General features: G+C 60.4%; 56 protein-coding genes and 3 pseudogenes (1 of these 59 running past the window's edge). 22 read left to right on the forward strand and 37 right to left on the reverse strand.

Annotation, left to right across the window (positions count from 1 at the left end; genetic code table 11):
• Positions 1–13 precede the first annotated feature (13 nt).
• The 6 genes from FJ492_RS17640 (at position 14) to FJ492_RS29240 (ending at position 4427) form a co-directional block, all read left to right on the forward strand.
• Positions 14–775, forward strand: a complete 762-nt coding sequence (locus FJ492_RS17640; RefSeq protein WP_140717387.1) for an alpha/beta hydrolase — start codon at positions 14–16, stop codon at positions 773–775.
• A gap of 73 nt (positions 776–848) precedes the next feature.
• Positions 849–1607 (forward strand): SDR family oxidoreductase, encoded by a 759-nt coding sequence (locus FJ492_RS17645; protein ID WP_140510867.1) that lies wholly within the window; start codon positions 849–851, stop codon positions 1605–1607.
• Between the two features lie 226 nt (positions 1608–1833).
• Entirely contained in the window at positions 1834–2664 is an 831-nt protein-coding gene (locus FJ492_RS17650; RefSeq protein ID WP_181166101.1) for an alpha/beta hydrolase, read from the forward strand.
• A gap of 129 nt (positions 2665–2793) precedes the next feature.
• Positions 2794–3174 (forward strand): cupin domain-containing protein, encoded by a 381-nt coding sequence (locus tag FJ492_RS17655; protein WP_246672930.1) that lies wholly within the window; start codon positions 2794–2796, stop codon positions 3172–3174.
• A gap of 151 nt (positions 3175–3325) precedes the next feature.
• Complete coding sequence (locus FJ492_RS17660; protein WP_140771207.1) at positions 3326–4078, forward strand: SDR family oxidoreductase; 753 nt, start codon at positions 3326–3328, stop codon at positions 4076–4078.
• 94 nt (positions 4079–4172) lie between these two features.
• Complete coding sequence (locus FJ492_RS29240; protein WP_246676052.1) at positions 4173–4427, forward strand: hypothetical protein; 255 nt, start codon at positions 4173–4175, stop codon at positions 4425–4427.
• Positions 4428–4954: 527 nt separating this feature from the next.
• On the opposite strand, the gene FJ492_RS17670 is transcribed toward FJ492_RS29240, so the two are convergent.
• From FJ492_RS17670 to FJ492_RS17685, 4 genes are read right to left on the reverse strand one after another with little or no spacing between them, the layout of a single operon-like run.
• A complete protein-coding gene (locus FJ492_RS17670; RefSeq protein ID WP_140510873.1) occupies positions 4955–5656 on the reverse strand; it encodes a response regulator transcription factor in 702 nt (233 codons plus the stop codon).
• Positions 5646–6035, reverse strand: a complete 390-nt coding sequence (locus tag FJ492_RS17675; protein ID WP_140717352.1) for a response regulator — start codon at positions 6033–6035, stop codon at positions 5646–5648. Before FJ492_RS17675 ends, FJ492_RS17670 begins: the two co-directional genes overlap by 11 nt.
• Before the next feature lie 2 nt (positions 6036–6037).
• Complete coding sequence (locus FJ492_RS17680) at positions 6038–6679, reverse strand: response regulator (protein ID WP_140510877.1); 642 nt, start codon at positions 6677–6679, stop codon at positions 6038–6040.
• A complete protein-coding gene (locus tag FJ492_RS17685; protein WP_140510879.1) occupies positions 6676–10473 on the reverse strand; it encodes a PAS domain-containing protein in 3798 nt (1265 codons plus the stop codon). Before FJ492_RS17685 ends, FJ492_RS17680 begins: the two co-directional genes overlap by 4 nt.
• A 423-nt stretch (positions 10474–10896) precedes the next feature.
• On the opposite strand from FJ492_RS17685, the gene FJ492_RS17690 reads away from it, so the two are divergent.
• On the forward strand, positions 10897–11814 hold the full coding sequence (locus tag FJ492_RS17690) for an MBL fold metallo-hydrolase (RefSeq protein ID WP_140717358.1): 918 nt from the start codon (positions 10897–10899) through the stop codon (positions 11812–11814).
• A 363-nt stretch (positions 11815–12177) separates the two neighbouring features.
• Here the strand turns inward: FJ492_RS17690 and FJ492_RS29490 are convergent, their stop codons facing one another.
• On the reverse strand, positions 12178–12393 hold the full coding sequence (locus FJ492_RS29490) for a hypothetical protein (RefSeq protein WP_348641912.1): 216 nt from the start codon (positions 12391–12393) through the stop codon (positions 12178–12180).
• A gap of 309 nt (positions 12394–12702) precedes the next feature.
• Here FJ492_RS29490 and FJ492_RS17700 point away from each other — a divergent pair.
• Positions 12703–12824: pseudogene (locus FJ492_RS17700) on the forward strand (aspartate aminotransferase); the annotation flags it as partial.
• A gap of 27 nt (positions 12825–12851) precedes the next feature.
• Here the strand turns inward: FJ492_RS17700 and hemA are convergent.
• The 14 genes from hemA to ccoN form a co-directional block, all read right to left on the reverse strand.
• A complete protein-coding gene (hemA, locus tag FJ492_RS17705) occupies positions 12852–14129 on the reverse strand; it encodes a 5-aminolevulinate synthase (RefSeq protein WP_140771209.1) in 1278 nt (425 codons plus the stop codon).
• 143 nt (positions 14130–14272) lie between these two features.
• A complete protein-coding gene (locus FJ492_RS17710) occupies positions 14273–14917 on the reverse strand; it encodes a helix-turn-helix domain-containing protein (RefSeq protein WP_140771212.1) in 645 nt (214 codons plus the stop codon).
• A gap of 167 nt (positions 14918–15084) precedes the next feature.
• Entirely contained in the window at positions 15085–15525 is a 441-nt protein-coding gene (locus tag FJ492_RS17715; RefSeq protein WP_140771214.1) for a pyridoxamine 5'-phosphate oxidase family protein, read from the reverse strand.
• A 208-nt stretch (positions 15526–15733) separates the two neighbouring features.
• Positions 15734–16174: a DUF2267 domain-containing protein gene (locus FJ492_RS17720; RefSeq protein ID WP_140771217.1), complete on the reverse strand. Its 441-nt coding sequence runs from the start codon at positions 16172–16174 to the stop codon at positions 15734–15736.
• A gap of 431 nt (positions 16175–16605) precedes the next feature.
• Positions 16606–17220 (reverse strand): response regulator FixJ, encoded by a 615-nt coding sequence (gene fixJ / locus FJ492_RS17730; protein WP_140509367.1) that lies wholly within the window; start codon positions 17218–17220, stop codon positions 16606–16608.
• Complete coding sequence (locus FJ492_RS17735) at positions 17207–18721, reverse strand: PAS domain S-box protein (RefSeq protein WP_246676059.1); 1515 nt, start codon at positions 18719–18721, stop codon at positions 17207–17209. Before FJ492_RS17735 ends, fixJ begins: the two co-directional genes overlap by 14 nt.
• A gap of 299 nt (positions 18722–19020) precedes the next feature.
• Positions 19021–19176, reverse strand: a complete 156-nt coding sequence (ccoS, locus tag FJ492_RS17740; RefSeq protein ID WP_140771219.1) for a cbb3-type cytochrome oxidase assembly protein CcoS — start codon at positions 19174–19176, stop codon at positions 19021–19023.
• Positions 19173–21461 (reverse strand): cation-translocating P-type ATPase, encoded by a 2289-nt coding sequence (locus FJ492_RS17745; RefSeq protein ID WP_140771222.1) that lies wholly within the window; start codon positions 21459–21461, stop codon positions 19173–19175. The genes ccoS and FJ492_RS17745 overlap by 4 nt, the downstream gene beginning before the upstream one ends.
• Positions 21458–21955, reverse strand: coding sequence for a FixH family protein (locus FJ492_RS17750; protein WP_140750774.1), 498 nt, complete (start codon positions 21953–21955; stop codon positions 21458–21460). Before FJ492_RS17750 ends, FJ492_RS17745 begins: the two co-directional genes overlap by 4 nt.
• Positions 21952–23511 carry a cytochrome c oxidase accessory protein CcoG gene (gene ccoG / locus FJ492_RS17755; RefSeq protein ID WP_181166674.1) on the reverse strand — a complete coding sequence of 520 codons (1560 nt, stop codon included), beginning with the start codon at positions 23509–23511 and terminating at the stop codon, positions 21952–21954. Before ccoG ends, FJ492_RS17750 begins: the two co-directional genes overlap by 4 nt.
• A 167-nt stretch (positions 23512–23678) precedes the next feature.
• Positions 23679–24542 (reverse strand): cytochrome-c oxidase, cbb3-type subunit III, encoded by an 864-nt coding sequence (gene ccoP, locus FJ492_RS17760; protein WP_140771226.1) that lies wholly within the window; start codon positions 24540–24542, stop codon positions 23679–23681.
• 2 nt (positions 24543–24544) lie between these two features.
• Positions 24545–24694: a cbb3-type cytochrome c oxidase subunit 3 gene (locus tag FJ492_RS17765; protein WP_015316364.1), complete on the reverse strand. Its 150-nt coding sequence runs from the start codon at positions 24692–24694 to the stop codon at positions 24545–24547.
• A gap of 10 nt (positions 24695–24704) precedes the next feature.
• A complete protein-coding gene (gene ccoO / locus FJ492_RS17770) occupies positions 24705–25436 on the reverse strand; it encodes a cytochrome-c oxidase, cbb3-type subunit II (RefSeq protein WP_140771228.1) in 732 nt (243 codons plus the stop codon).
• Between the two features lie 12 nt (positions 25437–25448).
• Positions 25449–27059 carry a cytochrome-c oxidase, cbb3-type subunit I gene (ccoN, locus tag FJ492_RS17775; RefSeq protein WP_140771230.1) on the reverse strand — a complete coding sequence of 537 codons (1611 nt, stop codon included), beginning with the start codon at positions 27057–27059 and terminating at the stop codon, positions 25449–25451.
• Between the two features lie 151 nt (positions 27060–27210).
• Between ccoN and FJ492_RS17780 the strand changes: the two genes are divergently transcribed.
• Entirely contained in the window at positions 27211–27732 is a 522-nt protein-coding gene (locus tag FJ492_RS17780; RefSeq protein WP_140509352.1) for a hemerythrin domain-containing protein, read from the forward strand.
• A gap of 96 nt (positions 27733–27828) precedes the next feature.
• Here the strand turns inward: FJ492_RS17780 and FJ492_RS17785 are convergent, their stop codons facing one another.
• Positions 27829–28557, reverse strand: coding sequence for a Crp/Fnr family transcriptional regulator (locus tag FJ492_RS17785; RefSeq protein WP_140718365.1), 729 nt, complete (start codon positions 28555–28557; stop codon positions 27829–27831).
• Positions 28558–28706: 149 nt separating this feature from the next.
• Between FJ492_RS17785 and hemN the strand changes: the two genes are divergently transcribed.
• Positions 28707–30053 carry an oxygen-independent coproporphyrinogen III oxidase gene (gene hemN / locus FJ492_RS17790; RefSeq protein ID WP_140771332.1) on the forward strand — a complete coding sequence of 449 codons (1347 nt, stop codon included), beginning with the start codon at positions 28707–28709 and terminating at the stop codon, positions 30051–30053.
• Between the two features lie 162 nt (positions 30054–30215).
• Here hemN and FJ492_RS17795 read toward each other — a convergent pair whose 3' ends face one another.
• Positions 30216–30776, reverse strand: coding sequence for a cytochrome b/b6 domain-containing protein (locus FJ492_RS17795; RefSeq protein WP_140771232.1), 561 nt, complete (start codon positions 30774–30776; stop codon positions 30216–30218).
• A gap of 5 nt (positions 30777–30781) precedes the next feature.
• The gene (locus FJ492_RS17800; protein WP_140718341.1) at positions 30782–31060 is read right to left on the reverse strand and encodes a PepSY domain-containing protein; all 279 of its coding nucleotides are present in this window, start codon (positions 31058–31060) and stop codon (positions 30782–30784) included.
• A 174-nt stretch (positions 31061–31234) separates the two neighbouring features.
• Between FJ492_RS17800 and FJ492_RS17805 the strand changes: the two genes are divergently transcribed.
• The gene (locus FJ492_RS17805) at positions 31235–31894 is read left to right on the forward strand and encodes a response regulator transcription factor (RefSeq protein WP_140509347.1); all 660 of its coding nucleotides are present in this window, start codon (positions 31235–31237) and stop codon (positions 31892–31894) included.
• Positions 31891–33234, forward strand: coding sequence for an ATP-binding protein (locus FJ492_RS17810; protein ID WP_140509346.1), 1344 nt, complete (start codon positions 31891–31893; stop codon positions 33232–33234). The genes FJ492_RS17805 and FJ492_RS17810 overlap by 4 nt, the downstream gene beginning before the upstream one ends.
• A gap of 134 nt (positions 33235–33368) precedes the next feature.
• On the opposite strand, the gene FJ492_RS17815 is transcribed toward FJ492_RS17810, so the two are convergent.
• From FJ492_RS17815 to FJ492_RS17830, 4 genes are all read right to left on the reverse strand, one after another.
• On the reverse strand, positions 33369–33812 hold the full coding sequence (locus FJ492_RS17815) for a group III truncated hemoglobin (protein WP_140771234.1): 444 nt from the start codon (positions 33810–33812) through the stop codon (positions 33369–33371).
• 30 nt (positions 33813–33842) lie between these two features.
• A complete protein-coding gene (locus tag FJ492_RS17820; RefSeq protein ID WP_246676053.1) occupies positions 33843–34589 on the reverse strand; it encodes an SUMF1/EgtB/PvdO family nonheme iron enzyme in 747 nt (248 codons plus the stop codon).
• A 198-nt stretch (positions 34590–34787) separates the two neighbouring features.
• Positions 34788–35891, reverse strand: a complete 1104-nt coding sequence (gene nirK / locus FJ492_RS17825) for a copper-containing nitrite reductase (RefSeq protein ID WP_140771241.1) — start codon at positions 35889–35891, stop codon at positions 34788–34790.
• A 246-nt stretch (positions 35892–36137) separates the two neighbouring features.
• Positions 36138–36584, reverse strand: coding sequence for a pseudoazurin (locus FJ492_RS17830; protein WP_140718361.1), 447 nt, complete (start codon positions 36582–36584; stop codon positions 36138–36140).
• Positions 36585–36924: 340 nt separating this feature from the next.
• Here FJ492_RS17830 and FJ492_RS17835 point away from each other — a divergent pair, with 340 nt between their 5' ends.
• Positions 36925–37629, forward strand: coding sequence for a Crp/Fnr family transcriptional regulator (locus FJ492_RS17835; protein ID WP_140771244.1), 705 nt, complete (start codon positions 36925–36927; stop codon positions 37627–37629).
• 2 nt (positions 37630–37631) lie between these two features.
• Here the strand turns inward: FJ492_RS17835 and FJ492_RS17840 are convergent, their stop codons facing one another.
• The 5 genes and pseudogenes from FJ492_RS17840 to FJ492_RS17855 all read right to left on the reverse strand — a co-directional run bounded on the left by FJ492_RS17840 (position 37632) and on the right by FJ492_RS17855 (position 39873).
• Positions 37632–37841, reverse strand: a complete 210-nt coding sequence (locus FJ492_RS17840; protein WP_140509336.1) for a DUF1858 domain-containing protein — start codon at positions 37839–37841, stop codon at positions 37632–37634.
• Between the two features lie 161 nt (positions 37842–38002).
• Entirely contained in the window at positions 38003–38251 is a 249-nt protein-coding gene (locus tag FJ492_RS29590) for a DUF779 domain-containing protein (RefSeq protein WP_348641913.1), read from the reverse strand.
• Positions 38236–38406 (reverse strand): annotated as a pseudogene (locus tag FJ492_RS29500) (DUF779 domain-containing protein); the annotation flags it as partial. The gene FJ492_RS29590 and the pseudogene FJ492_RS29500, both read right to left, overlap by 16 nt.
• A 35-nt stretch (positions 38407–38441) precedes the next feature.
• Positions 38442–39395: pseudogene (adh, locus tag FJ492_RS17850) on the reverse strand (aldehyde dehydrogenase); the annotation flags it as partial.
• Positions 39396–39405: 10 nt separating this feature from the next.
• A complete protein-coding gene (locus FJ492_RS17855) occupies positions 39406–39873 on the reverse strand; it encodes a YbhB/YbcL family Raf kinase inhibitor-like protein (protein WP_140509392.1) in 468 nt (155 codons plus the stop codon).
• On the opposite strand from FJ492_RS17855, the gene FJ492_RS17860 reads away from it, so the two are divergent.
• The 3 genes from FJ492_RS17860 (at position 39872) to FJ492_RS17870 (ending at position 43702) form a co-directional block, all read left to right on the forward strand.
• Positions 39872–40090 carry a hypothetical protein gene (locus FJ492_RS17860; protein ID WP_140717509.1) on the forward strand — a complete coding sequence of 73 codons (219 nt, stop codon included), beginning with the start codon at positions 39872–39874 and terminating at the stop codon, positions 40088–40090. The genes FJ492_RS17855 and FJ492_RS17860 overlap by 2 nt on opposite strands.
• A gap of 305 nt (positions 40091–40395) precedes the next feature.
• Positions 40396–41511 (forward strand): glycosyltransferase family 4 protein, encoded by a 1116-nt coding sequence (locus FJ492_RS17865; protein WP_140717507.1) that lies wholly within the window; start codon positions 40396–40398, stop codon positions 41509–41511.
• The gene (locus tag FJ492_RS17870; RefSeq protein WP_140771334.1) at positions 41492–43702 is read left to right on the forward strand and encodes an amylo-alpha-1,6-glucosidase; all 2211 of its coding nucleotides are present in this window, start codon (positions 41492–41494) and stop codon (positions 43700–43702) included. Before FJ492_RS17865 ends, FJ492_RS17870 begins: the two co-directional genes overlap by 20 nt.
• Before the next feature lie 302 nt (positions 43703–44004).
• Here FJ492_RS17870 and FJ492_RS17875 read toward each other — a convergent pair whose 3' ends face one another.
• Entirely contained in the window at positions 44005–44511 is a 507-nt protein-coding gene (locus FJ492_RS17875) for an Hsp20/alpha crystallin family protein (protein ID WP_140509331.1), read from the reverse strand.
• Between the two features lie 76 nt (positions 44512–44587).
• Positions 44588–45076 carry an Hsp20 family protein gene (locus FJ492_RS17880; RefSeq protein ID WP_140509329.1) on the reverse strand — a complete coding sequence of 163 codons (489 nt, stop codon included), beginning with the start codon at positions 45074–45076 and terminating at the stop codon, positions 44588–44590.
• A 200-nt stretch (positions 45077–45276) separates the two neighbouring features.
• Here FJ492_RS17880 and FJ492_RS17885 point away from each other — a divergent pair, with 200 nt between their 5' ends.
• On the forward strand, positions 45277–45498 hold the full coding sequence (locus FJ492_RS17885; protein ID WP_027145652.1) for a hypothetical protein: 222 nt from the start codon (positions 45277–45279) through the stop codon (positions 45496–45498).
• A gap of 160 nt (positions 45499–45658) precedes the next feature.
• Here FJ492_RS17885 and FJ492_RS17890 read toward each other — a convergent pair whose 3' ends face one another.
• Positions 45659–46849, reverse strand: coding sequence for an NADH-quinone oxidoreductase subunit D (locus tag FJ492_RS17890; RefSeq protein WP_140509328.1), 1191 nt, complete (start codon positions 46847–46849; stop codon positions 45659–45661).
• A 65-nt stretch (positions 46850–46914) separates the two neighbouring features.
• A complete protein-coding gene (locus FJ492_RS17895) occupies positions 46915–47325 on the reverse strand; it encodes a hypothetical protein (RefSeq protein ID WP_140750812.1) in 411 nt (136 codons plus the stop codon).
• A 194-nt stretch (positions 47326–47519) separates the two neighbouring features.
• On the opposite strand from FJ492_RS17895, the gene FJ492_RS17900 reads away from it, so the two are divergent.
• Together FJ492_RS17900 and FJ492_RS17905 are read left to right on the forward strand one after the other, a co-directional pair.
• Positions 47520–49931 (forward strand): phosphoketolase family protein, encoded by a 2412-nt coding sequence (locus tag FJ492_RS17900; protein ID WP_140771246.1) that lies wholly within the window; start codon positions 47520–47522, stop codon positions 49929–49931.
• Entirely contained in the window at positions 49928–51103 is a 1176-nt protein-coding gene (locus tag FJ492_RS17905) for an acetate/propionate family kinase (protein WP_140771249.1), read from the forward strand. Before FJ492_RS17900 ends, FJ492_RS17905 begins: the two co-directional genes overlap by 4 nt.
• A 97-nt stretch (positions 51104–51200) precedes the next feature.
• Here FJ492_RS17905 and FJ492_RS17910 read toward each other — a convergent pair whose 3' ends face one another.
• Positions 51201–51854, reverse strand: a complete 654-nt coding sequence (locus FJ492_RS17910; RefSeq protein WP_246672940.1) for a hypothetical protein — start codon at positions 51852–51854, stop codon at positions 51201–51203.
• 512 nt (positions 51855–52366) lie between these two features.
• Here FJ492_RS17910 and FJ492_RS17915 point away from each other — a divergent pair.
• Positions 52367–53296, forward strand: a complete 930-nt coding sequence (locus tag FJ492_RS17915) for an NADP-dependent oxidoreductase (protein ID WP_246676054.1) — start codon at positions 52367–52369, stop codon at positions 53294–53296.
• 42 nt (positions 53297–53338) lie between these two features.
• Here the strand turns inward: FJ492_RS17915 and FJ492_RS17920 are convergent, their stop codons facing one another.
• Positions 53339–54448 carry a branched-chain amino acid ABC transporter substrate-binding protein gene (locus FJ492_RS17920; RefSeq protein WP_140771252.1) on the reverse strand — a complete coding sequence of 370 codons (1110 nt, stop codon included), beginning with the start codon at positions 54446–54448 and terminating at the stop codon, positions 53339–53341.
• Positions 54449–54836: 388 nt separating this feature from the next.
• On the opposite strand from FJ492_RS17920, the gene FJ492_RS17925 reads away from it, so the two are divergent.
• Positions 54837–55493 carry a cytochrome c3 family protein gene (locus tag FJ492_RS17925; protein WP_140750804.1) on the forward strand — a complete coding sequence of 219 codons (657 nt, stop codon included), beginning with the start codon at positions 54837–54839 and terminating at the stop codon, positions 55491–55493.
• Positions 55477–56572, forward strand: partial view of a TAT-variant-translocated molybdopterin oxidoreductase gene (locus FJ492_RS17930; RefSeq protein WP_140771254.1) — the 5' end (the start) only. 1883 nt of this gene lie beyond the right edge of the window; 1096 of the gene's 2979 nt are visible here — the first part of the coding sequence; its start codon is at positions 55477–55479; its stop codon lies beyond the right edge, outside the window. The genes FJ492_RS17925 and FJ492_RS17930 overlap by 17 nt, the downstream gene beginning before the upstream one ends.

The raw sequence follows: 56572 nt of genomic DNA on the forward strand, positions 1-56572 counted from the left end.
TACGAGAATTCTGATGCTCGCCGCGGCGTTTGCCGCTTCGGGTGACGCCATGGGCCAACCCGCGGGCCGGCGGATCAAGCCGACAATCGTGCTTGTGCATGGCGCCTTCGCCGAGTCGTCGAGCTGGAACGCGGTGATCGCCGACCTCAACAAGGACGGCTACAAAGCCATCGCTGCGGCCAATCCCCTTCGCAGCGTCGCGGGCGATGCAGCGGCGGTTTCGGCCGTCATCCGCTCGATCTCGGGGCCGGTCGTGCTGGTCGGCCATTCCTATGGCGGGCCGGTCATCACCGAGGCAGCCAACGGAAAGAGCAATGTGAAGGCGCTGGTCTATGTGGCCGGGTTTGCGCCGGAGACCGGCGAGTCCAGCCTCACGCTTTCGGCAAGATTCCCCGGCAGCACGCTGGGCGACGCGCTTCTGCCAGTGGCGCAGCCTGACGGAGGCCAGGACCTCTATATTCAGTCGGAAAAGTTCCACGAGCAGTTCGCGGCCGACATACCGTCGGCCGAGGCCAGCCTGATGGCGGCGACCCAACGTCCCGTCGCCAAAGCCGCTCTGGCGGAGCCATCCGGCGCCGCTTCATGGAAGACTATCCCCTCGTACGCGATCTATGGCTCAGCCGATCGAAACATCCCGCCTGCGGTCATGAAGTTCATGGCTGAACGCGCGCATGCCGTGAAGACCGTGGTCGTTGGGGGTGCTTCCCACGCAGTGATGGTTTCGCATCCCGACGAGGTCGCTGCGCTCATCGAGGACGCCGCCTCAGCTCGGTGAAGAGCCGGCTGCCCGCAACGGCCGGCATTTCCGTTCCGCAACGCAATTCAGCACGCAAGACAGGAGATTGGATATGAAAATCGTCATCATAGGCGGCACAGGACTCATCGGTTCGAAGACCGTCGAGAGGCTGCGCAAGAAGGGTCATGAAGTGCTCGCTGCTTCACCGAACAGCGGCGTCAACACCGTCACGGGCGAGGGCCTGACGGTAGCTCTCGCCGGAGCGCAGGTCGTCATTGATCTCGCAAATTCGCCTTCGTTCGAGGACAGGGCCGTTCTGGAATTCTTCGAGACCTCCGGACGGAACCTCCTCGCGGCAGGCAAGACGGCCGGCGTCAAACACCACATCGCGCTCTCGATCGTGGGCGCCGAGCGCCTGCCCGATAGCGGCTACCTGCGCGCCAAGATGGCGCAGGAAAAGCTGATCCGGGAGTCTGGAATTCCCTACACCATCGTTCATTCGACGCAATTCTTCGAATTCCTGGGCGGCATCGCCCAGTCGGCAACGGTCGGCGATACCGTAACTCTTCCGTCCGCCTACTTTCAGCCGATCGCATCGGACGACGTGGCCGACGCCATGACGGAAGTCGCGCTCTCCGCCCCGATCAACGGCACCATCGAGATCGCGGGGCCTGAGCCTATCCGCATGAGCGATCTCGTCGCGCGGTTCCTGAGGGCGGCGAACGATCCGCGCAAGGTGATCGGGGATCCCCACGCGCGCTATTTCGGCACGGAACTGGACGACAACTCGCTGGTCCCCGGTGATCATCCACGCATCGGAGCGATCCGTTTCGAGGACTGGTTCGCCCACGCCCCGCTCACACGACCCTGATCCACCGCGGTCGCGCATCGCCCGATGACGCGCCGTCCAGCTTCAACGCGAAAAGAGTGAGCCGATGAAAGACGACTTTTCCTCCTCCGCCGGAGCATCGCGCCGCGACATCTTGTTAGGCGCACTCGCGGTCACCGTGGCAACCGGCCTCTCCATAGCCGCGCCCGCGCAAGCAGGGCGGGCGAAATACCTTCCCTCTCCCAGACCAGACAAAGGACCAATGACGATGAGCACCATTACCACCAAGGACGGCACTGAGATCTATTACAAGGACTGGGGTCCGAGGGATGCCCAACCGATCGTCTTCCACCATGGCTGGCCGCTCAGCGCCGACGACTGGGACGCACAGATGCTTTTTTTCGTCGACCAAGGATATCGCGCCATCGCCCATGACCGGCGCGGGCACGGCCGCTCCGCACAGGTGAGCGACGGTCACGACATGGATCACTATGCTGCCGATGCGGCGGCGGTGATCGAGCATCTCGGCTTGAGGGACGCTATCCATATCGGCCACTCGACCGGCGGCGGGGAAGCGGCCCGCTACGTCGCCCGCCATGGCAAGGCGCGCACCGCCAAGCTCGTCCTCATCGGCGCAGTGCCGCCGATCATGGTAAAGACGCCGGCAAATCCTGGCGGCCTTCCAATCGAGGTGTTCAACGGGCTGCGCAAGTCGCTCGCCGACAACCGGGCGCAATTCTACATCGATTTCCCATCAGGGCCTTTCTACGGTTTCAACCGGCCGGGCGCGAAAGCGATCCCGGGCGTCATCCAGAACTGGTGGCGGCAGGGCATGATGGGCGGCGCCAAGGCGCACTACGACGGCATCAAGGCCTTCTCGGAAACCGATTTCACCGACGACCTCAGAATCATCGACGTTCCAACTCTCGTTATGCACGGCACGGATGATCAGATCGTGCCATTCGCGGATTCCGCCCCTTTATCCGCAAAGCTCCTGAAGCACGGTACGCTCAAGGCCTACGAGAACCTGCCGCACGGCATGTGCACGACCCATGCCGAACTGGTGAACAACGACATTCTCGCTTTCCTCAAGTCATAGGCTCACGCCATACCGCCAGCGAGAGCCTGCCGCCGGCCGTCCTCCCCTCCGACCGGCGGCCCCCAATCACATCAAACCGCGACTGGAGCCAGACAAGTGATCAAGACCTTCCTCTGCAGTGCAGCAACCATAACGATTCTCGCAAGCGGGGCACTTGCCCACGATACGATCGGCGAGAACGTCAAGCTCGTCTACGACCAGCCGCTGCCCAACGTGCCAGGCAAGAGCATGCGCGCCGTATTGGTCGAGTACGAGCCCGGCGGCACCTCCTCGGCACATACGCATCCAAAGTCGGCCTTTATCTACGCGACCGTGCTTGAAGGAGCGATCCGCAGCAAGGTCAACGATGGGCCGGTCACAACTTATCACGCCGGCGAGAGGTTTTCCGAGTTTCCGGGCGACCGGCACGGCGTCAGCGAGAATGCCAGCGCGTCTGAGCCTGCCAAGCTGCTCGCCGTGTTCGTCGTCGATACCGACGAGCAGGAACTGACCACACCCTACGGCGAATGAAAGCCCGGTTTTCCTGGACCGGTTCGAGCAGGAAGAAGACCTCGCCGCGGAGCATTCGGCGGTCCGGTCGATAGGATAAGGAGGGCTGCGATGCTTATCGAAAAATTGCGCGATCTGACGTCGCCACGTCGTGCCGGCTAGGAGCAAAGCCATGTCCGTATTTGACAACAAGGTCGTCATCGTCACCGGTGGAAGCTCGGGCATCGGGCGCGCCACGGCGATTGGCTTCGCCAGGCAAGGCGCAAAGGTGATGGTAACCGGCCGCCGCGCGACGCCGCTAAAGCAAACGGTCGCCGAGCACCCGAATATTGTCAGCCTCGTCGCCGACGTCGCGAAGCCCGAAGATGCCCCGCGCACCATCGCCAGGGCAATCGACACATGGGGTCGCCTCGACGTGTTGGTAAACAATGCCGGCGCCGGTGCTCTCCTGCCCCTGCGTGATGCTAGCGCTGAGCAGATCACGAGCATATTTGCTGCCAATGTCGTCGGTCCTAGCCTACTGGCGGCGGCAGCACTTCCGCATCTGACGGCGACGAAGGGAACAATCATCAACATCTCCAGCACGTTCGGTCACAAGCCCGGTGCTGGCCCCTCCCACTACGCCGCCAGCAAAGCGGCGCTGGAGCATCTGACCCGCTGTTGGGCGCTCGAGCTCGCGCCTGAGGGGGTGCGCGTCAACGCCGTTGCTGCCGGCCCGACCGAATCCGGCGCGCTGACGGGCATGATGGGGCTCTCCCCGGAGCATGCTGCCGTTATCGAGGAAGCGGAGCGCGCGCAGATACCGCTCAGACGACGCGGCAGCCCGGACGACGTGGCCAGGTGGATTCTGCATCTCGCCGATCCGGCGTCCGAATGGGTGACCGGGCAGGTCGTCGCCGTCGACGGAGGTCTAGGCCTCACATGATCGCTTATGTCCGATTCTTGACGATGACCGCAGCCGTCACCGGACAATGAACTTCTCGCCCTGCTGCACGAAATCCACTGAGGAGACCAGGAAGATGAACAGCGCCAACAGTCGGGAGCTCGCAGGGATTTCGGTTCCCGACACGCCGTTGGTGCAACGCGCCCTCGACTATGCCCGCGCGGAATGTGAGCCTTATCTTTTCAATCACGTCATCCGGTCCTGGATGTTTGCGGAGCGGATGGGACAGCTTCGCAACATCGATTACGACGCGGAAGTCGTAGCCGTCGGCGCGCTGTTGCACGACCTTACGCTTAACGAGCGCTTCAACGGTGCGTCGGTTCGAAGTTGAAGGCGCCGATCTGGCTCGGGTCTTCGCGAGGCAAGCCGGCATCGACGAGCGCCGAGCCCAACTAATCTGGGATAGCGTCGCCCTCAACTCGACACCATCGATCGGTCTCCACAAGGAAACGGAGGTGGCGCTCTGTACTGCCGGGATCTGCCTGGATGTCGTAGGCCTGCAGTATGAGACATTCCAGCCGCGGAGGTCGCAAGGATCGTCAGCGAGTTCCCGCGGCTCGACATGAAGCGGCGCATGACACGGTGCTTCTGCCACATCGCCGAGACAAGGCCCGAAACGACCTATGACAATTTCGTTCGGGATTTCGGTGAACGCTACGTCCCTGGGTATCGAGTGCCTTCTTCCGTCGACATGGTTTCGAACACACCCTTCGACGAATAGACCGCAAACAAAAATATGGAACGGATCAGGCATTACGTGAGAAGCTGAATCGCCTCAGTCCGGTTGATTCATCGCGTCCACCAATTCGATCTCAGACCTGACCGACGACGGTTCTCTCCGTCGACGCCCAGACCCGTTCAAGCCAAAGTCTTGCCCGCGCCGGCCTCGCGCATCGGAGCGGGCAGTGTTTCCCACGCCCGGATCAGCTCGCCGATGGAGGCCGCCTCCATCTTGCGCATGACATTGCCGCGATGCAGCTTGACGGTGATCTCGCTTATGCCGAGCTCGAACGCGATCTGCTTGTTCAGCCGCCCATGCGCTACTTCACGCAGGACCTGGCGTTCGCGTGGGGTAAGCGTCTCGAGGCGTTCGACATTGCGCATTACCACCGCGGCTTCCGCCCGCCGCCTGGCGTCCATGGCAATGCCCGCAATCACGGCATCAAGCAGCGTTTGGTCCCGCACAGGCTTGGTGAGAAAGTCCACGGCGCCGGCCTTCATCGCCTGGACGGTCATCGGAATGTCACCGTGCCCGGTCAGAAAGATGATGGGCTTGAAGTTGCCGTTTCGAGCCAGGTCATGCTGCAGATCGAGGCCACTTGCTCCAGGCATGCGGACATCGAGGATCAAGCAGCCGGGACTATCCAATATGCCGGCTCCAAGCAATTCGCGGGTCGAGGCAAAGCTGGCTGGCTGGAATCCCGCCGACAGGATCAACTCCGAAAGCGCCTCGCGAACAGACGCATCGTCATCGACAACAATGACGACCGGCTGCTCCGCTTCACCTTTCCGCTGCGACAACGGCGCCGATCTGCGCTGCAGCGGTTGGTCAACTCTCATGATTACCCTCCATTTCCCCGTAGCGTAAGGCATTGGCGATCGCCGCAAGCAGGGCTTGACCGTCGAAAGGCTTGCGGAAAAAACCGCTAATACCCTGTGCGCGAAACTGATCCGCTATCTCGTGGCGGCCGGTGATAAGGAACACCGGCAATTCCGGACGAGCCTTCTTCACCAGGTCGCGAAGTTCGAAGCCATCCGTGCCGGGCATTCCGATGTCGGTGATGAGCACGTCCACGCCCGACAGTCCGCAGGCGAGCAGCGATCGCGCCGAAGAGAAGCAACAAGCTACATAGCCCGCGGATTCCAGGAGGTCCTCCAGCGACTCGAGGACTCTGGGATCGTCGTCGACAACCGCCACGACAGGTCGCAACTTGTTCACACTCAGCTCCCTCCCGCTCGTCGAGAGTGGGTAATCGGTATCTCCAATCGTTCCGCCATGCGCACGAGATCGGCGAGCGACGCCGCCATCATTTTCTGCATCACTTTCCTTCTATGGATCTGCAACGTAACCTCGCTGATCCCCAACTCAGCCGCGGCCTGTTTGTTGAGGAGACCGCTCACGACAAGCGGCAGCACGTCGCGCTCGCGCGGCGTGAGCTCTAGATAGCGTTGCCTCAACATGGCGAGTTCGGCGCGCTCCGATCGCCTTTCCCGATCCTGGGCGATCGCCGTCTGGATTGCGGCCATGAGGTCCGCGTCACTGAAAGGCTTTGTCAGGAAGTCCACGGCGCCGTGTTTGATAGCACGCACCGAGGATGGGATGTCGCCGTGCCCTGTTATGAAGACGATCGGCGGATGATCGCCTTCGGCGATTTGCTTCTGCAGATCGAGGCCGTTGATGTCCGGCAATTCCACGTCGAGGATGAGGCAGGCGGGGACGTCCGGCTTGTCCGCCAGGACATAGTCGCCGGCCGATCCGAACGCGATGGCGCGCATGCCATGCGACTCTAGTAGCTCACCAAGCGCTTCCCGGATGCGCACGTCGTCATCGACGATGAAGACCATGTGATTGCGGGTCGTCATGCTGCCGCTTTCATTTCAACGGGCATTGTGAAGACGAACGTCGTTCCGTGCGGCTCGTTCTTCTCCACCCACAACCGTCCGCCGTGCGACTCGACGATCGAACGGCAGATCGCGAGCCCCATGCCCATGCCGTGCTCTTTCGTCGTAAAGAACGGCTCGAATATTCGGTCGGGAAACTCGATGCCCGGGCCACGATCGCTGATTTCGATCTGGATCGCATCCCTTATCCGGCGCACGCGAAGTCCAAGAGCTCTGTCGCCCGCAACAGAGTCCATCGCGTCCATGCCATTGCGGATGAGGTTCACCAGAACCTGCTGAATCTGCACCCGATCGAGCGCGACAATAGGCAGGTCGCTTTCGACATCGATGTCCATACGAACACGACGCCGCGCCGCCTCTTCAGCGATGAGGTCGCGCGCCTCCGCGATGACGCTGCCGAGTGTTGTGTAGGCCATCGCGTCTGCGGACTGCTTGAATAAGGCGCGGATGCGGCTGACGACATCCGCCGCCGAGTTGGCATCCCGGATAATGCGCTCCACCGTCTTCTGCGCCCGCTCGATATTTGGCGGTTCGGCCGTGAGCCAGCGCTGGCAGGCATACGAGTTGGCGACGACAGCCGCCAGAGGCTGGTTCACCTCATGCGCGATAGAGGCCGAAAGCTCGGCAAGACTCGCCGCCTGGCTCGCACGTGCAAGTCTCTCTTGCGCCAGACGCAGCTCTTCTTGCGCTCGAACTTCACCGTCGATGTCCAGGCAGACGACGTTCCACTGAACAATCGCCCCTTCGGCATTGCGCATCGGCGCTGCGCGCATATCGACCCAGCAATATTCGCCATCGAAGCGCCGCAGACGGTGCCTCCGCGCATACGGTTCGCCAGTGGCCAACGAATGAGCATAGTTCGTTTTGACACCCGCCAAATCGTCAGGATGAACACTTTCGTCGAGCGTGCCGGCCAGGCGGGACTTTCCCTTGCCGTCCAGTGACTCCAACTCATATCCGAGGAATTCGCGGAGCTGACGGCTGCGATATATCGGCTCGCCATTCGGCGCGGCGCAATCGATCATCACCGGCAGCGTTTCAACCAGCTGCCACAGCGAACGTTCTCTCTCGCGCAGCGCCACCTGTGCGCGCATCTCATCGTCGATGTCGATGGAAACCTGGTACCAGCGCACGATCGTTCCGTCTCGATCGCGCAGAGGCTCGCAACGCCCCTCTATCCAGCGATAATTGCCGTCCTTCCAACGCCGGCGATATCGCATGATGAAGGAGTTGCCAGTTTTGAGGCAGTTGGCCGACGTAGCGAGCACCTCGGGAGCATCTTCGGGGTGAACCAGCTCTTGCGCCACCCTGGTGAAATCTTCGAAGTTCGCCCCGGAGATGCCGAGATCCTCCAAAGACCGCCTGTTGACGTAGGCCAACTTGCCATCGGGCGTCCAGCTCCAGATGTGGACCGGCAAGGCATCGACAAGCTGCTGAAGTTCGCGCTCTCTTTCGCGCAACGCCTCCTGCGCTCGCATCTCGTCTTCGATGTCGATTGAAGCCATGTACCATTGCACGATCGCGCCATCGGCATCCCGTAGCGGCTGCGCTCGTGCTTCTATCCAGCGGTAGACGCCATCCTTCTCGCGCCGACGAAACCGGTTCACAAAAGGCTGGCCGGTCGCAAAGCCATTCGATGCCCTCCGGAACATTGTCGGAAAATCTTCAGGGTGGGCCAGGTCCCGAGCCAGAGCATCGAAGTCCTCGATGTGCGTGGGTGGTGAACCGACCTTCTCCAGATATCGCTTGCTGGTGTAGGTGATCCTGCCTGAAGGGGCGAAGCTCAGGATATTCACGGGCACGGCGTCAATCATTTGCTCCAGCTGCCGCTTGCCCTTCCGCAGCGCTTCTTCGGCCTTCACTTGGTCGTCGATGTCGTGCGAAAGACCGTACCATTGGACGACGGCCCCATCCTCGTTTCGCATCGGTTCCGCACGACCCGACATCCAGCGAAAGACACCGTCGACGCGACGCAGGCGGTAGTTCAGGGAGAAGCTCTCGCCGGTGATGATGGAGTGGTTGAGGGCAGCTTCCAGCTTGGCCGCGTCGTCGGGATGTACGATCGCCGCTATGGCGGCTGTCAGACCATTTCCTGCCGCATTCTCGTATTCTCCTACATCGAGACCGAGAAACTCGACCATTCGCTTGCTGAAGAAGACCGGCTCGCCCGACGCAGATAGGCGCCAGAGGAAGCTCGGCACCATATCGACAAGTTGTGAGAGTTCCCGCTCCCGGTCGCGCAAAGCTTGCTGCGCGCGCATCTCGTCGTCGATGTCGATGGAAATTGCATACCACTGCACGATTGCGCCGCCGTGATCACGCAGCGGCTCACCGCGTCCATCCACCCAGCGGTACGCGCCATCCGCACGGCGCATGCGATACTTCATGGAGTATGGCTCGCCGGTAACCAGGGAATGGCGGACGGTCTCCAGGAGGCGCGCCGCATCTTCGGGATGGACGAGAGATTGTATCGCCGCCGTCAGCCGGCTCATCGCCGGCTTGTCCAAATCCGCCACGCCGTCCAAACCGAAGAAGTCAAGCAAGCGCTTGTTGAAGAAGGTCGGCTCGCCTTCAGGCGTCAGACGCCTGATCTGGACTGGGACCATGTCGACGAGCTGAGAAAGTTCCCGCTCACGGCCACGCAGCGCCGTCACGGTTTTCTTGTAGACGTCATTGTCAAGCGCGATGCCATACCATCCCGCGACACGACCATGACTGTCGCGTGCTGGTCGCGCGGCGGTTCGAGCCCAGACATAGAGGCCGTTCGCGCGCCGAAAGCGAAACTCGACATTGAAGGGATCGCCTGTCCTGAGACAGTGGCGCCAAGTGGCTGCGATCTGCTCGTAGTCGTCCGGGTGAAGTACGCGCTTCCAGGCAGTATGCCCCTCGTGCAAAGAAGCGTTCAAATCTTCCAGCGTCACGCCAAGAGAGTTCTGCGCAAACGGATGCAGGTAAATCCATCTGCCGGCCGCATCGAATGCCCATCCGTTTCCGAATATGCTCTCAACGATCTTCGCCGATCGAATTGGTTCAGCGTCGTTTCCGACCGACGGGTCCAACTCTGCCGAGGTGGGCGGCTCCCTGTCCGTCACCAGATCGTCAATATCGACACTCACACTGTATCCTGGCTCTGACCGCGTCTCATTCCAACGATAACTGCCGTCGGCTTGGAGTTGCCGGTGTCTCGTCACCTGAGGAACGCCCGTCCAGAAGGCGCGGGCGGCAGCGTGAGCTGCGGCAGTCCGGTCATCTGGATGGACAAGGTTCAGTGAATGCGGAGCGTCGGAAACGGCTTTGCTTTCGAGCGCATCACTGATGACGTCAGCGAATTGTTCCTTGGCTGCGGACGGAATATCGCCATCAATCAGTGCGCCGTACCATGCAAGGATACGACCTGTGCTATCGCGCAACGGCTGCCCCGAGCTCCTGCTCCAACCGTAAGCACCTCTAGCGCGCAATATGCGATGCTCCATATTGTAATGGTCACCCGTTTGCAGGCAGCGGCGCCACATTGCGACGGCGCCGTCGTAATCGTCTGGATGGATCAGCCGCTTCCAACCCACCGCGCCCCCTTCCGAAGGCAAATTGAGTTCCTCTAGCGTTGTGCCGAGAAGCGTCAGCGTACCAGGCGTCACGTAGGTGAATTTGCCCGAGGCGTCTGTCGCCCACGCGTTGCCGACCACGCCTTCGATGATCCGAGCCGCTCGCAACGCTTCGGAGTTGGTTCCGCCAATGGACTTAAACGCTGTCGTCATTGTCTTCTCCTACCGGGCAAAGAAAGCCGGAGACCGTCAGCGCCTTGTGTAGCACTCATCCTTGGATATCTGGGTGGCGAATTGGCTTGCCAGCTTAACTTGACCATGCCTCGGCCGCACCTCATGGAAATCCATGAGATATGGCCGGTCCGGCATTGCGGACAGGGCTGCCAGACGTCCCGAGTGAAGATCCAAGCAGCCAGGGTGAAGGGATACTGAAGGGCAAGCAGTTGGTCGCGACCTTGTCTAAGCGGGTCGCCATTTGCTGGCAAAAGAAGCCGACGCGTCGGTCGTTTATTTCGATGCCCCCGCAACCTATCCCGTGGTGTGGCTCGCCCTCTCCCTCGACACAATCGACCGCAAACACGCCTCGATATACGTCGTCGATGCCGCGTCTAAAGCGGCGGTCAGCAGGAGATAATCATGAACCTGGACAAAACCTCACACCCCGACAGAACGGGGCCTGAAGAGCTGGTTCCGTCGCGCTATGCGGTGCGGGTCGGCGAGATTGACGTGCTGGTGGTCAGCGATGGGGTGCTGCCGCTTCCAACCAAGATGTTGGGGCACAACGCCGACCCGGCCGCGCGTGCGGCCTGGCTGAACGACATGTTCCTGCCCCTGGACGCTTTCGACTGGGCGTTGAACGCAGTCGTGGTGCGCAGCGGCGGGCAGACCATACTCATCGACGCTGGGCTGGGATTGGACCCGGAGTTGAACTTGCCGCGGGCCGGGCAGTTGACCAAGCGACTGGAGGCCGCCGGCATCGATCTTGGATCCGTAACCGACGTGGTCCTTACCCACATGCACATGGACCACGTTGGCGGGCTGCTCGTCGACGGGGTGAAAGACCGCCTGCGTCCGGACCTGCGGATCCATGTGGCGGCCGCCGAGGTCAAATTCTGGGAGTCGCCCGATTTCTCCCAGGTCTCAATGCCGCCCGGTTTCCCGGACGCGCTTCGGGCAACCGCCAAGCAGTTCCGGAAGGAGTATGAGAGCAAGCTGCGGCTATTCGATGAAGAATCCGAGGTGGCGCCGGGCGTGGTCGTCTCCCGAACGGGCGGCCACACTCCCGGGCACAGCATCGTCCGCGTGGCGTCCGGCAAAGACCGGCTGATGTTTGCCGGCGACGCCGTGTTCGCGGTCGGATTCGAACACCCCGACTGGCACAACGGTTTCGAGCACGACCCCGAGGAGGCAGCTCGCGTCCGGGCCCGACTTTTGCGAGAGCTGGCGGAGACCGGAGAGCTGCTGGTGGCCACGCATATGCCGTTCCCCTCCGTCGGCCATGTGGCGATGGACGGCGATGTCTTTCGTTGGGTGCCGGTCTTCTGGGATTACTGACCTCTTGTTGGGTTAGGGCTAATAGGGCGCGTACTCATTGCGTTAATGAGTTCGCGCCCTTGTGTCTGCTTTTTTTGCGCCAGAACTCGCCAATCCGCAGGTGGCTCCGAATGAGACGTTTGACGCCTAGTGTCGGTGTCGATCCCCGGCGCGATGGTCGCGGAGCCATAAGGAACGATACGGAAAGAATGTTTGCCATGTGCCCGCGAAAAACATAACAAAAACAAACAGTCGATGACACCCTCCGGGCCCACCATAACCATTGATTTCGTTGATGAAAACTGGCCTCGGCCCAAAATGTTTTGGGCCCGTTATGGGCCCGGGTATGCTGTGGCGGCCACCTTTTGTTCCAGATCGATCTGATCACTTGACGACTCGCACGGCCGCTCGTCGCTTCATGGCGTCGCGTTTGGCTTCGCGCTCATTGATCGCACGAGCGATGTCGACCGCGATCCGCTTCTTGTTTGCCTCACGCACGTAGTCGTCCGTTACGGTCATAGAGGAATGCCCCATTGCCTCCATGATGGCGTGCGCCTGAACGTTGCATTCCGCGAGGTATGTGCCGAAGGTACGGCGCAAACCGTGAAGCGTGTACCCGTCGGGAATGAGATGGGTGTTATGATAGTAGAGCTAGGGCTAGAGCTAGAGCTAGAGCTAGAGCTAGAGCTAGAGCTAGAGCTAGAGCTAGAGCTAGAGCTAGAGCTAGAGCGCTACCGCCTTTCCCCACTCATCGAGCTGCCAATTCAAAGATTCGGTACTACGGCTGAACGCAGTGAGCCTTGCGGCCGATGTCATTGATCGAGTGCATTCCCTAGGCTTGACCGCGGCCTATGCCAAACGGGCTTTCCGTGACTGGGTTCATCGAGGACAGGCAATACATAGTCGAGCATGGCGCCAGGCACCGCCTTCGGCCTGGCGGCGAAGCCTTCCTCAGGCTGTGCTTCCACCGCCGCCTCGACCAGGTCGAGGAAGCCGTGCACCGGCTGGCGAAATGGATGGAGACTGTTTGACCAAGCGGCGGCTTTAGCCGCTCGCCGTCAACCGCCCGATTTGGGCACCAATAGCGGAATGATCCGGTCGCTCTTGGCGACCGAAGGCCGTCCCGCAGACCCGTAAGGAATGCCGAGCGCGTCCCATGTCTCGACCAGCGCGTCCTGCAGTTCGGCGATCAGCGCGTCGGAATGGAACGGCGTCGGTGTGATGCGCAGCCGCTCGGTGCCCCGCGGCACCGTCGGGTAGTTGATCGGCTGGATGTAGATGCCGTGCACGCCAAGCAGGCGGTCGCTGGCCATCTTGCAGAGCTCCGGATCGCCAACCAGCAGCGGCACGATGTGGGTTGGCGACTCCATCACTGGCAGGCCGGCGGCGGACAGGATCTGCTTGGTTCGGCTCGCCTGCTGCTGCTGGGCGTCGCGCTCGGCCTGCGAGCGCTTGAGATGCCGGATCGACGTGGTGGCCGCGGCGGCGATCGCCGGCGGCAGCGCCGTGGTGAAGATGAAGCCCGGCGCATAGGAGCGCACCGCGTCGATGACGGCGCTGGTGCCGGTGATGTAGCCGCCCAGCGTGCCGAACGCCTTGGCCAGCGTGCCTTCGATGATGTCGATGCGGTCGGCCAGGCCTTCGCGCTCGGTGATGCCGCCGCCGCGCGGTCCGTACATGCCGACGGCATGGACCTCGTCGATATAGGTCATGGCGTTGTAGCGTTCGGCGAGCTCGACGATCTCTTTGATCGGCGCGATGTCGCCATCCATCGAATAGACGCTCTCGAAGACGATCAGCTTGGCGCGTTCGCGCCCCGCGGTCTGCAAAAGGCTTTCCAGATGCGCGACGTCATTGTGGCGAAAAATCTTCTTTTCCGCACCCGAGCGCCGCACGCCTTCGATCATCGAGGCATGGTTCAGCTCGTCCGAGATAATCAGACAATTGGGCAAAAGCCGTGCGATGGTCGAGATCGAGGCTTCGTTGGAGACGAAGCCGGAGGTGAAGACGAGAGCCGCTTCCTTGCCGTGCAGGTCGGCGAGCTCATGCTCCAGCTCGACCAGCGGGTTGGACGTGCCGGAAATATTGCGGGTGCCGCCGGCGCCGGAGCCCATCTTGCCTGCCGCGTTCTGGAACGCTGCGATCACGTCCGCGTGCTGGCCCATGCCGAGATAATCGTTGGAGCACCAGACGGTGATTTCCTCGGCGCGGCCGTTGGCACGCCAGATGGCGCGCGGGAACTTGCCCGCGATGCGCTCGAGGTCGGCGAAGACGCGGTAGCGACGCTCGGCATGGAGCTGGTCGATCGCCTCCTCGAAGAAACGCTGGTAATTCATGGGTTCGTTCCCTCCGACCGCGAAACACCTCTGCTGGTCGACGCCATGTGAAATGCTAATGCTCGCGCCGTTTTGATTTCCGTCAAGGGCAGGGCACTCCACGCTCGGCCGAATCGGCATGCCGGTGATCCGAGCCAATCGGCTCATTCGCTGATATTGCGCAAGGTATCGTATCTGACGATCTCGACGTTGCGCAGACCGAGAAGACGTATCGTGCCCTTGTCCTTCAGCTTGGTGAACACGCGCGATACAGTCTCGATCGTGAGGCCCAGATAGTCGCCGATGTCCATCCTCGACATCGGCAGTTCGACAGGCTGCAATCCACCTTGGCGCTCCGCCATATCGAGGAGGAAGGCCGCGACACGTTCGATGGAGCTCTGACGCCCGAGGACCAGGAGATGCTCCTGCGCCCGTATCAGGCCCTTGAGGGCAAGCGGCAGCAGTTTACGCGAGACATCCGCGCCGGCCGCGAGCCGGACAGCACGGAGACCAGTCATGTTGATCGCTTCGGCAAAGAAGTGATGCGTGGCGTCTGCTTCAAAGCCAAAAGTCTCGCCTGCAAGGTGAAAGGCGCTGATCTGCCTGCGACCGTCGGCGAGGAGGCGGTAGAGACGGACGGCCCCGAACTCGACCTGATAGAGGGCTCCGGCCTTTTCGCCCTGGGCATAGATTTCCGAGCCTGCGGGATAGAAGCTGACCGGTTGCGGCTGTGTGCCATCGAATGCCGCGGGAAAGCTCATTTGATCGGATTGCGAAGGCAATACTCTGGAGACGGTGTAGGCGTGCATGGCTGTTTTCCCCGGTTTTGTCCGTGACACAGCAATCGCGCCAATTCATGTGTTGCGGAATTCGGTTATGTCCCTACGGAGAACTACCTATCCCCCAATCAGCGGGCAGCTTTCAGCCAAATTGCCCGGATCGAGAAAGCAGCCCTACCAAGCCAGCCAAGCGCCAGCTATTCCACGGCTTCCCGACCCGACACCTGCTGCACAAGGAGCCGGAAGAACACATGCGGTGCGCTGTCCGAAGGCATGACTGGCTTGAGCGCGCCGGGCTCCCACCAGTTGGAGTGCTTGCTCAACATCGCCCAGGCATGGTCCCGTTCGAGCTTGTGGCCAATCCGATCCGGCAGCTCTTCAAAACGGCCCTCGACGACCACGCTTTTCCATCTGCGTCCTTCACCCTGTTCACCAACCTGAACGGACACCAGCGGATTGGCTCGCATCCATTCGATCTTCTTGCCCGGCATGGAAAACGCATAGAGATGATTGTCGGCGTGGGCGTAGTAGATCGGCACGAGATAGGGTTGCCCGTCCTTGGCGCAAGCCAAGTGGCCAACGCGATTGGCGGTCAAGAACTTCGTGCATTCCAGTACGGAAAGGATCCGGATCAGCATCGGTGCAATCTCCAATCTGTCGTCATGGTCCCTGGGACGGTCTCTGGCGCCCGTCTTGCAACGGTCAGGAGGGCGAGACGGGCATTGAGGCTTCGGGCTCCACCCGCGCCAGGAACGTGGCCCAGCGAGACTGCGCTATTGATTCGCAGCCAAAGCTTCTCCCGTTAGGCGCCCAGCTTCCGGCATCCTGTCTGTCGCGGAGCATCGGTCAGTCCGCTGGCCACAGTTCACGAAGCGACTTCTTCATCGAGCTTCGGACCTGCACGATCTCGCCATGCGATATATGGCGGTCGAGAAGCGTGAACACGGCGTTGATAGCGACGTCGAAATCGATCTCGTCGTCATGACCGAAACTGGCTCTGACGCTCGTGATAAAATCACGCTTCGTTCTCTCGAACGCCGGCAACGGCGATGGTTTCCAGCCATCGAAGTAAACGCCACGGACCAGGACTGGCAACTGCGCCGATAGATCGGCCATTTCTGCAGGCGACAGCCAGTCGCGCAGTGTACGCAGAACGGATCTCATCAGCCGATAGGCGCTTGGCTCGCTCCAGCCGAGATCCTTGGCCAGTTCGTTGACCCATTGCTGCGCCTGCTGGGCCGCGTGGTTGAAGGTAGCAAACGAGGTATGGGATACGATGTGGTTCATACGATTGTTCCTTGGAAGCCTCCGCCAGTTTTCGCGCCTCGACGATGTTTGCGCATTGAGTTGGATCAATCTGTAGGAGAAGTCGGCTGCTTGCCAAATGATCACACATCACCTTTTCCGGCGTCCACGCAGCTGCGGATGGCAGCCCGGAATTCTCGAAAAATGATGCAAATCAATGCGCGGCTCGCCGTTTGTGAAGATCGTGCTGCGATGTGGAAGCAAATCCTAAGCGCGCCGTCTGGCTGCGACCTCGAACTGGCCGTCTTTGATGAGGAGGGCGGGCACTCGCTTGTGTTTCCCTGCCGGAAGGCAGACAAAGGCTGGCAGAATGCGGCGACCGGCGCGCTTGTCGACATTCGGCCAACTCATTGGCGCGATTGGCGGGCGGAAAGAACCCCAGCCAGCCATGACAAATCTGTCGGAGGTCCAGCTTAGCTTTTGGATTCCATGATCAACGCCATGCGCACGAGATGTGAAAGGCTGCCGGCCGCCATTTTGCTCATCACGTTGGCACGATGGATCTCGACCGTGCGCGGACTGATGCCCAGGTCGTAGGCTATCGTCTTGTTCGGCAGCCCTGACACGAGCCCGTTGAGGACCTGCCGCTCGCGCTCCGACAAAGTCGACAGGCGACTGCCGATCTCAGCGGATTGAGGGTGCGTGGCGCCCACCTGCTTGCCCCCATCGAGTGCCGAGCGGATCGCGTCGATCAGGATCTGGTCGTCGAATGGCTTTTCGATGAAGTCGGCGGCTCCTTCCTTCATTGCCTGGACGGCGAGGGCAACATCGGCGTGACCTGTCATGACGATTGTCGGAACCGTATGGCCCCGGGCCCTGAGCTGTCGCAGGAACTCGATGCCGTCTATACCAGGCATGCGCACATCAGTGACGATGCATCCTTCGATCTTGCCGGTCATCATGTCGAGAAAGGCCGTTGCCGAATCGTGCAGCCGTACGGCGAAATTCGCCGTGCCAAGAAGGAAACCAAGCGATTTTCGAACGTCCACGTCGTCATCGACCACGTGCACAAGATCATTCCCGGCCATCGGCGACCTCTTCCCTTTCAAGGATGCGCAAGGTGAACCGGAAAGCGGTGCCCTCCGTCGGAACCGCCTCAGCCCATATATGGCCGCCGTGCGATTCGACTATCGTACGGCAAATGGAAAGCCCGACACCCATGCCATGTTTCTTGGTGGTGACGAAGGGCTGGAAAAGCTGGGCCGACACCTCCGGCGCGAGGCCAGGGCCTGTATCAATGACGCTCACCTCGGCCATGCCATCTTCGCGGGCAACGGTCGTGACCTGTAATTCACGGCGCAGCGCGCCTTGCATGGCTTCCACCGCATTGCGCATCAAGTTGAGCAGAACTTGCTGGATCTGGATACGATCGGCCAGGACAAGTTCGGCGGCAAGATCCAGCTTGTAGCTGACGAGCAAATCTATTTCCCTTGCGCCGACCAACGCTAGGGATGAGGCCTCCTCGATCAGAGCCGGCAGGCGCTGGACCTGGCGTTCGCTTTCGCCCCTGGCGACGAAATCCCGAAGGTGACGAATGACTTCTCCTGCTCTCAGCGCCTGTTCCGCCGCCTTCTCGACAGCCTCCCGCAGCATCGGTGCACTCGCTTCGGTGCTGCCTTCGAGAAGCCTGCGACTGCCCTTTAGATAGTTCGTGATCGCGGTCAGCGGCTGGTTGATCTCGTGCGCCAGCGTCGATGCCATTTCGCCAAGCGCGGTAAACCGGGCCATGTGAAGCAATTCCACCTGCTGCTCCTGAATTCTCGCCTCTGCCCTGTGGCGCTCGGTCAGGTCGCGGCAGAAGCCGGTAAAGAATCGTCCAGTTCCGGGATGCATCTCGCCAACGGAAAGTTCCATCGGAAAAGTCGAGCCGTCCTTGCGCATTCCGGTAACGGTGCGGCCGAGCCCAATGATGCGGCGTTCACCGGTCGTGAGATAGCGTTGCAAGTAGGCGTCGTGCTCCTCGCGGTAGGGGGACGGCATGAGAAGATTGACATTCTGACCGATGACTTCGTTTGCCCGATAGCCGAAGAGCGTTTCGGCAGCGGTGCTGAAGGACTGGATATACGCTTGCTCGTCGATAACGACCATCGCATCCGGCACCGTTGCCAGGATCGACCGCAAGTGATCTTCGCGCAGCTGAAGAGCCGCGTTTGCAAAAGAAAGTTCGCTTACATCGGTGCCCTCGATGAAAATGGCGGTGATGTGGCCATCCTCGGCTCTGATAGGCTGGTAGACGAAATCCAGGATGCGCTCTTCGACCTGTTCGTCGTCCCCGTTGCGCAGAGTGACCTTGACCCCTCGGCCCCTGTAGGGCTCACCGGTTTCGTAGACCTGGTCCAACATTTCATACAAGCCTTGGCCCGCAAGCTCGGGCAGGGCCTCGCGCACCGATTTTCCAATGACCTGCCTGTTACCGATCAGCCGTTGATAGGCACCGTTGGTCAATTCGAAAACGTGACCTGGCTCGCGCAACAAGGTCATGAATCCTGGAGCTTGGTCGAACATCTGCGACAGCGCCGATTTCAGCATCGTCCCACCTGTCGACAAATCGCGCGCTTCGCTCACATGAAATCCCTGGATTGGTGCCCCGCGGCAAAGCCTAATTAACATCCCTTGCCGTGCAAGCAAAACCAATCGAGCCAGGGTGTTTGGTGTGACCGCTGAGGATTTGAAAATTGCTCTTCGATTAGCATCAAGGCGGGCGGCGCCGAGCGGGCGCAATTCATCACGACGATCGACCGCTCCGCGAAAGGCGCCTGACCTGATGTCACGCATCGGCTGGCTTCGGCAGCGATGCCTGGCCTGGTCACCAGCTTGCTTCCAGCCATTCACGGGTTCGGAGCGTCCTCCTGATCAGTCAAAATACGCTCGGGCGCGCCATCAAGATCGTCATACTGACCACTCCTCAGCGCCCACAGGAAGCCCAGCAGGCCCAACGTGCCGAGAAACAGTGCAACTGGTATAAGATAGACGAGCGTCGTCATGGCATTCGTGCCGATGCTTGGAGACCCGAAATCGGGGCTTGTAGGGCCGTCGGGGCTTGTTGGCCCAGTGCGAAGCCATGCAGGCGTAGCGCATTTGCAATGACAAGCAGTGAAGAAATCGACATCGCCGCCGCCGCGATCAGCGGCGTGACGTGACCGAGGATTGCGACAGGCACCGCAACCGCATTGTAGACGATTGCCAAAGCGAGATTCTGCCTGATGAGCCGTCCGGCTTTTCTGGACACCTCCAGCGCGAGCGGTATCGCCAGGAGGCTGTCGCGCAGGAACACAAAGTCCGCGGCGTTGCGGCCGATGTCGGCCGCCGTGGCTGGCGCGATCGAGACATGCGCCGCACTCAATGCGGGCGTATCGTTCAACCCATCGCCAACCATCAGAACCTTGTGCCCTGACTTGGCGAGGGTTTCGATGTGTTCGACCTTGCCGGACGGCAGGAGGCACGAAACGAAGTCGTCGATATCGAGTGTCCGAGCGACTTCAGCACAGGTTCCCGCGGTATCGCCCGACAGCATTTCGACCGACACGCCAGCGCCTTTCAATTGCGCCACGGCAGCCTTGGCGTCGGCGCGTAGCGCATCCTCGAATTCGAAGGTAGCGACAATGGTTCCGTCCTTCGTCAGAACCGTTCCACCATAGCCATGCTTGCCTTCACCTCCGGTTCTGGTTTTCCATCCGGCCCATACGCGCCGACCCAACCGCCAAGTGCTTCCTTCGGAGATGGCTTCGATTCCGAATCCCGGATGCTCGGTCATGGCATCGAATTTCGACTGCCTGCCGAGAATGGCAGAGCCCTCGATGGCCTTTGAGTAAGGATGGCGAGAGTTTGAGGCGATGTTGGCGGCAATAGCCAACATGTGGGGATCGATTGAGGGCGCGTTGACTAGCCGGGGCTGTCCCTGCGTGAGCGTTCCGGTCTTATCGAACGCCGCTGTGTCAATCGTTGCCAGACGCTCCATTGCCGAGCCATCCTTGACCATGATGCCGCTCTCGAACAGGCGTCGAGCAGCCACCACCTGCACAATTGGCACCGCAAGGCCAAGCGCACAGGGACAAGTGATGATCAGGACCGCGATCGCGATGGTCATCGCCCTGTGCCAGTCGCCTGTGGCGGCCATCCATCCGAGGAATGTCGCAAAGGCGGTGAGGTGGACAACCGGGGCATAGAGTGCCGAGACGCGATCGGCGATCCGGCGATACCTCGCCCGCCCGCCTTCGGCGGCCTCCATCAGCCGAACCATTTCCGCCAGGAAGGAGTCTTTCGCGGCGGCCATGGCCTCGATCGTCAGCGGGCCAGTGAGATTGAGTATGCCGGCCTGGACGATTTCTCCGGGCGATGCCTGTCGCGGCTTGCTCTCGCCGGAGACCAGGGAGCAATCGAGATCCGATGCTCCTTTGAGGATCTTGCCGTCAACCGGAATCCTGTCGCCCGCAGGCACAAGGATCTGCATTCCGGGCTCAATTTCCTCAACGGGCAGGTAATGGCGAGAGCGATCGGCGCGTACGACCATTGCGCCACGCGCGGCAAGCCGCGACAGCCCGTTCACAGCGGTTCGCGCGCGTTCGCGCATGACATGGTCGAGCGTTCTGCCGATCAACAGGAAGAACAGCAACGACACCGAAGCGTCAAAATAGGCGTGAACGCCATGGTTGATTGTTTCGTAGAGGCTCATTGAGTAAGCGAGCGAGACGCCTACGGCAATCGGCACGTCCATGTTCATGCGACCATGGCGCAATGCATTCAATGCCGAGCGGAAGAATATGCCGCCGGCGAACGCCAGCGCCGGGATGGCGATCAGCGCCGATACCCAATGGAACAAGTCACGCGTTGCACCTTGCGCCCCGGACCAAACCGAGACGGAGAGGAGCATGATGTTGCCGGCGGCAAAGCCGGAAACAGCAACGGCGCGGATCAATTCAGACAGCGTTTCGTCCCGTGCTTCGGCCTGAGGATCGAAGAGGTGGGCCTGATAGCCCAGGTCGGCGAGGACGCTTGCCAGTGGTGGCACCGCACCGTCACGCCAGCGGACGGAGACCCTTTTTGTGGAAAGGTTCACGCGCGCGCTTTCGACCCGATCGAGTGTGCCGAGCGCAGACTCGATGGTTTGGATGCAGGCACCGCAGTGGACCGTTGGCACCGACAGATCGGTTTGATTGATTCCGTCGCCAAGCGCCCGGCTTGCCAGGCGGATCTCCTGGCTTGACGGCAAATTCGCCGTCGGACCACCGAGATCCAGTACGGATTCAGCTCCGGGTGCGCAGCAGCTCATTGGATTTCACCGTGAGCGATGATCAGCCGTCGAACCTCGCGATACGGCTCGGAGAGCCCTGCGTCGGCGTCCACCTCCACAATCCAGACCCCGTCTTTTGGCTGATGGCGCGCTGCAAATTCCTGTGCGTTCCCGGAAGTCAGAATGACTAATTCGTCTTCCTTCTCATAGGCAGGATGGCGAAACATCACCTTGACACTGTGCAACGCAATCGGTTTGCCGGCGGCGTCAGCCAGGCTGTAACGGACGTCTCCGTCCGAGATGACAAACAGGCTTTTCCAACCGAGTGCCGCCTGGGCGCGGCCTTGCTCGGCTTTCTTGTTGAATTGCTGACTGGCGACATAGGTGTTCTCGACCACGAGGCCTGTCCAGCTTGTGTTTGCCAGTGTGGCCATCAAGACGTTGACCCCGATGACGACACCGAAGAAAGCCAGGATGACGGCAAGCATATGCCTGCCGGTGAATTCGCGGGGCCGTTGTGTCGCGGTGCTCATTTGCTGATCTCCGGCGCGTTGAAGGTGGCGACGTACTGGTTAGACTCGAATGACGCTTTGTCCTCGGCGACGAACTTGAAGCTCTGCGTTTCGCCCTGAATCCGAGCAGCTGGCATGCGCACAAAAATCTTCAGCGTTTTCAGTCGGTCGGGTTCGACAGGAATCGCAAAGGTGCGCCCCGGCGGAAGGTCGCTGCCGACCAGGCTCATTTCGGCGCCGTCGAGCCCCTGTAGCGTGACGACGATTGTCCGCGGCTCTGGAATCATGTTGAGCAGTTTGACCGTGTAGCCATTGCGGATGGCGCCATCGGACAACGTGACGAATTGCGGATTGCGGTCATGAAGGACATTCACTTCGAGCCGGTCCCGCGTCAGCAGCGAGTAGACCAATCCAACTCCAAGCATCGACCACAGGCCCATATAGGCGAAGGTGCGTGGCCGAAAGATTTTCCTCAGATGGAAATGCACAACCTTTTCGGAGAACCGCCCGTCACCGGCCCTGATCAGCGAAGGTGTGATGGGCGACGCTCCCTGAGCCGTGGCCAGGGCCATGTTGGAGTTGTAGTCCGTAAGGGTGGCGTAGGAGATCAGCCCGCGCTCCCTGCCGAGCTTATCCATGACGCCGTCGCACGCGTCGATGCACAGCGCGCAGGTAATGCATTCGAGTTGCTGACCGTCGCGGATATCGATGCCCATCGGGCAGACGGCGACGCAGGCGTTGCAATCAACACAGTCCCCGGTTGGAAGGCCGGCTGCCTGGGCTTTCTTGGCATGCCGCGAACGCGGCTCGCCCCGCCAGTCATTGTAGGTGACCGTCAGCGAACTCTCGTCGAGCATGGCTGCCTGGATCCGCGGCCAAGGGCACATGTACGTGCACACCTGTTCGCGCATCAGCCCGCCGAAAGTGTAGGTAGTCGCTGTCAGGATGCCGATCGTGCCATAGGCGACGGCTGCCGCGGTCCCGGTGAAGACCTCCCGCAGGAGTGTTGGGGCATCGGCGAAGTAGAATATCCATGCTCCACCTGTCGCCACCGCTATGACCAGCCAGATTAGGTGTTTGGCCGTACGAAGTGCGAGCTTGCGAGCTGTCCACGAGCCAGCGTCAAGTTTCATGCGCGCATTGCGATCTCCCTCGATCGCGCGCTCTACGACAAGAAACAGATCGACCCATACCGTCTGCGGGCAAGCGTAGCCGCACCAGGCGCGGCCGACTGTTGACGTGAGCAGGAAGAGGCCGACCCCGGCCATCACGAGCAGCCCGGCGACGTAGTAGAATTCCTGCGGCCAGATTTCGATGAAGAAGAAGTAGAAGCGGCGGTTCGCGAGGTCCACCAGGACCGCCTGGTCTGGCGCGTAAGCGCCGCGATCCCACCGCAGCCATGGTGTCAGGTAATAGATGCCGAGGGTAACGGCCATCACCAGCCATTTGAACTGGCGAAAGCGACCAGCAGCGCGCTTGGGAAAGATCTTCTTGCGTGCGGCGTAAAGCGGCTGCCGTGTCTTGGCGGAATTGACCGGCTCTGCCTCAAGCCGTTCTATCTGTGTTTGGTCCAGCACCGGTATCTCCAGACGCGTAGCTTATGATCTGGATAGGTTTGACGCATGGTGGCCCGGACTTCGTTGACGCAAGTCAATCCGCCAGCGGTCAACAAAACAGTCGAGGCCCGGCACGGCCGGGCCTCGTCGCTTTGGCGGCGAAGGGCAGGGAATAGACCCCCCGTTTCCTATTCCCCACCGCCAAGCGAATGGATGTAAACGGCGAGTTCCTTGACCTTGGTTTCACCCAGGCGCGCTCCCCAGGCAGGCATCACACCCTGCCTGGGCGCGCGGACCTGTGCCGCGATCGCGCTCTCGCCGGAGCCATAGAGCCAGATCGCGTCTGTCAGGTCAGGCGCACCCACTTCGCGGTTACCTTTGGCATTGTCACCGTGGCATGCGGCACAGCTCTCCGCGAACACCTTGGCGCCCGGAGCGATCAAGGCGGAGTTTTCGACGCTGCCGGACAAGCTGGCGACGAAAGTGCTGACCTGCGCGATCTGTTCCGCTGTAAGGACTTCGGCGAAGGCCGGCATCTCCGAAACCCTCGTGTCGGCGTCCGGGACAAAGCGGATGCCGTGTGTGATGGTCTGCTGGATCTGGTCCGGTTTGCCGCCCCAAAGCCAATCGTCGTCATTGAGGTTGGGAAAGCCCTTCGATCCCGCGGCGCCGGACCCGTGGCATTGGGTGCAATTGACCTTGAATGCGGCTCCGCCCGCGGCGACCGCAAACTCGCGCAAAGTGTCATTCGCCAGAATTTCAGATACGGATTTCGATTGCACTGCCGCCACATATTTGTCTTTGGCAGCGTCGGCGGCGGCAAGGTCGTTCTTGACCTCATTTCGGCTGGAATAGCCAAGCACGCCCTTCGTGGCGGACGTCAGCATCGGCCACGCCGGGTAGAAGATGGTGTACCCGAGCGCCCAGACGATGGTGATGTAGAAGCAGATCACCCACCACCGCGGGAGGGGGTTGTTGAGCTCCCTGATGCCATCCCATTCATGGCCGGTCGTGGAGATGCCCGACACCTCGTCGATATGCTCGTCGCTCATGGTCAGTCGTCCTTCAGAGGGATTCTGGCTGCTTCGTCAGCCTGGCTCTTGCCGCCTGGTCGGAGTGCGAAGACGATCGCCCCGACAAAGAACAGGGCCATGAAAAGGAGAACCCAACTGTCGGCGAATTGCCGCATCGCGTTGTAATCCATTGCTTTTTCCTCAACGGTATCCTGCGGATTCGTCGTAGCTCTTGAAATCGACCAACGTGCCGAGCATCTGCAGGTAAGCGACCAGCGCGTCCATCTCGGTGACCTGGCTCGGATTGCCGTCGAAATCACCGAGCTTGGCCTTGGGATAGCGCTTCTCAAGCGCGGTCGTGTCGGCGGCGGGATCCGCCTGGGCTTTCAGGTCGGCATCGGCATTGGCAATCATGTCGGGCGTGTAGGGAACACCGACACGGGCGTTGGCCACGAGATGGGTCGAAAAGTTCTTCAGGTCGAGCGGCGTGTCCTTCAGGAAGCCATAGCTTGGCATGACCGATTCAGGCACCACCGACTGTGGGTTCGTCAGGTGCTGGGTGTGCCATTCGTTTGAATAGCGGTCGCCGACGCGCGCCAGATCTGGGCCTGTGCGCTTGGACCCCCACTGAAAGGGATGATCGTACATCGACTCCGCAGCGAGGCTGTAGTGGCCATAGCGCTCGACTTCGTCGCGGAAGGGTCTGATCATCTGGCTGTGGCAGAGGTAGCAGCCTTCACGCACGTAGATGTTGCGCCCGACGAGCTCAAGCGGCGAATAGGGCCGCATGCCTTCGACCTTCTCTATCGTGTTGTCGAGATAGAAAAGCGGTGCGATCTCGACGATGCCGCCTATTGTCACGACCAGCAGGGAACCGGCGAGAAGAAGCGTCGCGTTCTTTTCGATGACAGAGTGTTTGTCCATCAAGCTCATGGGAATGGCTCCTTACTGGGCGGGCTGAAGGGTCGGGATGGAGCCCGGCATGGGAGCCTCCTGGCGCTGGTGACCGAGGATCGTCATCGTGATGTTCCAGGCCATGATCAGCGTGCCTGAGAGATACATCGCTCCGCCGATGGCACGCATCACGTAGTAGGGATGCATGGCGGCCACGGACTCGGCGAAGGAATAGACCAGGAAGCCCTGCTCGTCGTATTCGCGCCACATCAGGCCCTGCATGATGCCGGAGACCCACATCACGGCCGCGTAGGCCACGATGCCAAGTGTCGCCAGCCAGAAATGCCAGGTGACGAGGCGCAGCGAATAGAGACGTTCGCGGTTCCACAGCTTCGGAACCATGTAGTAGAGTGCGCCGAACGAGATCAGGCCGACCCAGCCAAGCGCGCCCGAGTGAACGTGGCCGATCGTCCAGTCGGTGTAGTGGGACAGTGAATTCACCGACTTGATGGACATCATCGGGCCTTCGAAGGTCGACATGCCGTAGAATGCGATCGCCGCGACCATCATGCGGATGATGGGATCCGTGCGGATCTTGTCCCAGGCGCCCGACAGCGTCATCAGGCCGTTGATCATGCCTCCCCAGGACGGCATCCAGAGCATGATCGAGAACACCATGCCAAGCGTCTGCGCCCAGTCGGGCAGGGCGGTGTAATGCAGGTGATGCGGGCCGGCCCAGATGTAGAGGAAGATCAGCGCCCAGAAGTGGATGATCGACAGCCGGTAGGAGTAGACCGGCCTGTTGGCCTGCTTGGGCACGAAATAATACATCATGCCCAGAAAGCCGGCGGTCAGGAAGAAGCCGACCGCGTTGTGGCCGTACCACCATTGCGTGAGGGCATCCTGGACACCCGAGAATGCCGAGTAGCTCTTCGATCCGAGGAACGACGCAGGCATCGACAGGTTGTTGACGACATGCAGCATCGCGATGGTCACGATGAAGGACAGGTAGAACCAGTTGGCGACGTAGATATGCGGTTCCTTGCGCTTCAGGATGGTGCCGAGGAATAGGATGAGATAGGCGACCCAGACTATGGTCAGCCAGATGTCAACGTACCATTCGGGTTCGGCATATTCCCGGGATTCGGTGATGCCGAGCAGGTAGCCGGTAGCGGCCATGACGATGAAGAGCTGATAGCCCCAGAACACAAACCAGGCCAGATTGCCGCCGAACAGCCGCGCGCGGCAGGTGCGTTGGACGACATATAATGATGTGCACAGAAGCGCGTTGCCGCCAAAGGCGAAGACGACGCCCGACGTGTGCACCGGGCGCAGGCGGCCGAAGTTGAACCATGGCTGGATGTTGAGCTGTGGATAGGCCAGTTGTAGCGCAATGATCACGCCGACAAGCATGCCGACGACACCCCAGAACACGGTGGCGATGGCGCCATAGCGGATGGGCCCGTCCAAATAGGCCGATGGATCGATCGGGGTAGCGGGTGCGAAGTTCGAGTTGCGGAGCAAAATGGCGGTGAAGCCGAGTAGTACGAAAAACAGCACCCACATATGTTGCCGGAAGGGCTCGTCCGTGCCGAAGCCTGCCGCCGCCAGAGCGGCGAATGCGAACAAGCCCAAGGCGAAGATTTCTCTGCCGAATTTCATGACGTGTCCCCGAGCGCGGATCTGATGTGCGGATGTGAACCCTCTACCGCATCAATTCCGCGACTGGCCGCCCGGCGCCTTGATCCATGTCAAAGTCCACACTTCGCCAGTCGGACAATCTTGCGCATTGGTTTCATGCGCGGAGGTTCCGATGGCCCGTGGCAAATCGTCAGTTGTCGTCAGGTGCGACAAACCGGAAGCCTGTCCGGTCGTTGAAGCATGCGTTCAAGGTGGGCGCGTACCGTGTCTGGACGTTCCTCGCTGGCATGATCAAAAAATGCGCCTATGCGACGAGCTGGAGGCTATTGCCGACGGATTGCCTTCCCGGGTGGATCGGCTGAAATGCCTTCTGGTCGCAAATGAGCTCGTGCCTTTGCTGCGTAGAAGCCACGCTTATGAGGAAGAACATATCTTCCCTGCGTTTGCGCATGACAGCATCAATGAAGGCGCTCGAGGTGCCTCCATACGCCGCCTCAAAGCCGAGCATGTCGAGGACGAGTGTTCGGCCCAGGATCTGACGGACACTCTGCTTGAGATCGGGCATGGAGCCGTCATCGCCAACCCCGAAGCGCTCGGCTTCATGCTGCGCGGCTTCTTTGACAGCATGCGCCGGCACGTGGCCTTTGAAAGGGAGCATGTGCTTCCGCTGATTCCCGCAAGCGAGGTCGGCTAAAGCGCGTCGCGTCGAAACGGATTCATGCGACGCGCTTTTTCTCTGTTTCTATGCATGTCGTTGTCTCAGAACCGGGCCACTTTTGAGCGACTTGCATCAGGCGCCGGAACGTTGTTCCAGGCGGTTCATGTTCTCCACGAAAACGTGACGGTTGTTCTCGATACGGATCACTTCGTCAGCGCGCAGCCTGGTCAGCTGACGGCTGACCGTCTCTATCGTCAGGCCGAGAAAGTCGGCGATATCGGACCGCGTCAACGGTAGGTCGAATGTCGCCGATCCGGTGTCTTGGGCATTGGTCGGATCAATGTTCGTTGCAATCATGAGCAGGAAGCTTGCCACTTTCTCCGAAGCCGTCTTGCGCCCGAGCGTCACCATCCAGTCACGGGCCTGGTCGAGTTCCTTGAGTGTCTGTTTGAGCAGGCGGTGTTCCAGCTCAGGCGACACTTTCATCATTCGCTCGATTGCCGTCTTTGGAAAAGAACACAGGGAAACATCCGTCGCGGCCTCGGCGTTGATCGAACTTTCGAGCTTGAATGGACGCCCCAGAAAATCGGGCGCGAACTGAAGGCCGACGATCTGCTGGCGCCCGTCCGAAAGAGTCTTGGTCAGCTTCACCACGCCCGAAAGCACGTTCGAAAAGCTGTCGATCGCCTCGGCGTCGCCAACCAGTTCGGTTCCGGGCTGAACGCTGTGCTTGGAAGAGTTTCTCGCCAGGTCGGCCAACTGATCCGGATCGAGCGCACCACAGACGCCGCGATGCCGTGCTTCGCAAGATTGGCAGAGCACCGGAATGTCGGAGTTGTGAACGTCACGTCGCACGGCCATCGCATCACCTGTCATCGGATGCCGCCAGACAGCATCGCTTTTTCGACCATGGTTGCGTCAGTTTTTTCCCGGCACCTTGATCAAAATCAAAGCTCCGGCAGCCAGATGAGACCTAACTGGAGGCCATGCAAAAGCCAGAGACCTGCGAGTTGAGACCGGACCTGACCGCCAGCTTGGGCGAGAACGTGCCGCGTTACACCAGCTACCCGACCGCGCCGCATTTCCATGCGGGGATCGACGACATGGTCGTTCGCGGCTGGCTGCAGACAATCGGCGCCGGCGACGAAATATCGCTCTATTTGCACATCCCTTATTGCGACAAGCTATGCTGGTTCTGTGCCTGCCATACCAAGCAGACGCGCCACTACGCGCCTGTGGCGAGTTTCCTTCGCTCCCTGCACAGCGAAATCGAGACGGTCGCGGAGCTCCTCAGCGGCAAAGGCAGGGTGCGCGCGGTCCATTTCGGCGGCGGCTCACCGACCATGCTGACACCCGATGACCTTGTGGCTCTTGGAAGACGCCTGCGAGCCGAGTTCGAGTTTCTTGCCGATGCGACCGTCAGTGTCGAGATAGAGCCCAATGACATCGACGAGGCACGCCTGGATGCGCTGGCGCAAATTGGCATGACGAGGGCGAGCCTCGGTGTGCAGGATTTCGATCCCAGGGTGCAGAAGGCGATCAATCGCGAGCAGAGTTTTCTACAGACCAAGCAGGTGGTGGACGGCGTGCGCTCGCGCGGCACGAAATCCGTCAACCTCGATCTGCTCTATGGTCTGCCACATCAGACGCTTCAAAGCATCGCCACGACAGTTGAACAGGCGTTGACACTGGCGCCCGACAGAGTGGCGCTTTTCGGCTACGCGCATGTGCCGTGGTTCAAAAAGCATCAGACGATGATCGATGAGGTCTGGTTGCCGGATCCGGCCCAACGCCTCGGACAATCACAACTTGCCGCGGAGATGATTGAAACGGCCGGCTACCAAGCCGTCGGGCTCGATCATTTCGCCAAGCCCGGCGATTCGCTGGCAATAGCGGCAGCGACGGGCAAATTGCGCCGCAATTTCCAAGGCTATACCGAGGATCAATGTGAAACCTTGATCGGGTTCGGACCTTCCTCGATCAGCCGATACAAGCAGGGTTACGCACAGAACATCGTGGCCACTGGCGAGTATGAGAAGGTAGTCGATGGCCGGCGATTGGCGACGGCACACGGCGTGCGACTCAGCCTCGATGACCAGGCGAGGGCCTGGATAATCGAGCGACTGATGTGCGATTTTTCCTTCCCGGCCATCGAACTTGTCGAGTGCTTCGGCGATGTTGGGCAGGGATTGCTTCTTCAGGCCAGTCGGCTTGGCAACGCCGGCTCGAGGCTGCTTGAACTCCAGGGCGATCATTTTGTCGTGCCGATAGAGTGCCGTCCTCTCGTCAGGACCATTGCGGCCAAATTTGACAAGTATCTCCAAGCCGGAACGGCCAGGCACTCCGTCGCGGTCTGAGCGTTCGGCGTGCCCACCCATTCCGAAGATCGAATTCGGGCAACTCGCTCGGCTTTTCACGGGTTCTTTCGATGGGATCCATCGGATGGAAGATCGGCGGGCTCCTGAATTCAGGAGGCTCACGCCATGACGCTGTTAGGGCGACGCGATCCGCCGGTTTGTTCAAGTCGCGTCGCCTGGTTCGGGCGCCCGCTTCTTACCCGTAACCATCGAGCGAACGAGGTTCTCGTGATGACGCAGGCTGGCAAGAAGCACCCCGGCAAGGTGCAGTCCAACCATAAGGAGGACCGTGTTGCCAAGCAACTGATGGAGTGTCTGCAACCAGCCGACGCCCCAAAAAGCGTCAGTGGTCTGCAGCCAGCCGGTCAGGGCTATGCCGCAGATCGTGACAAGCAGCGCCAGCACCATGGCGGCGCCCGCCGGGTTATGTCCGAGATATCGTTTTTCTCGATGCGCCGCGATGTCGCCGAGATAGGACGTCACGGCCCTTGGGCCACGCACGAATTGGGCAAATCGGGTGTACCTGGAGCCGACCATGCCGGCCAGAAGCCGCGAGGCGACCAGCGCGATCGCACTGTAGCCGGCGAGTTCATGAACCTTCACGATCAGCCCCGACGACAGCCACGCCACCGTCACGCTCAACACCAGCGCCCAGTGAAACAGGCGAACATAAGGACTCCAGACCTTGACCATGTTCCGGCGGGAGGAAACGGTGGCGTTCATGTCGATCAGCCTTCGTCGCCGTCGGCGTCGCTGCCGACCGGAGCCAACGTCTTGGGATCGAACATGGTCTCGACCCGCTTGCCTTTGCCGTCGACCGCATAGGCTTCGTAACAGCCGCTTTCCGACTTGATGTTGCGCACCGTCCAGCCCTGGGCCTCGAGTTTGCTCTGCAGTGCCTCTGCCGGCTGCCACTGGTCGGCAGGTACATCGCACTTGTTGCCGGCAAAGGCGGTTGCGGTTCCGGCTGCGCTGAGCAGCAGGGTGGCGAAAATCATCGTCTTCATCTTCAAGTCTCCATCGGCCAATTCCGATGCGGCCAACATCACGGTGCAAGCTGACAGCAACCTGAATGCGAAGCGCAATTCGAGATCCGGGCCTCGGGGGCGTTCAGGTTGGTGTAAGGTTTTCGGTGCAACGAGCACCGCGTCCGATACGGACAGGACAGGGATGGAGAAGAGGTGCGGGTTCTTTTAATCGAAGACGATCGGATTCTTGGCGAAGCGGTTCGCGACCACGTCGCCGCCGCCAGCCATGCGGTCGATTGGTCGAAGACGCTTGACGAGGCCCGCACCTGCCTAGCTGTCATTTCATATCAGCTCATCTTGCTCGATCTCCAACTCCCTGATGGGAGGGGGCAGGATTTCTTGAAGGCCCTGCGACGCGATGGAACCGATACGCCAGTGATCATCCTCACGGCGCGGGACCAACTCTCGGATCGCATCGAGGGTCTGAACAGCGGCGCCGACGATTACCTCGTCAAGCCATTCGATCTCGAAGAGCTGTCGGCACGGCTGCAAGCGGTGGCTCGCCGTTATACCGGCAAACCCAATCCAATTGTCCGCTTTGGCAAGGTCGAGATCGACTTGGCACGACGCGACATCACCGTCGACGGCAACTCCACCTCGCTTACCGGCCGCGAGTGGGCGGTGCTGGAACAGTTTCTGCAGCGACCGGGCGCCATTGTGAGCAAGGCTCAGATCGAAGACGCGCTCTATGCGTTCGGCGCGGAGATCGAAAGCAATGCGGTGGAGGTGTACATAAGTCGTTTGCGCCGCAAGATTGGCAGCGACACCATCCGCACCGTGCGCGGCGTCGGCTACCGTGGGATGGCCCAATGAACGGTCGTACAAGTCTGGTGCGCCGGCTGGTCGTCGCTATCAGCGCGGTGATGGTGGTTTACGGCCTTGTGGCGGCCATCGCCGGCGGCATCACCCTGCATCGCGAAATCAACGAAGCCATGGACGTCGCCATGAGAGAGGCAGCCAGAAGACTGCTGCCGGTAGTGGTAGACGATCTCATCGGGAAGGATGCCCAGGCTGCGCCGCGGGTTTTTGCGGAAGCCGACAATGACGAGGACGGCGACCGGCTGGTCGTCCAGGTTCGCGACAAGCAGGGCTTGGTGCTGCTGCATTCAAATCACGCGCCATCATCGCCGCTTTCGCTGATCCCAGTTCCCGGTTTCACCGAGAACAAGGGATGGCGTATCTATACCGAAGCGGCGGTGAGCGGGACGATTTTCATCCAGATTGCCGAGCTTGAAAGCCGTCGAGACGAGGAGACACTGGAAGCCGCATTCGGCTTCCTGCTGCCCCTGGTCCTGCTCACGCCACTGGCGGCGATCGTCTGCTGGCTGATCCTGGAGCGTTCCCTGCGTCCCGTTCTGACGTTGCGCAGCGAGATCGCTAACCGCCACGGCGACAATCTGGCATCGATCCGCACCGAAGACCTTCCACTGGAACTGGCCGCCATCGCCAAGTCCGTGAACAGCCTGATGCGGCGGCTTGGAATGGCTCTGTCGGCAGAAAGGGAATTCACAGCCAATGCGGCGCACGAATTACGCACACCTATAGCCGGTGCCCTGGCGCAAGCAGAGCGCCTGCTCGCCGAAGCACCTGACCTCAACGTCGGCAACCGCGCCCGTCAGATCAGGGCGTCACTCGCCAATCTTGCCCGGCTTTCGGAAAAGCTGATGCAACTGGCAAGGGCAGATGCCGGCGTTGCGGCGGCATCACAGCCGGTCGACCTTGGCTCGGTCGCTGCCCTTGTCGTCGAAGAGTTCGGTCGGAGCGCTGGGGGTCAGGGCGAGATCGACCTTGTCAGACCCAGCGAGGATGCACCAATGGTCGAAATCGACCAGGATGCGCTCGCGATCGTCATCCGCAATCTGGTCGAAAACGCGGTACGACATGGCGCATCGGGCAAGCCGGTAAAGATCTCCATCGGCAAGGATGCCAGCTTGCGCGTCATCAATGAATGCCCAGTAATTCCGGCGGCGGAACTCGGCGGCTTGACGCAGCGTTTCGCGCGACGTGCTTCTCCGGCAGACGGATCGGGCCTGGGTCTCGCCATCGTCAGCAACATCGTCCAGCAGGTCGGCGGAACACTGATCTTGAGGTCGCCGGCCTCAGGCATGAAGGATGGATTTGAGGCTTCGATTCAACTGGTCAAATCCGGTTAGGGCGGTTCATAGTCTCGCACAATGGCCATTCCAGACGGAAAACCGCTGCGACTTGAATTGCCGTAGGCGCATTGACCAAACGGCAGTTGCAGCCTTGGTGGACGTGATGATGCATCCGGCAGAGAAAGTGGCCCTCAACCCGCAGCAGTCTGTCGTGACGGATCGATGCGAAAGAACATCGCCAGCTTGAGGCTTGTCGCTATCCGTTCGGCCCGATCGATAAACACCGCTGCTGTTTCCGGCGCAAAGAGCTCGGCGGCGGTTTTGCCAAACATGTCCAGCCAGATATCGAAATCCGCTTCGGTGACATCCTTGAGTTTCACATGAGCGGGCACCGGCCGTCCGTGATAGTCGCCGGTCTTGAGAATGACGGAACACCAGAAGTCGGTCATTTTCTCGAGATGCGGTTCCCAGTCGCCGGTGATCGCGCGCGCGAAGATCGGTCCAAGGCGCTCGTTCTTCCGGAGCCTGGCATAGAATTCGCGAACGAGTCTCCCGATCAACGCCCGATTGACGTCAGGATCGTTCAGAGGCTGCTCTGCAAGCGGACGCACGGTCAAGGCTGATTTCATTGTCATTCCACAAATACTTTGTTGTCTTCGCCAAAATCAGGAAAGCCCGAGACGCCGAAGGCCTGCCTGGACAAGGGTGAGCCGTTCGCGGACAAGCCGGAAACCCAGATTGTCGGGCGGCGTTCCGACGGCGCAGCCGCCGCTCTTCCCGTCCCGGATGAAGTTCGACATATAGGTGCGGTGGAATCCTTCAACGACATGCACCCCGCAATTTTCCACCGAACCTGCAGTCCTTGTGCCGTCGCTGGTCACCGACGCGTGGACATAGCAGGTCGATGTCCATTCCCAGACATTGCCGGCGACGTCAGCCACCCCTTTTGCGTTCACACCGAAGGCCCCCTGAAATCTCGGGGCAGGATCGGATTTGCGCTCGAGCGAAGCCTCGTTGCGATATTGGGCGAGCCACCGCAGAGCCGGGTTGGCGGGGTCGCTGATGCCGGCCTCTACGTCGCTCCGGAATTTTTCGCCGGCGGCAAAGGCCCACTCCGCATCGGTCGGTAGCCGCCACGCTTCGCCCCTCTGGGTTGATAGCCAGTTCGCATAGGCTTGCGCGTCCATGTGGCTCACGCCGGTCACGGGAAAGTTGCCGTCGCCAAGGGTTTCGGCGGGCTGGCAGACATCGGCCGCCACGCAGCGACCGTATTCCGATGCACTCACTTGATATTTCATGATTTCCAGCGGTTCCCCCAACCTGACCAACATGACGGGCGCCGCCACCGGACGTCCGTCCTGCAGGAATTCACCTGGTTGGGGATGACTGAACGACGCCGGGGCAAGGCGCACCAGTTCCGGGCTCGCGACAAGTCGGCCGCCAGGCGGCGAAAGCCAATCAGCCGCCGTGGTCGCTCCTATGGCAACCAGCGCGGCAGAAGCGAACGCTGCGAGGGCTATGATTGGGTTGATTGGCATCGGCTTTCGCCCGACATGGGCGGTCTTGCGGAATTGCCGCAAGGCCGCCTTGGCTTCAGGATCAGATCCTCGCTACGACGCGATGGAGCGTGGTGCCTCGATCTGCGTCATCAGGTCGTCGTCCCAATGTCCGTCGACCGTGAAGTGCGCGGTCGCTCCCAGTTCCACGGCCTCGATTAGATTGTGGTTCACATAGGCGTAGATGCCGGGCTGCCGGAAGGTGTACAGCGACGAACCCGCCGAGCCACCGCGAATAAACCAGGTTTCAAGATCCCTGGCTGGCGGATTGTCGAATTTGCCCTGCTCCCAGACAAGGTCGCCATGGCCGCCGATCAGGTGGGGGCGGGTGTCGCGGTTCGCCTGGGAATGGACGATCAGGACGGTCTCGCCAACCTTGGCCTTCATGGCATGCTCGCCCGTCAGCGATCCCCGCCTGCCGTTGAAGACGACATGTGTCGGGATCAGGCCGCGCATGACCTTGACGGTGTCGTCGTAGTTGTCGCCGGCGGTTTCAAACTTCTTGAACTTTCCCTGCTCGTCGCGAGGAATGTAGAAGTCGTTCTCGCCGATATAGTAGATGTGATCGTAGCGGACGGGATTGCCTTTGTCGTCCCTGAGGCCGTCGCGCGGCAGCACCATTACCGCACCGCTCATGCCCGACACGACGTGCCATGGGATCATCGCGCCGCCGGGGGCGCAATGGTAGACGAACGTTCCGGCGCGGGTTGCCTTGAAGCGCAGCGTGACCTGCTCACCCGGATTGATCAGTGTCAGGCCGCCGCCGCCAAGTGCGCCGGTGGCCGCGTGGAAGTCGATGTTGTGGGCGAGTGTGTTGGTGTCGGGATTTATGAGTGTGAGTTCGAGATAGTCGCCTTGATGCACGACCATCAGCGGGCCGGGAATGGAGCCATTGTAGGTCATCGCATTGAGTTGCGTGCCGTCCGCGTCGATGACGATCGGCTTCTCTTCGATAGTCATGGTGAATTCGACGATTTTCGGACCGACTTTCGCGACCTGATCGTGAGCGTGAACGAAAGGAGGCGCGACCAATGCAACCTTTTCACGCGGCAATCCGGCCACCTCCTTTGCGCTTGCCGTAGCGGGCATGGCTGTAATCGTTGCGACGGCGGCGGCGGTAAAAACCGAACCCAGCAGTGCTTCACGTCTCGTAAGCATATCCATCTCCTTTGCCTGCGCCAATTTATGGCCAGATATTAGGCTTCCCGCCGCGAACGTCTTTGCGCTAGCGCAAATCCAGTTCGATTCATCTACCTGGTGGAGGAAACAGGAGGTAGTTGTCATAAAAACCGAGGCGAAGTCTTCGCCAAAACGAAATCGGCCGAACTGGACCTCTCCGCTGGTCCGTTCGGCCGTTCCCTCCGGAGATCGTGAACCGGAGGGTATCTTTTGGAAGAGAGCAGGTCAGTTGGAGGCGGCCTTTGCCGCTTCCGCGAACAGATCCGCGAACACTGTCTTGGCTTTGCCGGCCTGCTTGACGGCTTCCGCGGCTTCCAGATTGACGGGCTTGCCTACGGCGATGAGCGCCACCATGCCCATGCCATAGTGCGGCGCGCATTTCACGCCGTAGACACCCTCCTTGGTGAGGGTCACGGTGATTTCCTCACTCGGCTTCCCCTTGAAGGCGTCAGCGCCGTCCGGCAGCATGCCTTTGATGATTTCAGCGTTGTGGGTTTTGTCGGTCGGCACGAACTTGACCGTGTCCCCCGGTACTGCACGCACAAAGGCCGGCTGGAACACCATCGCACCTTTCTCACCTTTGTTGAGCATTTGCACCACATGCTCCTCGGCGCTTGCGGCGCCGGCGAGGGCGAGAAGAGCGACGGCAGCGGCAACAAGAGGCAATTTCATTGGGAAGTCCTTTCTTGGGTTCATCACGGCATCAACCGTCGCGCCTGTTCTACGTCACTGGACAATCTGGCGATTTGCGTTGGCGCAAATTTCTGGGTGAAATGTGCATGGAGGAGCAACTGGAGCCGTTTCCGTCAGAGCTGATTGCTGCCGTCTCTGCTCTTCAAGCGGCTGAAAGACATTCCGCCGAACAAGTCACATAGTCGAAGAAGGTGGCGACCACAGCGTCGCCCAGACGTCGAGCAGCATCGCCCCCTTGCCGCCCATCAGTTGTCCGTGACACTCTCCAGTCAGGCTGGCGTGGACGCTTTGTGGTCATGGTCAAATTTGGGGGGCATCGTTGGGTAGCCTTGATCGCACACTGATCGCCGGGTTGTCTGTCTTTGAGGGGCTATCGGCTGCCGAGCTCGACCGCATCGTCGGCCAGGCCACGTCGTTGAGGATTGCCAGGGACCAGTCGGTTTTCGAACAGGAGCAGGAAGCCCATTCGTTTTTCCTGCTGCTCGACGGGCATGTGCGCGTGGTGAAATCGACGCCGGACGGCCATGAGGTAACCGTGCGATACATAAGTCCAGGCGAGTTGATGGGCATTGCCCACGCACTGGGCCGCACCACCTATCCGGCAAATGCGATCGCCGCGGCCGATTGCGTCGCTCTTGCCTGGCCAAGCCAGCTGTGGCCGACATTCGCTGCCGACTTTCCCAGTTTCAGTGCCAACACCTACAAGGCCGTGGGCAGCAGGCTGCAGGACGCCCACACGCGCGTCATCGAGATGTCCACCGAACAAGTGAACCAGCGCGTTGCCCATGCACTGCTTAAGCTGGTCAAGCAGACCGGCAAAAAGACGGAGGAAGGCATCGTGATCGACTTCCCGATCTCGCGTCAGGACATTGCCGAAATGACGGGGACGACGCTTCACACGGTGAGCCGCTTGCTCTCGGCCTGGGAAGACCAGGGATTGGTCAAAAGCGGGCGGCAGAAGGTGACTGTAGTCGAGCCTCACCGGTTGCTTCTGATCGCGGAAGGCCGCGAACAGAAGAGCTAACGTCAGTCGCTACTTTCGATTGCGGTCCGCAGATCGCGACTGAGCAGTTCCTCGTCCAGATTGTGCTCCCGTGCCGCGTCTGAAATGGTGTGGAACGGCGCGATAGGGCAGCCTACGCAAAGCATGCCATGCTGAAGAACGACGCGAATAGCTGCTGGCGAGCCGTGCATGAGCCTGTCCATCGTCGCATCGTCGCTGAATGTGGGTTTCATGCCGCTTGTCCGCATTTGGAAGCGGACATCTTGCGCCTTGTTTCATCGATGCTCGTTGCGCTGAGACAAAGAGGAACCTTATGAGCCTTGCCCGCCCGTCGAGCGACGTGCGTCCGCCGTCGCCGCAGGCATTTCCCGGCGCGCAGCGCCACGGCAGTTCATTAAGCCCTCGCCTGAGCCGCGCAGATTGTCGACCGCGTTAGGAACCGCCTCTCTCTTCCGTTGTCGAGCGAGAACATTCCGCCGCGACCAGGCACCACGTCGATGATGAGATCGGTGTGCTTCCACACTTCATTGCGAGACGCTGATATAGACCGGGGTGTCGCCGATCTACCCCCAGCATCACGTCGTGGTCGCCGACGATGAAATCGCCTTGCGAGTAACACATCGGCGATGATCCATCGCAGCACCCGCCCGACTGATGGAGCAGCACCGGGCCGTGGTCGGCGATGATTTCCGCCAGGAAGGTTCTGGCTCCAGGTGTGGCCGAGACTTTCCCGAGCGAGATCTTTTCAAGCATCCTGCTTTCCCTCCAGAGTTCCCGAGCCGATAAGGGCGCAGCCATAACGGCTGCACCCTTGGCTTTCTATCCGACGACGCTCAAAAGAAACCGAGCTTCTTCGGGCTATAGCTGACCAGCATGTTCTTGGTCTGCTGGTAATGGTCGAGCATCATCTTGTGGTTCTCGCGGCCGATGCCCGATTGCTTGTAGCCGCCGAACGCCGCATGTGCCGGATAGGCATGGTAGCAGTTGGTCCATACGCGACCGGCGCGTATGGCGCGGCCGAACCGGTAGCAGCGGTTCGCATCACGGCTCCAGATACCAGCGCCTAGGCCGTAGAGTGTGTCGTTGGCAATCGCCAAGGCCTCGTCGTCGTCCTTGAAGGTGGTGACCGACACCACTGGCCCAAAAATCTCCTCCTGGAAGACGCGCATCTTGTTGTGGCCTTTGAACACCGTGGGCTTGACGTAATAGCCGCCAGCAAGATCGCCCGGCAGATGGTTCTGCTCGCCGCCGATCAGCACTTCGGCGCCCTCCTTCTTGCCGATGTCGAAGTAGGACAGGATCTTCTCCAGTTGCTCGCTCGACGCCTGCGCGCCGATCATAGTGACCGGGTCGAGCGGATCGCCCTGGACGATCGCCTCGACGCGCTTCAGCGCCTTTTCCATGAACTTGTCGTAGATCTTCTCATGCACCAGGGCTCGGCTGGGGCAGGTGCAGACCTCGCCCTGGTTGAGTGCGAACATAACAAAGCCCTCGATAGCCTTGTCGAAGAAGTCGTCGTCTTCAGCGGTGACATCCTGGAAGAAGATGTTGGGCGACTTGCCGCCGAGTTCCAGCGTCACCGGGATGAGGTTCTGGCTGGCATATTGCGAGATCAGCCGGCCGGTCGTGGTTTCGCCGGTGAAGGCGATCTTGGCGATGCGGTTCGACGAAGCGAGTGGCTTGCCGGCCTCCAGGCCGAAGCCGTTGACGATGTTGAGCACGCCGTCCGGCAGAAGGTCACCGATCAGGTCCGCCCACAGCATGATGGTGGCAGGCGTCTGTTCGGAACGCGATGCATCACGCCCTCTCGTAGGTGCCGACAAGTTCGGCCTGTGCGATCACATGTGGCTTTGCCCGATCCAATATGTCGGCGACCTTGGCTTTCTCGCCACAATGCAGCGTTTCGACATCGAGGGCCGCGAGGCGAAAATGATAGTGATGGACACCGTGGCCCTTGGGTGGCTGCGGTCCATCGTAGCGCGGGTTGCCAAAATCATTGACGCCATAGCCAAGGCTTTCGGTCTTGGCGCCGGCCGTCGTACCCTCCGGCAAGCGGTCGCGTTCCGCAGGGATGTCGTAGATGCCCCAATGGCGGAAGATCCCGGAGGGAGCGTCGGGGTCCTCCACGATCAAGACGAAGCTTCGAGTGCCCTGAGGCGCTTCCTTCCAGGTCAGCGGGGGCGACAGGTTCTCCCCGTCACGCACATATTCATCCGGAATCCTGTCGCCGTCCCGGAAGGCCGGACTTTCAATCGAAAATGCCATGACGTTCACCTCAGTCGTGGTGATTTTTGAGCGTTCGCGTCGTCCTTGGATCGACTCGGAACGTATGGGCCTGGAGCGAGTTCCAGTGGGATCGACAAAAGCTCCAGGCGGGGCCTCTCGCGGCCAGCTTGGGATTGCCTCGAAATCGGTCGAGGCGGAAACCGCGCATTTTGGACTGAAGCTCATGACCGTTCGTCGAATTCACGAACATGATTGACCCTCCTGGTCAGAACCGCACATCCGCGTGGGAAGCTCCGCCAGTGCTCCCGCTGCCGACCCATCGTCATTGCTGGACATAAGAACTACGGCTCAGGGCAATTGTTTCATTGCTCCAGAAAATAGCGCGCCTGGAGACGAGGTTTTGATGTTCCGCATAACCGCTTCTGCCGATCCGCGAGCATCTGGCCGCCGGCAAGACAGGCGCGCTCAGCGCCGGAACAATCTGGATTCTGCGGTGTTCGGTTCGGAAAAGCCGCAAGTGGGTGCACCGAATTGGGTGAACGATACAAATGGACTGGACCGATGAGGGTTGCCCAAGTCGCACCCTTAACAGAAAGTGTTCCCCCAAAACTCTATGGTGGTACCGAGCGGATCGTGTCGTATCTTGCCGAGGAGCTTGTCCGTCGCGGTCATGAGGTCACGCTTTTCGCAAGTGGGGATTCGCACAGCTCGGCGCGGCTGGTAAAATGCTGCGACCGGGCCTTGAGGCTTGATCCGACCGTTCTGGATCCCATTCCTCATCACATTGTAATGCTCGATCGCGTTCGGCGGGTTGCCGACGAGTTTGATGTTATTCATTTTCACACTGATCTGTTGCAGTTCCCTCTGCTCAATACCCTCCAAACTCCTGCGCTCACGACCCTGCATGGACGTCTTGATCTTCCTGACCTGTATCCGTTCTATCAAAGCTTTCCCGACGTGCCGCTGGTATCGATATCGCAAGAACAACGTCGCCCGATGCCGCCCGTCAACTGGGCCGGAACAGTCTATAATGGATTACCGCGCGATCTACTGCCGATGACGATGCATCCCTCGGGCGATTATTTGGCGTTTCTCGGCCGTATTTCTCCGGAAAAAGGTCCAGAGACAGCGATCGAGATCGCCAGGCGTGCTGGCATGACATTGAAGATCGCGGCCAAAATCGACAAACAGGACAGGTTATTTTGGGAGAACGTAATCTCGCCCATGATCGCCACACATCCCAATGTGGAATTCCTCGGCGAAATAGATGAACACCACAAGGCCGATTTCCTTGGCAACGCCCGGGCACTGCTTTTTCCTATAAACTGGCCCGAGCCCTTTGGGTTGGTGATGATCGAAGCCATGGCGTGCGGAACCCCCGTAATCGCGTTCGATCGAGGCGCGGTATCCGAGGTGATTGACCATGGGGTGTCGGGGTTTGTCGTAAGAACTGTCGACGAGGGAATTGAGGCGATAAGATCGGCCGGCAATTTGGATCGGCGACGGATCCGGGCTGTTTTCGAAGAACGGTTCTCGGCCGAGCGTATGGCATTCGACTACGTGTCGATTTATGATCGCCTTGTCGCGCTATCATCAGGCGCTGCGATGGCTCGCGCCAGGGGCGCTCAAGTGTCAGCTGAAGTTAGAGGTCTCAGCGATGCAATCCGTGAGTGCTGAAGCGATCTCCCATGCACCTTTTCCCGGGGGATCTGGCGTTACGCATCTTGCCCAGCTTTTCGTCCCCTCACTGCAGGAGCGCCGGCCCCGAACACTCAAGCATGACGACATTTTCGGCGTCTTCGACCGTAACGGCGACGTCCTCTCGGGACCTGGTAGCCCGGATGGGATTTATTATCGCGACACACGCTATCTCTCGCATCTTGGTCTGACAATCAATGGCGCCAGGCCTATGCTGCTCAGTTCGACATTGCGCGACGACAATGCGACCTTGACTTGCGATCTAACCAATCCAGACATTTTCGATGCTGAAGGCGTTCGCGTGCTGAAGCACGACTTAATTCATCTCCGCCGGTCACGATTATTGTGGGGCGCCCGATGCTTCGAGCGGCTGGCTGTGCGCAATTTCGATGAAGTTCGGCATCGTCTCCAGCTTGAGCTGGTTTTCGCATCCGATTTCGCGGACCTGTTCGAAGTCCGGGGCACGCCGCGGCCCCAGCGCGGAGAGGATTGTCAACCGGACGTGGCCGGTAACCGGGTCGCGCTTGCTTACGTGGGCTTGGATGGCGTGCGGCGCGCTACGATTTTGTCCTTCGATCCCGTGCCGGCGACGCTCACCGGTGAACAGGCCACGTTTGTGATAGAACTCGCACCTCACGAGACACATTCGCTTTTCCTGGATGTCGGCTGTGACAAGAAGGAAATTGGCGACGAGTCGCCTCGCCGCACCTTTTTTATTGCGCTTCGCGATGCGCGGCGGGCACTGCGTCATTCCACATCGAAGGCCGCCGTCATAACGACCTCCAACGAAATCTTTGATGAGGCGGTGCACCGAAGTGTGTCGGACCTCTACATGCTGATCACACAAACACCTGAGGGACCCTATCCCTATGCTGGCATTCCATGGTTCAGCACCGTGTTCGGGCGTGACGCTCTCATCACTGCCATGGAGATGCTTTGGCTGGACCCCTCGATAGCACGCGGCGTGCTCTTCTATCTCGCAGCCAATCAGGCAACCGAGGTAGATCATGTGTCGGATGCGGAACCTGGCAAAATCCTTCACGAGTTGCGGCATGGCGAAATGGCGGTGCTTCGGGAGGTGCCGTTTCGTCGATACTATGGCAGCGTCGACTCGACGCCCCTCTTCATCATGTTGGCAGGTGCCTATTTGGAGAGGACAAGCGATCTCGACACATTGCAGCGTCTGATGCCCAATATCGAAGCTGCTCTCGCTTGGATCGACGATTACGGTGACCGCGACAAAGACGGCTTCGTTGAGTACCAGCGGTTGACGCCCGATGGTTTGGCAAACCAGGGTTGGAAGGACAGCAGCGATTCTGTTTTTCACGCGGACGGAACACTTGCGAAGGGATCGATCGCACTCGCCGAGGTGCAGGCATACGTCTACGGAGCATGGTGCGCGGCGGCCGCGATCTCTCGTCGGCTCGGCAATTCGGCGCGAGCCAACAAGCTCGAAGCCAAGGCATCGGACCTGCGCGATCGTTTCGACGTCTGCTTTTTCGACGAGCAACTCGGCACATATGTGCTTGCGCTCGACGGGGACAAGCGCCCCTGCAGGGTACGTTCGTCAAATGCCGGCCATACACTTTTCACCGGTCTCGCACGTGCCGAGCGAGCAAAGTCTGTGATGCAGAGTCTCACGGAGCGCGCCTTTTTTACAGGCTGGGGTATCAGAACCATCGCTGCGACAGAGGCCCGCTACAATCCAATGAGCTATCATAATGGCTCTGTCTGGCCGCATGACAACGCGCTGATCGCCGCCGGCTTCGCTCGCTATGGCTTCCGACATGAAGCTGCAAAGATATTCGAAGGTCTGTTCGCCGCCTCGACATATCTCGATCTGCGCCGCTTGCCAGAACTATTCTGCGGCTTCCCTCGCCAAAGTGCCCAAGCACCGACCTTCTATCCGGTCGCTTGCAATCCCCAGGCATGGGCGGCCGCTGCGCCCTTGCTTTTTGTGCAAGCTTGCCTCGGCCTCGAATTCGATCCGAAATCGCAGTTTGTCGTTTTTGACGCTCCTGTCTTGCCGAGATTCCTGGATCAAATCGTCCTGAGGCGGCTTTCGCTGGGTGCCGGATCGGTGGACGTGGCGCTCCGTCGTACCGGCTCTCAGGTGGTCGTTGACGTTCTTGGCCGCACTGGATCAATCAGGGTCGTGGCGAAGAGCTGATCAACGGCGTCTCATCAGGCCCCTAACCCTCTCAGCGGTCTTGTTCACTTCACAAGCGGCGGGCCCGGCAAGAATCCCGGACCCTCGCCACCTCAGGCGGTCGACAGTGGATGATTATTGGCGAACCAGAGACTTGCAGCGGCCAGAAGCGCTACTACGGGGGAGGCGGCGCGCCGCTGAAGCTCCTCGCCGCAAAAGATGCTGCCGGCGATCGTAAGGATGGCCGGCGATCCGGCCCGGCGAGTTCAACCAGCGCGCCATTCGAGCTCGACCTGAACCAGCTTGTCAGCTCCTTTGTCCAATCAGCTCTTGATTTCGATGCGCTTGACCTGCGATTGCGCCTTCTCCGTCTTGGGCAAGGCCACGGTCAGCACGCCGTTCTTGAAGCGGGCTTCGACCTGGTCTCCGCGGATTTCATAGCCGAGCGGGATGCGGCGCTCGAAGCGGCCGTAGTAGCGTTCCGAGAACTGCCTGTCCTTGTCCTCGGTTTCGGATTGCTTCTCGCCCTTGAGCGTCAGCACACCATCTTCGAGCAGTACCTCGATATCCTTCTCCTCCAGCCCGGGCACCTCGGCGGTGACCTTTATCTGTTTCTCACTGTCGGAGATCTCGACGCTCGGCCAATTTCGGCCAAACACGGTCCTGCCAACAGACGGCAGGCCTGTGCCGAAGCCGCGGAAAACATCGTCGAACAGCCTGTTCACTTCCCGATGCAGCGACAGGAACGGATCGCGCTCACCGTCGCGCAAAAGGCTGGGGGCCTGGTCGCCATTGCCGCGGCCCCAAGGAATCAGATCACGGACACTCATGATTTTCTCCTTTCGGTCGTTCGGTGACAAAATCATCTCGGCGGTGCCGGGCGATGCCCGGCACCGTGCGGAGATCTCAGGCGGCCTTCTTCTCGGCCTCGATCTGCTTCGTCGCGCCCTTGGGCAGCGTCGTGTCGGCTGCGATCTCGATTCTGCGCGGCTTCATCTCTTCAGGAATCTCGCGCTTGAGATCGATCGTCAGCAGACCATTGACCAGGGCAGCGCCGACGACCTTGACGTGGTCGGCCAGTTCGAAGCGACGCTGGAACGCACGCCCGGCGATGCCGCGATGCAGGTACTGGCTGTTGTCGTCGCCTTTATCGTCGCCAGTCTTCTGACCAGATACCACGAGCATGTTCTGCTCCTGGGTGAGGGTCAGTTCTTCCTGCGAGAAGCCAGCCACCGCCATCGTAATGCGGTAGTCGTCCTCGCCGTTCTTGGCGATGTCATAGGGAGGCCAGTTGTCGATCGTTTCGATGCGGCTCGCGGCATCCAGAGCGTTCAACATCCGGTCGAAGCCGATGCTCGATCGGAACAGGGGAGAAAAGTCGAAAGCGGTTCTCATAGCTATATCCTCCATTGAGCAACATAGGAGGAGCGCCAAGGAAGCGGCGCCCCTTGACTTGCCGACCCGTTGGGCGTCGGCGAAATCGATTTGGTAATTCGCCTTTTTTCCGTCAAGAGCTGTTCGTTAAAATTTGTTCCCTCGGAACGGCAGATGGTTCGCGGGCGTTGATCCCTGGATCACCCCGGAGGGAATCGTACATGCGCACGGCTTTGACAAAGGACGACGTGACTTCAGTGCTCGGTCCAATCGAGGAGGCTACCGTCGCGGAAATCATTGCAACCGGCGCCTCCGCCGAGGAGCTTCGCGAAGCCTGGGCGTGGCTCAATGAAGACGAGGCGTTGATGAGCGAAGGACGGCCGCTGCCCGGGACCCGCGTGGCCGCCTTGATCGGCCTGCTGGAGCCGGATGACGAGGAATAAGGGATCCGAAGCGTGCGATGAAGCCATCGATGGTAGGGTCGGGAGCGCCCGGTACAAAGTTGTAGCGGGAGGAAATGCGGGAGCATTCACGTTTTCGGCCTACGAAAAAATTCCGCCGGCCGAAATCGGAGATTGGCAATCGATCGGATCCGCGCATTGGTCAGCGATCAATTTCGCCGAAGACGATGTCAAGGGATCCGATGATTGCGGCGACATCGGCGATCATGTGACCCCTGGATAGGAAATCCATCGCCTGCAGGTGGGCAAAGGACGGCGCACGTATCTTGCATCGGTAGGGAACATTGCTTCCGTTCGAAACCAGATAGACGCCAAATTCCCCTTTCGGCGCTTCGACGGCGGCGTAGACTTCTCCGGCCGGCACGCGATGGCCTTCGGTATAAAGTTTGAAATGGTGGATGGTCGCTTCCATCGATCGTTTCATCTTGGCGCGCGGTGGCGGTGTGATCTTCTGGTTCGGAATCGCCACAGGCCCTTGGCCTTCAGGTGCGCGCAGCTTTTCCAGGCATTGCTTCATGATCCGGACCGACTGGCGCATTTCCTCCATGCGAACCAGGTAACGATCGTAACAGTCTCCGTTCTTGCCGACGGGAATATCGAAATCCATCTCGGGATAGCATTCGTATGGCTGTGCCTTGCGCAGGTCCCATGGCGCCCCGGATCCGCGTACCATTACGCCGGAGAAGCCCCAGGCCCAGGCGTCATCGAGGCCAATCGCGCCAACATCGACATTGCGTTGCTTGAAAATACGACTGTTGGTGAGCAGGCCGTCAAGATTGTCGCAGACCTTGAGGAACGGGTCGCAAAAATCCCGGATGTCGTCAAGAAGCGCGGCAGGCAGGTCCTGGTGCACGCCTCCAATCCTGAAATAATTCGCATGCATACGGGCGCCGGAGGCGCGCTCGTAGAAGACCATCAACTTCTCACGCTCCGCGAAACCCCAGAGCGGCGGCGTCAGGGCGCCTATGTCCATGGCCTGGGTCGTGACGTTGAGGAGATGCGACAGAAGCCGGCCGATTTCGCAAAACAGAACGCGGATAAGTTGCCCACGCCTTGGCACCGATATTTGGAGCAATTTCTCGGCGGCGAGGCAGAAGGCATGCTCCTGATTCATCGGCGCGACGTAATCCAACCGGTCGAAATAAGGCAGGGCCTGCAGATAGTTCTTGTACTCTATGAGCTTTTCAGTGCCGCGATGGAGCAGGCCGATATGTGGATCGGCACGGTCGACGATCTCGCCATCCAGTTCCAGCACCAACCGCAGAACCCCGTGAGCCGACGGATGCTGCGGTCCGAAATTGATGGTGAAGTTGCGAACAGCGGCTTCGGCCATGGCGGCTCTCGGCGATATCTGCGTTTCATTGCTTCACGGCGCGACCGCATCGTTCCGGGTGCCGATCAAGTTGTGGTCTGGATGATCAGGGTCAGCGTGCCATCGCCATCGATGTTGGCGGCCACGACCTGTGAAGAGTTGAGCCCGTTCGCCCTCAGCGCCGTTGTTGCCTGGGGCGATGCATCGATGGAGTTCTGCAGCCGCAGCAGATCTCCCGCACTGGTCTGGGTGATCACGGCTTCCGCCTGCGCTTTGATTTCCGCAGGCAGATCCTCGACGGCGACAACGGCAATATTAGTGAAATTCTGGTCAGCAGCCCCTTGCCCGGGCTGCGGTATCTGGTCCGGCTGGGGCTCCAAGGGTGTCATCTGAGGAACAGGCGTTATCCGGGGAACCTGCGGGCTGATGGCTTGCCCGTAGAGGGACTGCGTGAGGGCCGCTCCGGAAAGCGCGGCAACTATCATCAACATCCGCATCGTCGTTCCCTGGATTATTTCGAAACGTCGAAGACAACCCGTGTGCCGGGCGATGGTTCCGTACGCACGACGGCCGCTGGGCAATTTCAGTCGTTTCCAATTGTTCAATCGTTTCCGCTTGCTGCCAATTTGGCCTTGCTCGGGCGCCAAGCCGCTCCAGTTAAATCCAGCGAACCGAGGCTGGAGACTGGGTGATGGACAACAAGACCGCCGCGACGACGCAGGTGATCAGCCTCGAACGGATCGACCTCATGAACCGCTACTGGCGCGCCGCGAATTACATCTCGGTTGGCCAGATCTATCTGCTCGACAATCCGCTGCTGCGCCAACCCTTGAAGGCCGAGCATGTGAAGCCGCGGCTGCTTGGCCATTGGGGCACGACGCCGGGGCTCAATTTCGTCTACCTGCATCTCAACCGGATTATCCGCGAGCGTGATCTCGATGTGCTGTTTATCTGCGGCCCAGGACATGGCGGTCCGGCAATGGTCGCCAGCACCTGGCTCGAGGGCACTTATAGCGAGATCTACCCCGATATTGGTCAAGGCGAAGACGGCCTGAGAAAACTGTTCCGGCAGTTTTCCTTTCCAGGTGGGGTGCCAAGTCACGCGGCGCCAGAAACGCCCGGCTCCATTCATGAGGGTGGAGAGCTCGGATATGCGCTGGTCCATGCTTTCGGCGCCGCATTCGACAATCCGGATCTGACAGTCGCCTGCATCGTCGGCGATGGCGAAGCCGAGACCGGTCCACTCGCCGCGGCGTGGCATTCAAACAAGTTCCTGAACCCGGCGTCGGACGGCGCCGTCCTGCCGATCCTGCACCTCAATGGCTACAAGATCGCCAACCCGACGATCCTCGGCCGCATGGACGACGAGGAGCTGCGCGACCTCTTTACCGGCTACGGCTACGAACCGTTCTTTGTCGAAGGCCATGAGCCGGTTGCCATGCACCAGGCGATGGCCGGGACGCTCGACACGGTGTTCGATCGGATCCATTCCATTCAAGGGCAAGCCCGACGTTCAGGATGGCATGGCGAACGCCCACGATGGCCGATGGTCGTCCTGCGCAGCCCGAAGGGCTGGACTGGGCCGAAAGAGGTCGATGGCGAAAAAGTCGAGGGTTTCTGGCGCTCGCACCAAGTGCCGGTATCGAACGCCCGCGGCAATGACGAGCACCGCAAGATCCTCGAAACCTGGATGCGAAGCTACGAACCGGAACAACTGTTCGATAAGGATGGACATCTGCTGCCGGAACTCGCGGCCCTTGCCCCAGCTGGAACAAGGCGCATGGGCGCAACTCCACATGCCAATGGCGGGCTGTTGAAGCGCGACCTTGTGCTACCGGACTGGAAAAGCCTGGCACTCGAAGTGCCTCGGCCCGGCGGCGTCGTTGCCGAAGCGACACGGACTTGCGGTGGCTATCTTCGCGAGGTCTTTCGACTTAACGCCAAAGCACGGAATTTCCGGCTGGTAGGACCGGACGAGACGTCTTCCAATCGCCTTGACGCAGTGTTCGAGGCCACGGATCGGATATGGATGGAGCGCATCGAACCTTACGACGTCCATCTTTCCCGCGACGGCCGCGTCATGGAAGTGCTGAGCGAGCATCTCTGCCAGGGATGGCTGGAAGGTTATCTGCTCACCGGCCGACACGGTCTGTTCTCATGCTATGAGGCGTTCATTCACATCGTCGATTCCATGGTCAACCAGCATGCCAAATGGTTGAAAACTTCTGGCGAGCTTGCCTGGCGCAAGCCGATCGCCTCGCTCAATTACCTGCTGACCTCTCATGTATGGCGGCAGGATCACAATGGCTTCAGCCATCAGGACCCCGGCTTTGCCGACTTTGTCGCCAACAAGAAGGCTGACACGGTCAGGCTCTATTTCCCGCCGGATGCCAACACGCTGCTGTGGATTACCGACCATTGCCTGAGAACCTACAACCGCATCAATGTCATCACCGCCGGCAAGCAGCGGGCGCCGCAATGGCTGTCCATCGAAGACGCTGAAGCGCACTGCAAGGCCGGCGCAGGTATCTGGGAATGGGCCGGCACTGTTTCGAAAGGCGAGGAGCCGGATGTGGTGCTGGCCTGTGCCGGCGATGTTCCGACGCTGGAAACGCTGGCTGCGACGGACCTTCTTCGCTCCGCAATTCCCGATCTGAAAATCCGCGTCGTCAATGTCGTCGACCTGATGACGTTGCAGTCGAACACCGAACATCCTCACGGCCTCACCGACCAGGCTTTCGATGCGCTGTTCACGAAGACAACGCCGGTCATCTTCGCCTATCATGGCTATCCCTATCTCATCCATCGCCTGACCTACCGTCGTGCCAACCATGACAACATGCATGTGCACGGCTTTCGCGAGGAGGGCACCACGACGACGCCGTTCGACATGGTGGTGCTCAACGAACTCGATCGCTACCACCTCGCACTTGCCGCGATCGCACGCGTGCCGGGCTTGGCCGAACGGGCGGAAAGCCTCGCCGCGGACCTTGACGGCAGGCTGGCAAGGCACAAGGCCTATGTCCGCGAGTACGGCGAAGACATGCCCGAGATCCAGAAATGGAGTTGGCCGGCTGCGAGCGGGGGAAAGGCTGGTCGATGAGCCAATCGATCCTGGCGCTGAATGCCGGTTCGTCCAGTGTCAAGTTCGCCCTATACGATCTTGCCTCGCCAGACGGCCAGCAGCTCGTTTCGCGCGGCACTCTGGATTTGGGCGACGCGCCCAGGCTCACGGCGAAAGCGGCCGATGGAACAGTGCAGTGCGACAGGCAGTTCACCGCGGACGATCCGCATGAGGCGGGCATAGGCGAAATACTGAGTTTGGTGCAGGGGGAACTTGGTGGAAAAAAGCTGATCTGCGCCGGCCACCGTATCGTGCATGGCGGAAAGGAGTTCAGCAAACCTGTCCGTCTGACGCCCGCCACCATCGAGGCATTGGACAGGCTGACCGCACTCGCGCCTTTGCACCAGCCTCGCAGTATCGCGCCGGTTCGCGCGATAGCTGCATTGCAACCGGATCTGCCACAGGTCGGATGTTTCGACACCGCGTTTCACCAAACGATCGAGCCGCTGGTGCGGCGCTTTGCCATTCCGCAAGAATATGAACGGGAGGGACTGCGGCGCTACGGATTTCATGGCCTCTCCTACGAATATATCGCCAGGCGGCTGAGCGAGATATCGCCCGCGCTCGCGGCGAAGCGGACAATCGTCGCTCATCTCGGAAACGGGGCAAGCCTCTGCGCTCTGCGCGAGGGCAAAAGCGTCGATACCACCATGGGCTTTTCGGCACTGGACGGTCTTGTCATGGGCACTCGGTGCGGCGCCATCGACCCCGGGGTGCTGTTGTACCTCCTGCTGGAGAGAGGCATGGCAGCGGACGAGTTGCAGACAACGCTCTATGAGAAATCCGGACTGCTCGGTGTATCCGGCATTTCGGGCGACATGCGCACGCTGGAGGCAAGCAGTGATGCTCGCGCTCACGAGGCGATTGAGCTTTTCGCCTTCCGTGCCGCGAGGGAAGCAGCCGCGCTCGCAAACACCATGGGTGGTCTCGAATGTCTCGTATTCACCGCCGGCATCGGCGAACGCTCATCGTCCATCCGCAAGACGATCTGCGATAAATTGACTTGGCTCGGCATGGCGCTCGACGAGGCGGCCAATGACATCCATGCAAAGATCATAAGCCGTCCCGACAGCAAGGTGGAAGTGCGCGTGGTTGCAACCGACGAGGAGAACGTCATCGCGCGCCACAGCCGCGCGGTGATGCAGGTCTAAGGACCCGCGACTCAGTTGCGCGAGCTGGAGTCCTGTTCAACCTTGGTTGCGCTCGAGTGAACGTCCGGCCGATCCACCCGAAAGGTCAGGTAAGAAGTCATTCTTTTGAAGCGTCGGGAAAGCGCACCACCAATTTTTGCTCCGCCGCCGCCCAGGAATGTAGATGGTATCGCCGCAGCAAAAGGATGCTCGCGCCGAATATCAACAGACCCACGATCACGCTGAGCGGGATCGCCGGGCCGATCACCGATGTCACGACCACGCTGGAAAAAACCCCGGCGATGGCACTGCTGATCACGCTCACCATTCCTGCGGCAGTCACGAAGAACTGCCATGGCGAAGATCTAAGACCCTTGTCGACGCGCACGGCCGACTGATCGTCATGGGTGGAATGGATCAGATAGTACTCCATGACGGGCGCATGCTCGACGTAATAATGCCTTATCCGGGCCATCCCGCGCGCATGCACCATATCCTCGATGGCGACTTGCACCGCACGCACGAAAGTGACCAAACCCAGGAAATAAAGGCAAGGGAGCAAAATCAGGCTGAACAGCACGAACGGCCCTCCCATGCGGGTGACCTGGGCGACGAAGCCGAGGGCGATCGCGGCGCTCGAAACGGTGGTCAGGAACAGGTTCGCACGCTGGCTCGCTTCCTGAATCGTGGCCGCCCGTGCGGTCTGCAGAACAAAATGCTCTGTGGTCATGATCTGCAGGATTTGGGGATCGCTTTCATCCACCTTCGCCACCGTAGCCTCCTGGATGCCGCGCGGCGACGTCCCTTCAGAAGGAGGTCCCTATCGCTCCGATCAGAAGTCCCTATCGCTCCGATCAGAAGAAGTGACGCCGACCCAGCAGCGCATGTTGTCGGCCGGCCATGCACCAAGACGATCGGCCGCCCAGCCGCGGGGCCGATCTCTTCATGGGTGATGTGGAGATCTCGGGTTCCGATCTTGCCAATCATGATTTGACCCAACGTCGCGCCGTTTGGATCGGTTCCAAATCCAAGATTGACCTGCCGCGCATATGGCAGGCGGAGAGGGAACTCCGGCTTGCTGTCAGGAGTTCGGCCTGGAAGCGGAGCCCTTGGCAATGACGGGTGGTCGCTCCTCCAGGCGGCTTCGAGGACCTTGCCTGGCTTCCAAAAACAGCGATCGAGTTGAACCTTCCGCCATCTCAGCTGTTTGGTCACATGCCCCGGCTCTCCGCATGCCCATAGCTCGCGGTGAGGGGGAGAAAAAGCTGACACGGGAGTACGATGATGGCGACCATGAAAGCCGTTCGCATCCACGAATTTGGCGGACCGGACGTTCTCTCACTCGAGGACGCTCCGTTTCCGCAGCCGCACGACGATGAGGTCTTGCTGAAGGTCCATGCCAGCAGCGTCAATCCGGTTGATTACAAAATCAGATCCGGAGGCGGAAAGAAGGACCAACTGCCGATGACGCTTGGCCGTGACGTTTCCGGCACCGTCGAACTCTGCGGCACGAGGGCGCACACGCTCAAAAAAGGCGATCCGTTCTATGCGATGCTGGGACCGGATCGCGGTGGCCAAGCTGAATATGTTGTGGTGAAGGCAATCGAAATGGCCGCCAAGCCACAGTCCGTGGACCACCTGCATGCGGCGGCGGTGCCGCTTGCAGCGCTCACCGCCTGGCAGGGGCTTTTCGACCATGGTGCACTGACGGCCGGGCAGCGCGTCCTGATCCATGGCGGGGCTGGCGGGGTCGGCCATTTTGCTGTCCAGCTGGCAAAGGCAAAGGGCGCGTTCGTTGCGACCACCGTTTCCGGCAAGGATATCGAATTCGCGCGCTCGCTGGGCGCCGATCAGGCCATCGATTACAAAAACGAGCGGTTCGAGGATATTGTCGGCAAGGTTGATCTCGTCTTCGATCTGGTCGCTGGCGAGACGCAGGATCGCTCCTGGGCCGTCGTAAAGCCTGGCGGGATAATCGTGTCGACGCTGGCGGAACCGTCTATTGAGAGCGCACGCAAAGCCGGCGCCAGCGGCATTCATTACATGGCGAAGCCGAATGCAGCCCAGCTTGGCGAAATCGGCCGCCTGATTGACGAGGGCAAGGTGCGGCCGCACGTCGACGCGACCTTTCCGCTGCAGGAGGCCGCTGCCGCCGAAGCCTGGCTGGAAAACAAGCATGTGCGCGGAAAGATCGTGCTCGAAGTTGCGTCCTGATTTCGAGGCCAGATGTAGCCTGGGCTGTCCTTCACAAGCGCCTCAGTCTTCTGGCTCGTCCTGGTTGCCCTCCTTCTTCACAACGGCTACCTGCCGGAATCGACCGCTCTCGATCCTATGCAAGGCCGTAACCGCGGCGCGATTATCGCCGTTGGCATCCCAGGAAATCTTTTGTTCGTACGCAATCCCCTGGCGATGTATCCCACGCAGCGCGTCCGCGACGCGATCCCGGGTCGGGTCGCCGTTGTTGGAGGCGACCCGGATGGCATCGATCAACGTCGCCGCGGCGTCAAAGGCATTGACGGCATAATTCCTGATCCGTCCGAAACGCCGCTCGTATCGATCGGCCATTTCCAGCGATCCGGCAATTTCACCCAGTTGCGGACATGCTGAAAGAACGAGGACGCCTTCACCCTGCTCGGCGGCGGCTGCGGCCGGCTCAAGAAAATTTCCGACGTCCCAGCAACCATCGCCGGTGGCGAACAGGCGATCATCCTGCCGGGTCCGCATTTCCTTCACCAGAGGGGCACCCTCGAAGGTCCCGCCATAGAAGATGGCGCTCGCTTCCCGAGGCAAGGAGGCCACGAGGTCCGCGAAATTTCTTTCGCCTTCCTGAACTGTGTGCCGCCGCAGAACAGAGCCGCCGGCAGCTTCAAATGCGGCGGCGAACTCCTTGCTCATGCTCCTTCCATAGACGGTGTCGGTCTGGATGACGACAACAGTTTTCTTGCCCAACTGGCGGACCATGTATTGGGCGATGGCGAGCCCTGTCGCATCGTCACTGTTGGTGAAACGGTAAACGTTGCTCCATCCGGAGTGCGTTAGTGCCGGGTTGGAGACGATCGGACCGATCAACGGCAGACCGGCCGCGGCATAGAGAGGCGCGACGTGCAAGGTAACATTGCTGTTGTAATGGCCGATCGCCGCGACGGCAGCGGCATTGCGAACGAATTCCTTCACGACCCGCTCGCCGTCTTCCTCGCGACCTTTGTCGTCGAGGACGACCGCTTCGATCCGGTGGCCGTTGATGCCACCGGCCTCGTTCGCGCCATCGACAGCGAGCTGGATGGCGTTGGCCATTTCGCGACCGAGCGTCTCGCCCATCCCGCCGAGCGGCACGCCGACGCCAATCTTCAGTGGTGTGTCGGTCAAAGCGGTCAACTCTCGTCGGCCCGGCCTGCGTACCGAGCGACCGCCCCGGCCAGGCGACGAGGCGCCTTTGTATGGTCGGCAAGAATATGGTCAGGCAATGCCTCTCCTGGCACTATGTCCTGTCTCATGGGCTGTCGCCTCTGTGGTGGCGCGTTTGTCGGTCTAACCGAAGTACGGCGTTTATGTTCCCATCCGACTTCATGGCAACATTGCCGCATCGATCGTGATGATTTCGAACGCCGGGGATTGCGCAGGGTTGCGATTCCCGGCGGTTTTCGGCTGCGTGCTCGAGGGTCACCATTTTGTGAGCAGTCCGCGCCTGCGGAACCTTTGTCACGTCGCAGCCGTTAGGCGCTCGATCCAAAAATGAATGAAAACCGGCGAGGGGATGCCGCAGGTCTTTTCCAGCAATGCCAACGGGATTGCCCGCTTCATACTGTGGGGACTTTGTTTCTTCGCGATTTTCGCGGCCATCGGCGGCACGGCACTTTTGCGTTCGGGGTTTATCACCGGTGTTGGCCGTCCCGTGGCACAGGCAGTCCCGTTCAGTCACAAGCACCACGTCGGCGATATCGGGCTGGACTGCCGCTATTGCCACAATGGCGTCGAGACATCGGCGTCCGCGGGATTGCCCGCGACCGAGGTGTGCATGACCTGCCACTCGCAGATATTCACCAATGCCGACATGCTGGCGCCGGTGCGCGCAAGCCTTGCCTCAGGACAGCCGCTGCAATGGCAGCGCGTCAATTCGGTGCCGGACTTCGTCTACTTCAACCACTCCATCCACATCGCCAAGGGCGTCGCCTGCGAGACCTGCCACGGCGATGTCGACGACATGCCGCTGATGCAGCGCGCGCATTCTTTGTCGATGGAATGGTGCCTGGGCTGTCATCGCGATCCCGGTCCCAATCTCCGTCCGCCGCAGGACGTTTTCCTGCTGCACTGGAATCCGCCGCAGGACATCGAACAGGTCAGGCGTTCCCTGATCAGCATTCTTGATATCCACCCCGAGACGATGACGGATTGCTATGTCTGCCATCGCTGACATCAAGCCAGTCTCGGTCTCCGATCTAGCGGCATTGCGGCGAGCTGCGACGGGACGCGAGCCGTGGCGGAGCCTGGATGAACTGGCCGATACGGCCGAGTTCCGGCGCTTCGTCGAGGCGGAATTTCCGGCCATCGCCGAACGCCTGCCGTTCGGCCTCGACCGACGCACCTTATTGAAGCTGATGGGCGCGTCACTCTCGCTGGCCGGTCTGACCGCCTGCAGCGAGGCCGAACGCATCGTGCCTTACGTGCGCCAGCCGGAAGACATTATTCCCGGAAAGCCGCTCTATTATGCGACGGCCCTTTCCAACGATGGCTACGGCATCGGCGCGCTTGTCGAGAGCCATGAAGGGCGGCCGACCAAGGTCGAGGGCAATCCGGATCATCCGGCCTCGCGCGGCGCTACCGACGCCATCATGCAGGCGGCGGTGCTGTCGCTATTCGATCCCGAACGGTCTCGCACCCCGCTCAGGCAAGGCGAGCCTGCGAGTTACGGCGACTTTCTCAAAGACATGGCGAAGCTTGCCGGCGGATTGGCCGCTTCGGGCGGGCAAGGTTTGGCACTGCTGATCGAGGCGACAACATCGCCGACGACCAAGGCGCAGATCGGATCGCTCAAGCAGCGCTACCCCAAACTTCGCGTCTTCAGGCACGATCCGCTTGCGGCCAGCGCGAACGAGCAGGCAACGGCCAAACTGTTCGGCAGGCCGCTGACACCGATCTACCATTTCGACCGCGCCGATGTGATCGTCAGCCTTGATGCCGATTTCCTCGGCGAAGGGCCGGGACGTCTGGCCTATGCCCGCGATTTCGCGCAGCGGCGGCGCGTGCGCAAGCCGACGGACATGATGAACCGTCTCTACGTCGTCGAGTCGACGCCCACAATCACGGGTGCGGCGGCGGATCATCGCCGTGCCGTCAGACCGAGTCTGGTGGAAGGCATTGCGGCGGCGATCAAGGCAGCTCTCGAAGGCGGGCACGATGCGGCGAGTTTGCCGTCGCTCGGCATGGAATACGCGCTTGTCGACGATCTCCGCGAGGCCGGCCGCAACGCCCTGGTGGTGCCTGGCGCGCACC

Source organism: Mesorhizobium sp. B2-5-4 (genome assembly GCF_006441095.1).
Taxonomy (GTDB): Bacteria; Pseudomonadota; Alphaproteobacteria; order Rhizobiales; family Rhizobiaceae; genus Mesorhizobium; species Mesorhizobium salmacidum.

Coding starts and splice junctions, on each gene's coding strand:
- FJ492_RS17640 (WP_140717387.1), top strand. CDS start 14: ATGCTCGCCGCGGCGTTTGCCGCTTCGGGTGACGCCATGGGCCAACCC.
- FJ492_RS17645 (WP_140510867.1), top strand. CDS start 849: ATGAAAATCGTCATCATAGGCGGCACAGGACTCATCGGTTCGAAGACC.
- FJ492_RS17650 (WP_181166101.1), top strand. CDS start 1,834: ATGAGCACCATTACCACCAAGGACGGCACTGAGATCTATTACAAGGAC.
- FJ492_RS17660 (WP_140771207.1), top strand. CDS start 3,326: ATGTCCGTATTTGACAACAAGGTCGTCATCGTCACCGGTGGAAGCTCG.
- FJ492_RS29240 (WP_246676052.1), top strand. CDS start 4,173: ATGAACAGCGCCAACAGTCGGGAGCTCGCAGGGATTTCGGTTCCCGAC.
- FJ492_RS17670 (WP_140510873.1), bottom strand. CDS start 5,656: ATGAGAGTTGACCAACCGCTGCAGCGCAGATCGGCGCCGTTGTCGCAG.
- FJ492_RS17680 (WP_140510877.1), bottom strand. CDS start 6,679: ATGACGACCCGCAATCACATGGTCTTCATCGTCGATGACGACGTGCGC.
- FJ492_RS17685 (WP_140510879.1), bottom strand. CDS start 10,473: ATGACGACAGCGTTTAAGTCCATTGGCGGAACCAACTCCGAAGCGTTG.
- FJ492_RS17690 (WP_140717358.1), top strand. CDS start 10,897: ATGAACCTGGACAAAACCTCACACCCCGACAGAACGGGGCCTGAAGAG.
- hemA (WP_140771209.1), bottom strand. CDS start 14,129: ATGAATTACCAGCGTTTCTTCGAGGAGGCGATCGACCAGCTCCATGCC.
- FJ492_RS17710 (WP_140771212.1), bottom strand. CDS start 14,917: ATGCACGCCTACACCGTCTCCAGAGTATTGCCTTCGCAATCCGATCAA.
- FJ492_RS17715 (WP_140771214.1), bottom strand. CDS start 15,525: ATGCTGATCCGGATCCTTTCCGTACTGGAATGCACGAAGTTCTTGACC.
- FJ492_RS17720 (WP_140771217.1), bottom strand. CDS start 16,174: ATGAACCACATCGTATCCCATACCTCGTTTGCTACCTTCAACCACGCG.
- fixJ (WP_140509367.1), bottom strand. CDS start 17,220: ATGGCCGGGAATGATCTTGTGCACGTGGTCGATGACGACGTGGACGTT.
- FJ492_RS17735 (WP_246676059.1), bottom strand. CDS start 18,721: ATGCTGAAATCGGCGCTGTCGCAGATGTTCGACCAAGCTCCAGGATTC.
- ccoS (WP_140771219.1), bottom strand. CDS start 19,176: ATGACGACGCTCGTCTATCTTATACCAGTTGCACTGTTTCTCGGCACG.
- FJ492_RS17745 (WP_140771222.1), bottom strand. CDS start 21,461: ATGAGCTGCTGCGCACCCGGAGCTGAATCCGTACTGGATCTCGGTGGT.
- FJ492_RS17750 (WP_140750774.1), bottom strand. CDS start 21,955: ATGAGCACCGCGACACAACGGCCCCGCGAATTCACCGGCAGGCATATG.
- ccoP (WP_140771226.1), bottom strand. CDS start 24,542: ATGAGCGACGAGCATATCGACGAGGTGTCGGGCATCTCCACGACCGGC.
- FJ492_RS17765 (WP_015316364.1), bottom strand. CDS start 24,694: ATGGATTACAACGCGATGCGGCAATTCGCCGACAGTTGGGTTCTCCTT.
- ccoO (WP_140771228.1), bottom strand. CDS start 25,436: ATGAGCTTGATGGACAAACACTCTGTCATCGAAAAGAACGCGACGCTT.
- ccoN (WP_140771230.1), bottom strand. CDS start 27,059: ATGAAATTCGGCAGAGAAATCTTCGCCTTGGGCTTGTTCGCATTCGCC.
- FJ492_RS17780 (WP_140509352.1), top strand. CDS start 27,211: ATGGCCCGTGGCAAATCGTCAGTTGTCGTCAGGTGCGACAAACCGGAA.
- FJ492_RS17785 (WP_140718365.1), bottom strand. CDS start 28,557: ATGGCCGTGCGACGTGACGTTCACAACTCCGACATTCCGGTGCTCTGC.
- FJ492_RS17795 (WP_140771232.1), bottom strand. CDS start 30,776: ATGAACGCCACCGTTTCCTCCCGCCGGAACATGGTCAAGGTCTGGAGT.
- FJ492_RS17800 (WP_140718341.1), bottom strand. CDS start 31,060: ATGAAGACGATGATTTTCGCCACCCTGCTGCTCAGCGCAGCCGGAACC.
- FJ492_RS17810 (WP_140509346.1), top strand. CDS start 31,891: ATGAACGGTCGTACAAGTCTGGTGCGCCGGCTGGTCGTCGCTATCAGC.
- FJ492_RS17815 (WP_140771234.1), bottom strand. CDS start 33,812: ATGACAATGAAATCAGCCTTGACCGTGCGTCCGCTTGCAGAGCAGCCT.
- nirK (WP_140771241.1), bottom strand. CDS start 35,891: ATGCTTACGAGACGTGAAGCACTGCTGGGTTCGGTTTTTACCGCCGCC.
- FJ492_RS17830 (WP_140718361.1), bottom strand. CDS start 36,584: ATGAAATTGCCTCTTGTTGCCGCTGCCGTCGCTCTTCTCGCCCTCGCC.
- FJ492_RS17840 (WP_140509336.1), bottom strand. CDS start 37,841: ATGAAACCCACATTCAGCGACGATGCGACGATGGACAGGCTCATGCAC.
- FJ492_RS17860 (WP_140717509.1), top strand. CDS start 39,872: ATGACGTTCACCTCAGTCGTGGTGATTTTTGAGCGTTCGCGTCGTCCT.
- FJ492_RS17855 (WP_140509392.1), bottom strand. CDS start 39,873: ATGGCATTTTCGATTGAAAGTCCGGCCTTCCGGGACGGCGACAGGATT.
- FJ492_RS17865 (WP_140717507.1), top strand. CDS start 40,396: ATGAGGGTTGCCCAAGTCGCACCCTTAACAGAAAGTGTTCCCCCAAAA.
- FJ492_RS17870 (WP_140771334.1), top strand. CDS start 41,492: ATGCAATCCGTGAGTGCTGAAGCGATCTCCCATGCACCTTTTCCCGGG.
- FJ492_RS17875 (WP_140509331.1), bottom strand. CDS start 44,511: ATGAGTGTCCGTGATCTGATTCCTTGGGGCCGCGGCAATGGCGACCAG.
- FJ492_RS17880 (WP_140509329.1), bottom strand. CDS start 45,076: ATGAGAACCGCTTTCGACTTTTCTCCCCTGTTCCGATCGAGCATCGGC.
- FJ492_RS17885 (WP_027145652.1), top strand. CDS start 45,277: ATGCGCACGGCTTTGACAAAGGACGACGTGACTTCAGTGCTCGGTCCA.
- FJ492_RS17890 (WP_140509328.1), bottom strand. CDS start 46,849: ATGGCCGAAGCCGCTGTTCGCAACTTCACCATCAATTTCGGACCGCAG.
- FJ492_RS17895 (WP_140750812.1), bottom strand. CDS start 47,325: ATGCGGATGTTGATGATAGTTGCCGCGCTTTCCGGAGCGGCCCTCACG.
- FJ492_RS17900 (WP_140771246.1), top strand. CDS start 47,520: ATGGACAACAAGACCGCCGCGACGACGCAGGTGATCAGCCTCGAACGG.
- FJ492_RS17905 (WP_140771249.1), top strand. CDS start 49,928: ATGAGCCAATCGATCCTGGCGCTGAATGCCGGTTCGTCCAGTGTCAAG.
- FJ492_RS17915 (WP_246676054.1), top strand. CDS start 52,367: ATGGCGACCATGAAAGCCGTTCGCATCCACGAATTTGGCGGACCGGAC.
- FJ492_RS17925 (WP_140750804.1), top strand. CDS start 54,837: ATGCCGCAGGTCTTTTCCAGCAATGCCAACGGGATTGCCCGCTTCATA.